This is a genomic window from Paenibacillus sp. BK033, assembly GCF_004345425.1.
Classification (GTDB): domain Bacteria; phylum Bacillota; class Bacilli; order Paenibacillales; family Paenibacillaceae; genus Pristimantibacillus.
Genome location: NZ_SLVP01000001.1, coordinates 57,672 through 115,342, shown reverse-complemented (window position 1 = coordinate 115,342; position 57,671 = coordinate 57,672). Strand labels below are relative to the sequence as shown.

The 57,671-nt window shown below is 52.8% G+C and carries 58 protein-coding genes (2 of these 58 cut by a window edge); 11 read left to right on the top strand and 47 right to left on the bottom strand.

Annotated elements, in window-relative coordinates; genetic code table 11:
- The 10 genes in view from EV294_RS00525 to EV294_RS00480 are tightly spaced (at most 34 nt apart) and all read right to left on the bottom strand, a layout consistent with a single transcriptional unit that may run on beyond the window.
- On the bottom strand, window positions 1-762 hold the 5' end (the start) of the coding sequence (locus EV294_RS00525) for a DUF6382 domain-containing protein (protein ID WP_132303091.1). 765 nt of this gene lie to the left of the window's left edge; 762 of the gene's 1,527 nt are visible here — the first part of the coding sequence; the start codon lies at window positions 760-762; the stop codon falls past the left edge of the window.
- A gap of 18 nt (window positions 763-780) precedes the next feature.
- Window positions 781-1,296: an A24 family peptidase gene (locus EV294_RS00520; protein ID WP_132303090.1), complete on the bottom strand. Its 516-nt coding sequence runs from the start codon at window positions 1,294-1,296 to the stop codon at window positions 781-783.
- Window positions 1,293-2,264 carry a TadE/TadG family type IV pilus assembly protein gene (locus tag EV294_RS00515; protein ID WP_132303089.1) on the bottom strand — a complete coding sequence of 324 codons (972 nt, stop codon included), beginning with the start codon at window positions 2,262-2,264 and terminating at the stop codon, window positions 1,293-1,295. The genes EV294_RS00520 and EV294_RS00515 overlap by 4 nt, the downstream gene beginning before the upstream one ends.
- On the bottom strand, window positions 2,230-4,443 hold the full coding sequence (locus tag EV294_RS00510) for a hypothetical protein (RefSeq protein ID WP_132303088.1): 2,214 nt from the start codon (window positions 4,441-4,443) through the stop codon (window positions 2,230-2,232). Before EV294_RS00510 ends, EV294_RS00515 begins: the two co-directional genes overlap by 35 nt.
- Window positions 4,440-5,165: a TadE/TadG family type IV pilus assembly protein gene (locus EV294_RS00505; protein ID WP_132303087.1), complete on the bottom strand. Its 726-nt coding sequence runs from the start codon at window positions 5,163-5,165 to the stop codon at window positions 4,440-4,442. The genes EV294_RS00510 and EV294_RS00505 overlap by 4 nt, the downstream gene beginning before the upstream one ends.
- Window positions 5,134-5,325 (bottom strand): Flp1 family type IVb pilin, encoded by a 192-nt coding sequence (locus tag EV294_RS00500; RefSeq protein WP_127490866.1) that lies wholly within the window; start codon window positions 5,323-5,325, stop codon window positions 5,134-5,136. The genes EV294_RS00505 and EV294_RS00500 overlap by 32 nt, the downstream gene beginning before the upstream one ends.
- A gap of 34 nt (window positions 5,326-5,359) precedes the next feature.
- A complete protein-coding gene (locus tag EV294_RS00495) occupies window positions 5,360-6,208 on the bottom strand; it encodes a type II secretion system F family protein (protein ID WP_132303086.1) in 849 nt (282 codons plus the stop codon).
- 10 nt (window positions 6,209-6,218) lie between these two features.
- Window positions 6,219-7,082, bottom strand: coding sequence for a type II secretion system F family protein (locus EV294_RS00490; RefSeq protein WP_132303085.1), 864 nt, complete (start codon window positions 7,080-7,082; stop codon window positions 6,219-6,221).
- Entirely contained in the window at window positions 7,073-8,326 is a 1,254-nt protein-coding gene (locus tag EV294_RS00485; protein WP_132303084.1) for a TadA family conjugal transfer-associated ATPase, read from the bottom strand. The genes EV294_RS00490 and EV294_RS00485 overlap by 10 nt, the downstream gene beginning before the upstream one ends.
- The gene (locus EV294_RS00480) at window positions 8,304-9,416 is read right to left on the bottom strand and encodes a P-loop NTPase family protein (RefSeq protein WP_132303083.1); all 1,113 of its coding nucleotides are present in this window, start codon (window positions 9,414-9,416) and stop codon (window positions 8,304-8,306) included. The genes EV294_RS00485 and EV294_RS00480 overlap by 23 nt, the downstream gene beginning before the upstream one ends.
- Before the next feature lie 285 nt (window positions 9,417-9,701).
- Between EV294_RS00480 and EV294_RS00475 the strand changes: the two genes are divergently transcribed.
- Window positions 9,702-9,815: a paeninodin family lasso peptide gene (locus tag EV294_RS00475; protein ID WP_015842861.1), complete on the top strand. Its 114-nt coding sequence runs from the start codon at window positions 9,702-9,704 to the stop codon at window positions 9,813-9,815.
- Window positions 9,816-9,908: 93 nt separating this feature from the next.
- Here the strand turns inward: EV294_RS00475 and EV294_RS00470 are convergent, their stop codons facing one another.
- From EV294_RS00470 to EV294_RS00345, 25 genes are all read right to left on the bottom strand, one after another.
- Window positions 9,909-11,711: an ABC transporter ATP-binding protein gene (locus tag EV294_RS00470; protein ID WP_132303082.1), complete on the bottom strand. Its 1,803-nt coding sequence runs from the start codon at window positions 11,709-11,711 to the stop codon at window positions 9,909-9,911.
- On the bottom strand, window positions 11,708-12,916 hold the full coding sequence (locus EV294_RS00465) for a nucleotidyltransferase domain-containing protein (protein WP_132303081.1): 1,209 nt from the start codon (window positions 12,914-12,916) through the stop codon (window positions 11,708-11,710). Before EV294_RS00465 ends, EV294_RS00470 begins: the two co-directional genes overlap by 4 nt.
- 24 nt (window positions 12,917-12,940) lie before the next feature.
- Window positions 12,941-13,384, bottom strand: a complete 444-nt coding sequence (locus EV294_RS00460) for a lasso peptide biosynthesis B2 protein (RefSeq protein ID WP_132303080.1) — start codon at window positions 13,382-13,384, stop codon at window positions 12,941-12,943.
- 7 nt (window positions 13,385-13,391) lie between these two features.
- The gene (locus EV294_RS00455) at window positions 13,392-13,685 is read right to left on the bottom strand and encodes a lasso peptide biosynthesis PqqD family chaperone (RefSeq protein ID WP_132303079.1); all 294 of its coding nucleotides are present in this window, start codon (window positions 13,683-13,685) and stop codon (window positions 13,392-13,394) included.
- A complete protein-coding gene (locus EV294_RS00450; RefSeq protein WP_132303078.1) occupies window positions 13,682-14,593 on the bottom strand; it encodes a phosphoenolpyruvate carboxykinase (ATP) in 912 nt (303 codons plus the stop codon). Before EV294_RS00450 ends, EV294_RS00455 begins: the two co-directional genes overlap by 4 nt.
- Before the next feature lie 103 nt (window positions 14,594-14,696).
- Window positions 14,697-15,845 carry a glycosyltransferase gene (locus EV294_RS00445; RefSeq protein ID WP_132303077.1) on the bottom strand — a complete coding sequence of 383 codons (1,149 nt, stop codon included), beginning with the start codon at window positions 15,843-15,845 and terminating at the stop codon, window positions 14,697-14,699.
- Complete coding sequence (locus tag EV294_RS00440) at window positions 15,842-17,035, bottom strand: glycosyltransferase family 4 protein (RefSeq protein WP_132303076.1); 1,194 nt, start codon at window positions 17,033-17,035, stop codon at window positions 15,842-15,844. Before EV294_RS00440 ends, EV294_RS00445 begins: the two co-directional genes overlap by 4 nt.
- On the bottom strand, window positions 17,032-18,222 hold the full coding sequence (locus EV294_RS00435) for a glycosyltransferase family 4 protein (RefSeq protein ID WP_132305159.1): 1,191 nt from the start codon (window positions 18,220-18,222) through the stop codon (window positions 17,032-17,034). The genes EV294_RS00440 and EV294_RS00435 overlap by 4 nt, the downstream gene beginning before the upstream one ends.
- 28 nt (window positions 18,223-18,250) lie before the next feature.
- Window positions 18,251-19,555, bottom strand: a complete 1,305-nt coding sequence (locus EV294_RS00430; RefSeq protein ID WP_165930541.1) for an oligosaccharide flippase family protein — start codon at window positions 19,553-19,555, stop codon at window positions 18,251-18,253.
- Between the two features lie 58 nt (window positions 19,556-19,613).
- Entirely contained in the window at window positions 19,614-20,765 is a 1,152-nt protein-coding gene (locus EV294_RS00425; protein ID WP_132303074.1) for a glycosyltransferase family 4 protein, read from the bottom strand.
- The gene (locus tag EV294_RS00420; RefSeq protein ID WP_165930540.1) at window positions 20,740-22,167 is read right to left on the bottom strand and encodes an O-antigen ligase family protein; all 1,428 of its coding nucleotides are present in this window, start codon (window positions 22,165-22,167) and stop codon (window positions 20,740-20,742) included. The genes EV294_RS00425 and EV294_RS00420 overlap by 26 nt, the downstream gene beginning before the upstream one ends.
- A complete protein-coding gene (locus EV294_RS00415) occupies window positions 22,143-23,069 on the bottom strand; it encodes a glycosyltransferase family 2 protein (protein WP_132303072.1) in 927 nt (308 codons plus the stop codon). Before EV294_RS00415 ends, EV294_RS00420 begins: the two co-directional genes overlap by 25 nt.
- Before the next feature lie 33 nt (window positions 23,070-23,102).
- Window positions 23,103-23,792, bottom strand: a complete 690-nt coding sequence (locus tag EV294_RS00410; RefSeq protein ID WP_132303071.1) for a CpsD/CapB family tyrosine-protein kinase — start codon at window positions 23,790-23,792, stop codon at window positions 23,103-23,105.
- A complete protein-coding gene (locus EV294_RS00405) occupies window positions 23,767-24,531 on the bottom strand; it encodes a YveK family protein (protein ID WP_132303070.1) in 765 nt (254 codons plus the stop codon). Before EV294_RS00405 ends, EV294_RS00410 begins: the two co-directional genes overlap by 26 nt.
- Window positions 24,532-24,680: 149 nt before the next feature.
- Entirely contained in the window at window positions 24,681-26,891 is a 2,211-nt protein-coding gene (locus EV294_RS00400; RefSeq protein ID WP_132303069.1) for a glycosyl hydrolase family 28-related protein, read from the bottom strand.
- A 158-nt stretch (window positions 26,892-27,049) separates the two neighbouring features.
- Complete coding sequence (locus EV294_RS00395; protein WP_132303068.1) at window positions 27,050-28,426, bottom strand: sugar phosphate nucleotidyltransferase; 1,377 nt, start codon at window positions 28,424-28,426, stop codon at window positions 27,050-27,052.
- A gap of 29 nt (window positions 28,427-28,455) precedes the next feature.
- Entirely contained in the window at window positions 28,456-29,145 is a 690-nt protein-coding gene (locus EV294_RS00390; RefSeq protein WP_132303067.1) for a sugar transferase, read from the bottom strand.
- A 12-nt stretch (window positions 29,146-29,157) separates the two neighbouring features.
- The gene (gene galU / locus EV294_RS00385) at window positions 29,158-30,045 is read right to left on the bottom strand and encodes a UTP--glucose-1-phosphate uridylyltransferase GalU (protein ID WP_132303066.1); all 888 of its coding nucleotides are present in this window, start codon (window positions 30,043-30,045) and stop codon (window positions 29,158-29,160) included.
- Window positions 30,046-30,147: 102 nt separating this feature from the next.
- Window positions 30,148-30,903 (bottom strand): YveK family protein, encoded by a 756-nt coding sequence (locus EV294_RS00380; RefSeq protein ID WP_132303065.1) that lies wholly within the window; start codon window positions 30,901-30,903, stop codon window positions 30,148-30,150.
- Window positions 30,904-31,115: 212 nt separating this feature from the next.
- The gene (fsa, locus tag EV294_RS00375; RefSeq protein ID WP_132303064.1) at window positions 31,116-31,766 is read right to left on the bottom strand and encodes a fructose-6-phosphate aldolase; all 651 of its coding nucleotides are present in this window, start codon (window positions 31,764-31,766) and stop codon (window positions 31,116-31,118) included.
- Window positions 31,763-32,170: a nucleoside-diphosphate kinase gene (ndk, locus tag EV294_RS00370; protein WP_132303063.1), complete on the bottom strand. Its 408-nt coding sequence runs from the start codon at window positions 32,168-32,170 to the stop codon at window positions 31,763-31,765. The genes fsa and ndk overlap by 4 nt, the downstream gene beginning before the upstream one ends.
- Window positions 32,171-32,190: 20 nt before the next feature.
- Window positions 32,191-33,159 carry a class II fructose-bisphosphatase gene (gene glpX / locus EV294_RS00365; RefSeq protein ID WP_132303062.1) on the bottom strand — a complete coding sequence of 323 codons (969 nt, stop codon included), beginning with the start codon at window positions 33,157-33,159 and terminating at the stop codon, window positions 32,191-32,193.
- A 91-nt stretch (window positions 33,160-33,250) separates the two neighbouring features.
- Window positions 33,251-34,048, bottom strand: a complete 798-nt coding sequence (locus tag EV294_RS00360; RefSeq protein WP_132303061.1) for a pyruvate, water dikinase regulatory protein — start codon at window positions 34,046-34,048, stop codon at window positions 33,251-33,253.
- A 6-nt stretch (window positions 34,049-34,054) separates the two neighbouring features.
- A complete protein-coding gene (locus tag EV294_RS00355) occupies window positions 34,055-34,672 on the bottom strand; it encodes a CBS domain-containing protein (RefSeq protein WP_132303060.1) in 618 nt (205 codons plus the stop codon).
- Window positions 34,673-35,918: 1,246 nt separating this feature from the next.
- Window positions 35,919-37,703, bottom strand: coding sequence for a M3 family oligoendopeptidase (locus EV294_RS00345; RefSeq protein WP_132303058.1), 1,785 nt, complete (start codon window positions 37,701-37,703; stop codon window positions 35,919-35,921).
- Window positions 37,704-37,856: 153 nt separating this feature from the next.
- On the opposite strand from EV294_RS00345, the gene EV294_RS00340 reads away from it, so the two are divergent.
- Window positions 37,857-38,048, top strand: coding sequence for a YycC family protein (locus tag EV294_RS00340; protein ID WP_015842834.1), 192 nt, complete (start codon window positions 37,857-37,859; stop codon window positions 38,046-38,048).
- On the top strand, window positions 38,045-38,287 hold the full coding sequence (locus EV294_RS00335; RefSeq protein WP_132303057.1) for a hypothetical protein: 243 nt from the start codon (window positions 38,045-38,047) through the stop codon (window positions 38,285-38,287). Before EV294_RS00340 ends, EV294_RS00335 begins: the two co-directional genes overlap by 4 nt.
- Before the next feature lie 15 nt (window positions 38,288-38,302).
- On the opposite strand, the gene EV294_RS00330 is transcribed toward EV294_RS00335, so the two are convergent.
- Window positions 38,303-39,028, bottom strand: a complete 726-nt coding sequence (locus EV294_RS00330; RefSeq protein WP_132303056.1) for a DUF2225 domain-containing protein — start codon at window positions 39,026-39,028, stop codon at window positions 38,303-38,305.
- 14 nt (window positions 39,029-39,042) lie between these two features.
- Complete coding sequence (locus EV294_RS00325) at window positions 39,043-39,426, bottom strand: globin domain-containing protein (protein WP_132305157.1); 384 nt, start codon at window positions 39,424-39,426, stop codon at window positions 39,043-39,045.
- A gap of 410 nt (window positions 39,427-39,836) precedes the next feature.
- On the opposite strand from EV294_RS00325, the gene ylbJ reads away from it, so the two are divergent.
- Window positions 39,837-40,895: a sporulation integral membrane protein YlbJ gene (gene ylbJ / locus EV294_RS00320; RefSeq protein WP_132303055.1), complete on the top strand. Its 1,059-nt coding sequence runs from the start codon at window positions 39,837-39,839 to the stop codon at window positions 40,893-40,895.
- Between the two features lie 84 nt (window positions 40,896-40,979).
- A complete protein-coding gene (locus tag EV294_RS00315) occupies window positions 40,980-41,768 on the top strand; it encodes an NAD kinase (protein ID WP_132303054.1) in 789 nt (262 codons plus the stop codon).
- A gap of 59 nt (window positions 41,769-41,827) precedes the next feature.
- Here EV294_RS00315 and EV294_RS00310 read toward each other — a convergent pair whose 3' ends face one another.
- Complete coding sequence (locus EV294_RS00310) at window positions 41,828-42,559, bottom strand: YutD family protein (protein ID WP_132303053.1); 732 nt, start codon at window positions 42,557-42,559, stop codon at window positions 41,828-41,830.
- Window positions 42,560-42,594: 35 nt separating this feature from the next.
- A complete protein-coding gene (lipA, locus tag EV294_RS00305) occupies window positions 42,595-43,497 on the bottom strand; it encodes a lipoyl synthase (RefSeq protein ID WP_132303052.1) in 903 nt (300 codons plus the stop codon).
- Between the two features lie 176 nt (window positions 43,498-43,673).
- Between lipA and EV294_RS00300 the strand changes: the two genes are divergently transcribed.
- Window positions 43,674-44,699 (top strand): M23 family metallopeptidase, encoded by a 1,026-nt coding sequence (locus tag EV294_RS00300; RefSeq protein WP_481856041.1) that lies wholly within the window; start codon window positions 43,674-43,676, stop codon window positions 44,697-44,699.
- Window positions 44,700-44,755: 56 nt separating this feature from the next.
- Here EV294_RS00300 and yunB read toward each other — a convergent pair whose 3' ends face one another.
- A complete protein-coding gene (yunB, locus tag EV294_RS00295; protein WP_243711533.1) occupies window positions 44,756-45,889 on the bottom strand; it encodes a sporulation protein YunB in 1,134 nt (377 codons plus the stop codon).
- Between the two features lie 163 nt (window positions 45,890-46,052).
- Window positions 46,053-46,532, bottom strand: a complete 480-nt coding sequence (locus EV294_RS00290; protein WP_132303050.1) for a nucleoside deaminase — start codon at window positions 46,530-46,532, stop codon at window positions 46,053-46,055.
- Window positions 46,533-46,730: 198 nt separating this feature from the next.
- On the opposite strand from EV294_RS00290, the gene EV294_RS00285 reads away from it, so the two are divergent.
- Both EV294_RS00285 and EV294_RS00280 read left to right on the top strand, forming a co-directional pair.
- Window positions 46,731-47,216 (top strand): hypothetical protein, encoded by a 486-nt coding sequence (locus tag EV294_RS00285; protein ID WP_132303049.1) that lies wholly within the window; start codon window positions 46,731-46,733, stop codon window positions 47,214-47,216.
- Between the two features lie 348 nt (window positions 47,217-47,564).
- Window positions 47,565-47,768 (top strand): DUF6199 family natural product biosynthesis protein, encoded by a 204-nt coding sequence (locus tag EV294_RS00280; RefSeq protein ID WP_132303048.1) that lies wholly within the window; start codon window positions 47,565-47,567, stop codon window positions 47,766-47,768.
- Between the two features lie 263 nt (window positions 47,769-48,031).
- On the opposite strand, the gene EV294_RS00275 is transcribed toward EV294_RS00280, so the two are convergent.
- The 3 genes from EV294_RS00275 to EV294_RS00265 form a co-directional block, all read right to left on the bottom strand.
- Window positions 48,032-49,876, bottom strand: a complete 1,845-nt coding sequence (locus EV294_RS00275) for an LTA synthase family protein (RefSeq protein ID WP_132305153.1) — start codon at window positions 49,874-49,876, stop codon at window positions 48,032-48,034.
- Window positions 49,877-50,079: 203 nt separating this feature from the next.
- Window positions 50,080-52,170 carry a YhgE/Pip domain-containing protein gene (locus EV294_RS00270; RefSeq protein WP_132303047.1) on the bottom strand — a complete coding sequence of 697 codons (2,091 nt, stop codon included), beginning with the start codon at window positions 52,168-52,170 and terminating at the stop codon, window positions 50,080-50,082.
- Between the two features lie 93 nt (window positions 52,171-52,263).
- Complete coding sequence (locus EV294_RS00265; protein WP_132303046.1) at window positions 52,264-52,860, bottom strand: TetR/AcrR family transcriptional regulator; 597 nt, start codon at window positions 52,858-52,860, stop codon at window positions 52,264-52,266.
- A gap of 190 nt (window positions 52,861-53,050) precedes the next feature.
- Here EV294_RS00265 and EV294_RS00260 point away from each other — a divergent pair, with 190 nt between their 5' ends.
- Entirely contained in the window at window positions 53,051-53,446 is a 396-nt protein-coding gene (locus EV294_RS00260) for a DUF2500 domain-containing protein (RefSeq protein WP_132303045.1), read from the top strand.
- An 11-nt stretch (window positions 53,447-53,457) separates the two neighbouring features.
- Here EV294_RS00260 and EV294_RS00255 read toward each other — a convergent pair whose 3' ends face one another.
- Window positions 53,458-54,495: a substrate-binding domain-containing protein gene (locus EV294_RS00255; RefSeq protein WP_132303044.1), complete on the bottom strand. Its 1,038-nt coding sequence runs from the start codon at window positions 54,493-54,495 to the stop codon at window positions 53,458-53,460.
- Between the two features lie 102 nt (window positions 54,496-54,597).
- Between EV294_RS00255 and manA the strand changes: the two genes are divergently transcribed.
- Both manA and EV294_RS00245 read left to right on the top strand, forming a co-directional pair.
- Complete coding sequence (gene manA / locus EV294_RS00250) at window positions 54,598-55,545, top strand: mannose-6-phosphate isomerase, class I (protein ID WP_132303043.1); 948 nt, start codon at window positions 54,598-54,600, stop codon at window positions 55,543-55,545.
- Window positions 55,546-55,632: 87 nt separating this feature from the next.
- On the top strand, window positions 55,633-56,514 hold the full coding sequence (locus tag EV294_RS00245; RefSeq protein WP_132303042.1) for an ROK family protein: 882 nt from the start codon (window positions 55,633-55,635) through the stop codon (window positions 56,512-56,514).
- A gap of 42 nt (window positions 56,515-56,556) precedes the next feature.
- Here the strand turns inward: EV294_RS00245 and EV294_RS00240 are convergent, their stop codons facing one another.
- Window positions 56,557-57,264 carry a hypothetical protein gene (locus EV294_RS00240; RefSeq protein WP_132303041.1) on the bottom strand — a complete coding sequence of 236 codons (708 nt, stop codon included), beginning with the start codon at window positions 57,262-57,264 and terminating at the stop codon, window positions 56,557-56,559.
- 45 nt (window positions 57,265-57,309) lie between these two features.
- A protein-coding gene (locus EV294_RS00235) for a hypothetical protein (protein ID WP_132303040.1) crosses the window boundary here: on the bottom strand, window positions 57,310-57,671 show its 3' portion. Its footprint extends 241 nt past the window's final position; 362 of the gene's 603 nt are visible here — the last part of the coding sequence; its start codon lies off the right edge, out of view; the stop codon is at window positions 57,310-57,312.

The following is a 57,671-nucleotide window of genomic DNA, read 5'->3' as shown; positions in this document are numbered from 1 at the left end:
ATCCTGCTCCTCCAGCTCTACAAGCGGAATATCTTGAGGTGTCGGTGCAGACTTTAAACCAGCCGATTGCGGCTTAGCTTCGTAGCTTGCCCTTGGCTGGGCAATATCCGCTTCCCTTGCCAACGCAGCAGCCGGAAAAGGGATGGGGATACGCTGCGGAGCCTGCTTTGGACCGGCTTGAATAAATGCTTCTCCGATTAATCCAAGAAGAACGGATCTTAGCTCGGATAACGGCCATTTGCTTCCGTTTAGCGTCTGCAAGATTCGCTGGAGACCCGCTCCGTCAATGTCCTGTATGTACGCGGTCCATCGGACTACAAGCGAGAGCAGGTCTCCTGCGCCTGACGCGTTGTCGCGCAATCCTTCTTTTATAGGCAAATAAGCAACGGCAACCTCATTCAATTGCTCGCCCACAAACAAATATTGATCATCCAGCAGACAGCCTTCGGGACGAAGCATATAATGCTTGCATTCTTCGAATGCTTCAACAATGCCAAGCAGCAACGTATAAAATTGCTCCATCGAGAGCGGCTGGACCTGCAGGCGGTGCAGCAGCATTTTCCTCCCCGCCAAGGCATAGCGGAAGGTGACGCTCCCGTCGATTTCCATCCATTCTACCGGCAAGAGGCGCGGAATTTTGCCCGACTGCAGCATCTGCAGCTCAAGCTCATCCAATTCCTCCCGCAGAATGCCATCCTTCCGGTCAATAATCATCTCATGTCCGCGGTTCATGGAAAAATCTATTCTGAACGGCTGCTTCATATAAATTCACCCTTTCGATTAACCCGATATCATCCATAAAGTCAGAGCTCCGGGCGCCACCGCCAGCATAAACGGAAAGGTCCGTCCGTTTTTCGCCCAGGCCAGCCACGACGAAGCACCCCCACGTCCACCGAAATGAAGGGAGGCGAACGCAAACATCCCTTCTGTCATTCTTCTGGCAAAGGGTCTATGAAAAACCAGAAGGACAAGCCCTACCAATCCTGCATACAAGATGGCGTACATCATAAGCTGGAGAACGGCCAATGTGCCAAGCCAAGCTCCCAGCGCGGCAAACAGCTTCACATCCCCCGCGCCAATTCCTTTGGCCAGATGAAGAATCAGCAGCGGAGTGAAGCCTGCCGCCGCACCGTAGATGGCGAGCAATAGCCCGCTCCCTCCTCCGTCGACTAAGGCGTATAAACATCCTCCCGCCAGAAAAGGAACCGTAAGCCGATTAGGAATCGTCATTGATTTCAAATCGGTATATAAAGCGGCAAGCAGCAGCAGGGCTGCAGCCGAGAGCTGTACCGTCATGATGGCAAGTCCTCCTTCTTCGTGACATTAAAGTGCATGGACACCGTTTCGCCTGACGCCGAAGTCGCGGTTAGCTCCCAGGTTCCCGGGGTCGTATTGCCGGATACCAGCCATGTCCACTGCACATAACCGTTTGCATCCGCGGTTGCGCTGCCAAGATGCTTTGCCGTGCTTGTTCCGCTTTTATAGTTAACCGTAAGCGAGGCTGACGCACCCGGCGAGGTGAGAGCTATAACGGTTGCTTTATTTCCGGGCCGCAGCGGAACCGGTTGAATGGAGACGATCTGAATAGGCGTTATGTCGGCCGAGGGGGCATCTTCCTTCGCAGGCGCCGCATCGCTGACCCATACCCGTTCGGATGCCTGCTCGCGCAAAACGATTTTTCTATCCAAGAACGGCAAGGATAAGGGAAACTCGTACTGCGCTTCAATCGTCAAATAAGGCTGCTGCTTTTCCTTCAGATCCGGCAGGGACAAGCGCGATAGTCTCAAACGCTCCTTTTCCAGCACCGCTTCATCCGCAAATTGCCGGAGCAGCGGCTCAACAGCGCTCCTCCCCAGCTCGGTCGCCGCCGCATCCGCTGCCGGCTGCCAGTTTCCTTCAAGGACTGCCGAAGCAAGCGCATCTGCCGGTGCAGGCAGCCAACCGGCGGCCTCCTTTGCTATAGCTCCTCCCCAATCCGGCAGCGGCAGGCCGATCGAGCCCAAATCGGGAATCGAAGAGGAAGCTTTTTGAAAGGTAAGATCGGCTGGACGAATATGCGTCGCCATCTGCCTGACCGTCTGGGATGCCGCCGATTGAAGGGCCATTTGCACGGCGCATAAGCGGATCATCACAATGAACAGCAGCAGGATCATCAGAAACAAGGGCATGACAAGCGCAGCCTCAAGCACCATGCTGCCGTCTTCGCCGCGCCGGGCTTTTTCCCGCCGCCTAATAAGACCAGCCAATCGTTTGAACGGTTTCATACTTGCCGCCAACAACCTTTCCTTGCAAGGATCCAAAATGCTGGACGATATCCATCACACCCGGTAAAAACCACAGCTTGGCAGAGGCCTTTACTTTTCCCGTCAGAGCGGTTGGAATCTTGGATAAGGCAACACCGCCATTATGCTCGATAACGGCAATCATCCGGGCTAACGCGGCAGGGCGGTTGGCACCTCCGTGGACCAGCATGAATAACCGCAGGTAATCCGTATAGGCAACCTCGACGTTTATATATTTGGATAACGGAGCCGATCCGCGTTCGGTAAAGGCTGCCAAATCCTCCATTGTTTTTTCCAGCCCGTACACAACGGAGCATGACAAGACAAGAAGGGGATGGGCAGCAGCCCTGCAGGCCGACAAGCCTTCCATCGTCCGGACCGCCATCCTTACGCCTATCAATTCGCCGTAAGCAGCGGCCAAATTCGCCGTTGGACTATGAAACCCGTAAATGACATACTCGGCTTCCTGATTGCTGAAGGCGACGGCATGGGCAAGCTCGTTAGCGTCCCCGCTCGCAAGCAATGCCCGAAGATTTTGCGGCGCAAAGGAAGCATAATGGGACACCGTATACTCCGATAAATAAACGGAGTCCCTGGCTTGCTCCAGCATATCGGCAATGCCGCCAAACACCCCGCTCATGACGGAAGTCGCAGCTTCCGCTTCCTCATGGGCATCTTCCGCGAAGGCAAGACCTTCCGCTTCCGCCCCGGCAGCCTCCTGGTTGAACAGAAGATTGTCTTTATACCGTTTCTCGATATCCTGAATGACCTGAAGATGCTCCTCGCTTTGAGGAACCGACGTCATCCCGTGCAGCAGGCGGCGGGCCTCGGACCATAGCTCCCCTGCCTTTGCCTCCTGCGCCCGGCGTTGTTTTTTCAGTTCTTTATCGGTCAGCTTCTCCTCGCGCACGTCGAGGCTTGAGCCTTTGCGAACGTAGGCAGCTTCATACTGCTCGTATGCAATCCGGAGATTCACGGCCCCCTCCTTGATCTGCTCGTTGGAAAGATTGGGAGAGGCAAGGCCGGCTGTCAAATTGTTCATAAAGCCTCCCGCTTCCATTTGCAGCGAAGCAAATACGGAAGCCTGATTCGCAATTTCCCCGCTATATTCGGTAAACCAGCCGTCCGGCAAAATAAGCTCATCCGCCATCTTCCGGATCTCCTGCATATCGTTTTCCGGCGCTGTGTCCATAACCGGACCGTCGGCGCCGACACCTGCCGCTTGGTTTCCCGTTACGCGGTCGTAACCGCTGTTGGAAGGTGCGTTTGCCGCCTCCTGTTTGATACGCTGCATGTCCGCGTTAACCTGCTTAGCCTCATTGATTGCTTTGACCGCTTCCTGCTGAAGCTTGTCATGCTGCTTTTTGGCCACAGCAAGCTCCCGGGACATCTCGTCAGTCCAGCCTCTTGCTTTTTCCTCGTAATCCTTGATTTGCTCCGAATAGTTCGTTTTTTTGCCTTGCTGAGCCAGCTGCTGGTCGGTCATGACCCAATTCGCGTACTGGGCGTAATCACCGGCAAGCCTTGCGGCATTCACGGCGCCCGTTGCAAGCTCCAGCGCTTTGGTCGGTATAAGACCCGCAATGCCGCCAACGGTTTCCGAGGCCTGACGCTGCAGCTGCAGGGCTGCAGCGAGCTTTGCCTCCCGCTTGTCATACAGCTTCCGCAGCTCCTCCAGCATATTTACCGTGACAGTCGCTTCCTTCATCGCTCCGGAAAGCGGGGCAAACTTGGAAGCGAGCTCAAGGGTGAAATCCACCGGAGCTTTATACTTCATTTCTTCCAGTACCTGCCGGGCAAACACTTCGTGCTTTCCCAGAACTTCCGCGTTATCGACATGCGCCGATTGGAGCTCCGCTTGAACTAGCTTGAAGGTCCCCTTCTGCCTTGCGGATTGTCCCAGATTCGCCTGTACGGTCTGTTCAAAAATGTCATTGCCGTCCGTCCCTCCCCGTCCAAACAGCCCATACCGTTCGTACAGCCGGTTATCGTAAGCGGAGAGAGCGGAACGGACGCCGGATCTTGCTGCATCCTCGGTGACCTTGTGCAATACCGCCATTCTTGCGTAATCGATCAGCACGGCGGAGAACAAGAGCAGCCCCGACAATACAACCGCCGAAAATATCGTAATCGAGCCGTAAGACGCTGCTGGCTTCTTCACGGCTTGCCTGCTTTCCCGCCGGAGCTGTATGCCGTCAGCGCTTTTCCGGCCTGCTGCTTCGACGTTCCGTTGCTAAATTTGGCGGTATAGTACCGGACCATATCGACATCCCGGATAAACTGAACCGGATCGACGATAGTTGCGGCCGCAACCGTTTTGGGCTCGGACAGCCCCAGCGTAAGCTCAAGCGGGGCAATCGACACCGGCTGCATCAGCTTTACCGCTACCTCCCGCTTTAGCAGGCTGTTCGCGTAAGCGATGTTTCCCTGAAACGGCAGCCCGGCATCGCCTGTCAGCCAAGCCGATGCTTGATGCAGCTTCGTGCCTGCAAGCTCCAGCTTGTCCGTGTTTCCCGACCCCGGGAGTTCCAAAGCCACATCCGTCTGGTCAGCGGTTATTCCAAATAAAGAGCCCAGCGTGTAATCTCCGCTGACCCGCCAGTACAAGCCGTCATATTGACCGGTTGTCAGCATCCCGTTGCGGGCGTTACGGTGACTGTTGTCCCAGCTGAACGAAGCCCGTTCCGCCGTCTCGGAGGCGGAATAATAGAGCACTGCTTTCTGATAGATATACATGCTGAATAATAGAAACATTAGGATAAGCAGAAAGATGACCGGGAACACCAGCGAGGATTCCAGCGTAAAGCTCCCTTCCGCCTGGCGAAGCCATTGGGGCAGCCATCGTTTACGGTCAGTTCGAGAAAATTTTGTCCGCTTCATCATCGGCTTTACCCATCAGTTTCTCGATCAACTGGATAATCCAATCTTTAAATAATAGAGCAATTATAATAACGACCGCGATAATCAGAATCACTTCCAGCGTGCCTAGACCGCTTTCCGACCGCCAGAATGAACGAACGGCTTTACCCAACTTTTTTAACATAGTAAACATCCCCTCTAATCATGGATTGGCAAAATCAAGACATGAGCAGCATCGCAGGTGCCGCAACGAAAACCATTAACACAAGCAATATTCCAACGAGCGGAAAAACAAGCTTGGAGGAGGCCTCTTCCCCGCGGGAACGGGCAACCGCCTTGCGTTTTTCCCATAAGGAATAAGATATTTCCCGTAAAGCAAGGACGAATTGGTCGCCGCCCCTGCGGTAATTAAGCAGCATTACCGTCGTAAAAACGGATACCTCCTGCACCGCGCAGCTCCGGTTAAAGCGCTCAAGCGCGGTACTGAAGGACTCGCCGTTCCTCAAGGCGATAACCACTCTTTCCCACTCCTTATATAAAGGCTGCACCGCCGGGTCTTTTCCCTCCAGGCAGCGGGAGAACGCCTGCAGCACCGGTTCCCCCGCGCCAACGAGCAGCATCAGCTTGCTAAGCGCTTCCGGAAGCTCGGACACAATGGACTGTTTTCTCCGTTCAACCAGCCGGCCCGCTTCCATAAAAGGCCTGACCGGAAGCAGCAACCCTAGCAGCACGCCCATTCCGATAAGCATCGGCTCCTTCGCCAGCACAGCCAGTAGGGCACAGCCTGACAATACGGCATAGCCGAAACCCGTCGTTTCCGCCACATGCCTCTTCGTCTGATTCAGCTGCCAGTCCGTGCCCTTCAGGATAATCTGCTTCGAATGGTAGCTGCTGAGCGGAAGCTGCAGATGCTCGTAAACCCTGCCGCGTTCCAGCAGCCGATCAAAGGGCCTGATAAGCAATAATCCCTTCCAATCCGGTTGTCCCTTCTTCAGAAGCTGAGCCAGTCCGTCCCTTCCGATAAGCAATGACCAGAACAGGACCAGGAGCAGGACAAGAAAAACCATCGCACGCCTCCTACACGCGTATTTGCATAATTCGGTGAATCAGCCAGAAACAAAAGGACAATACGGCAAGACCGACGGTCAGCAGGACATATCCGCCTCCCCCGTACAAGGGCTTCATGTAATCGGGAGCAAAAGCGCTCAGAAAACCGAGGAAGGCGAACGGAACTGCCATCATAATCCGGGCTTCGAAACGCTTTTGCGCAAGCAGAACGGAAATTTCCTGTTTGACCTCCAGCTTCTCTCCGATGGTCTGCGAGGTTCTTTTCATCACTTCGACCAGATCCCCGCCGGAGCGCTTGCATACGGCAAACACATCTGCGAACTGCGTAATATCGTCCAGATGGGCACGCTTTGCCAAGCTGCGCAGCGCCTGCTCAAGCGGTTCCGCATTATCCAGGCGATGCTTGATAATCTGGAATTCGAGCAGCAGCTCCGTATTCGGATCCGGGTACAGCAGCTTGAGGTCATCGATGGTTGCCAGAAAAGCATTTTCCACCGACCGGCCTGCCGCCAGCGAGGATGCCAGGGAATACAGGGCTTCTTTGAACTGAAGCTGCAATCTTTCCTTCCGCCGGAAAAGCAAGGACGACCTGTACAGTCTTGGCGCAGCAAGGCCCCCTACGGCAAACAAAATAGACACTAAAACGGAATGGTAGATGAGATAGACGGCAGCAAATAGAATGACGAAGCCGGCAACCGCCGATCCCATAAACTGCTTATAAGACAGCTGGTACTGGTCATAATCCTGAAGAGGCTTAACGACGGTGACTTGCTTGCTGCGCCGCGTGCCCGCCCGAAAGGAAGAGTCCCATCCGCACCATTCAAGGACCGTCCGGGCTTTTGCTGCGAGAGGTGCTGCTCGAATCACGGGCATATCGCATCCTCCTCCCCAAGCTTAATCCCGGCCATCCTCAGCTTTTCGCGATGCCGGAGCCGATAAGCCGTACGTTTAAGCGTGCCGATCACTTTCCCGTCTTCCTCGCCTTCCTCTTCAAATTGGTAAAGCGGCCGGACCTCAATCTCCCCATTCTCCATCCCGACAACCTCGCAAATTTCCGTGACCCGGCGGGATCGATCCCTAAAACGCGAAAGATGGATGACAATGTCCAATGCGGAAGCGATCTGCTTGCGAATGACTTGAATCGGCATCTCGGCCGCGCTCATTACCATCGTTTCCAGCCGGGACATCATGTCCTTCGGACCGTTGCTATGCCCCGTGGACATGCTCCCCGCATGGCCCGTGTTCATAGCCGCCAGCATATCCAAAGCCTCTCCGCCGCGAACCTCGCCAACAATAATGCGGTTCGGACGCATCCGAAGCGACGCCCGGATTAGATCCCGGATCGCAATTTCACCTTTTCCCTCGGTATTGGCATTCCGCGTCTCAAGGGAAACAAGGTTGGGGACGCCTCGGATTTGCAGTTCGGCGGAATCTTCGATCGTGACAATACGCTCATCCCTGGGAATGTATTGGGACAGGGCATTGAGAAAAGTGGTTTTCCCCGTGCCGGTTCCGCCGCTGATAAAGATGTTGTATTGCGCCTTTGTCAGCAGCTGTAAAAAAACGGCCGCTTCCCCGGTTAACGCCCCCTTCGCCACCAGCTCGTCCATCGTCAGCGGCTTTTCCGGAAATTTACGGATCGTCATCGCCGGTCCCCTTAACGCTACGGGCGGCAGTACGATATGAACGCGCGAGCCATCCTTGAGGCGGGCGTCAACGATTGGAGAAGATTCGTTTACAACCCGGTTCACGCTTGCGACAATGGACTGAATCAGATCCTCAAGCCTCTCTTTGCTTTCGAATGCCACGGGCAGCAGACTAAGCCTTCCGCTTCGTTCGATAAAGATCTCTGAATGGTGGTTTATCATGACTTCCGTCACCGTCGGGTCATCCATTAGCGGTTGCAAAATATCAAGTCCCCGGAACGAATGAAACAGACGCCGAACAAGCAACGCCAACTCCGAAGCGGTTAGAGGATGGCTGCTGCTCCAGGAAAATACCGTCTGCTCCACAATCGCCGTTAACTGCTCGTCCGTCACCGAACCGGAATAATCAAGCCGGTCCTTAATCCGGTTTTTCAATTCTAGGACCGCCTCATCCGTCAGCAATTGGCGCACCTCCTTCCTCCTTGACCAGCTGTCGATACAGCCTCTCCACGGCTGCCATATACGAAGGCGATGCAAGAACAGCGGATGTTCCCTTGCCCTTTTCGGCCGTATCCGGAAGGAAAGCGCCAGCCGGCTTGAAGATGCTCCGATTGGCATAAAGCCGGCCGTCGCTGCGGTTTACGACCAGCTGCAGCCGGGGCTCCAGCAAACGGAACCGCTCCCCGAAACGCTGCATGCCGTACTGGTATGCCAGCTGGCTCTTGCGCTGAACAGCCTGATCCTCCGTTACCAGCCAAATAACGTGACGACTCAGCTCCATTACGGCCAAATGCAGCTCATTCAGTCCTTCGTCCAGATCAATAACAAGGAGATCATATTGACCGGTTGCCGCAATCGCCCTTACAATGGCATCCGCATCCGAGGATTGAAGCGTCATCCGGTCTTCCTGATTCGAGCACGGCAGTATATAATCCGCCCGTAACAACGCATGTCGCTTGCTGTGCCGCCCAAGCCACTCTCCGGCCTTGCCCGGATGCGATTGGAGAATGTACAGCAGCTGGGACAGCCCCTCGTCTCCTTGAGCCGCGCCTGCCTCCAGCCACGTATCCACCGCATTCCAGCGCTCCAGGTTAAGATAAAATACGCGCTGGCCGCTGCCGGCTGCCGTATGAACAAGCTGCCGCGCCAACGTTGTTTTCCCCACGCCGCCGGATGCCGAATATATCGCTATGACTTGAACGGCCTGTTCTCCGGAAATTCCCTGGGAAGCTGGGGCCATTAAGGATGCCATCCTCTGCAGCAAACCCGGCAGCGCCTGATATTGAAGCAGCTCGTCGTAATGCGGGAACTGGCCCGGCGCCGCAACCAGCGCGGCAACCGGAACTCCTTCGGGCAATATCCCGGCAGCAGCCTCCAGCATGCAAGGCTGTGCGGCGATTCCATGAACGGGATAGCCCGATTTCAAAAACTGCACAAACGCCTCCTCATGAGTGAAAGCGGTCAGCTGCCACAGCCCGCTAAACGGACTGTCGCGTACGTAATCGGCCAGTCTTCTTACATAATCCTGCTCCTTGACTGCAATCACGAATTGATTTCTCACTTGCCTGCTACCCGCCTCTCTTCTCTTCCGGCCAACGCAAAAAAGCACCGTAAAAGGCGCAGTTTACCTGCGTCCTTCTACGGTGCTTCCGTACTTGAACCGATTCCATTTATTGCATAAATATTACCACCCCGCCCAAATGCCCGTCAACTAAAATTATTTAAAAAAGAAGACAAACAATTTCGTCTATGTAGATACAAATCGTATCATTTATGCTATAATCGGAAACGTAATGTATCTCGTATACATAAGGAGATACTTCAACATGCGAGAGGAGGTGACAGTATGAAAAAAGTGTGGGAAGCGCCAACTTTGGAAGTGCTTGACGTTAAAATGACTTTCGATGGTGATGTAGAGGTTAACTCTGTTACAACATTCCACGGCAGCCACAGACAATAATTCTCTTCACCTCCTATAACGAGAAGCCCGTTTCCGGCGAGATGGAAACGGGTTTTTTGCGTTCGACGCTCCCCTGCAAAAAAAAGCCAACGCCTATGCGTTGGCTCCGGTCTGATAGCTTAACAGCTTTCTGAAGGTTCCTCTCGTCTCCTGTGACAGCTGCATATAACCGCCTTGCTGCACGATTTCACCGTTATCCAGCACGATGACCTTATCGGCATGCCGGATGGTAGACATCCGGTGCGCAATAACAATAATGGTCATCTTCCCCCTCAGCCTATCCAGCGCTTCCTTGATCCGAACCTCGTTTTCGCTGTCGAGCGCGCTGGTCGCCTCGTCCAGAACCAAGACGGAAGGCTTCCTTAAGACCGCCCTTGCCAGCACGATCCGCTGCCTTTCTCCGCCGGATAACCGAACTCCGCGATCCCCGATAATCGTATCAAGCCCGTCCGGAAGCCTCCTGACGAACTCATCGGAAGACGAGAATCGGAGCGACTCCCACATCTGCTCTTCGGTGGCATCCGGAACAACAAGCTGCAGATTTTCGCGCAATGTGCCATGGAACAGGAAAGGCTCCTGCGCGACGTATCCGATCGATTGCCGGTATGCCAATAGCCTTTCTTCGGTTAGCGGCTTGCCGTCCACGAGCACTTCTCCCTCTTCCGGCTCGATTAATCCCATGAGCATATCCACGAAAGTGCTTTTGCCCGCTCCGGATTTCCCGACGATCGCAGTCATTTGATTGACTGGTATCGAAACGTTAATATTGCGCAAGGCAAGACGCGGAGACGACTTATCGTAGCGATAGCTTACATTGTCGCAAGTAATGCCGTCTTTTATCCGTAGGGACTCGGTCAGCCCGTCTTCCTTCAGCAGGATCGACTCCCGTGCTTCCCGGCTCTCCTTCTGCAGATCGGTTAGCACCTGCATGGCGGGAAGCTGCGACATCATCCGCTCCAGCGAAGACTGGATCGTAATAAACCTCGGCCACAAACGGGTAAAAATCAGGACAACCAGCAGAAGCTGCTCCGGCGCGACCTTCATAAGCTTGATCGAAGCATAAGCAAATACGGCTATCAGAACAACGGAGGAAGCCCGGTATAGAAACTGGGAATTGGCATACACCCGGTAGGCTCTTACGTAGTTCGCTTCAATCTTTCCGCACAGCTCCGTAAACTTTCGGATATGCGAAAACTCAAGCAGGTTGCTCTTCAAATCCTTGATCCCGTTGAAATGATCGCTCAGACCGGCAAAATAGCTGCGAAACAGCGCGGTGGATTCCTTCCCAAGCTTGGCGGATTTCCGCACAAACTTCCGGGAAATAAGTGACAGCAGCAACCCGCTTGCAATAATAATCGAAGTAAGCGTAGGGGACAGCCACATGGCAAAGCCAACCTGGATCAGGGTGAAGGCAGCAGCCGAGACTAACGACAGCAGCATGTTAATGCCGCTGCTTACCCGGTTAAGCTCGGTGGACAGAACCTGATTGAAGTCGGAATTCCGGCGTTTCATGAAAAATTCCCACTTGGCTTTCAATAAAGATTCGTGCGTCTCGATTCTTAACTTTTTAATATAACGCTGTTCGATTTGTATGCCTAAAATGGTTTGATTCCGCTGAAGCAGCGCCTGCCCTCCGACAAGCGCTACGTACAGCAGAAGAATGATTGGCAAATTAAGCGGAATGCGGGACTGCTGCAGCTTATCCATCGCGGCCGAAATAAAGGGAATCGCGCCAACATCCATATCAAACGCGCCAATTAGGCTGAGCAGCGGAATGATTAGGAAGATGCCGATTCCCTCAAGGCAGCTGACAAGCAGCATGAGCACCAGATGGAGATACAGCTTGCTGCCGGAGGAGGAGCGAAGCTTTTGAACCAAAAGGAGTATCTCTTTCACGAGGAGGCCTCCTCTTTAGGCGCCTGCCGCTTCACTTGCCGCCAGAACCATAGGAACGGACGAAGGGGAAAGTACAAAAAGTGCAGCGACCGGGGCAAAGGCAGGACGCTTCTATCCTTCGAGCTTGGATACAGCTTGTTGGTCAGATAAAGCAGCCTTTGCCGCGGATTCATCGTTGCCAGCAAATAACGGTTGAACAGCACCGCAATGTCCTTGCGCTCGGGTTTGGGATACAAGATCAACTCCTCCCGGATGAAAGGTAGCACCATTCGGGCAAGCCTCATTGCCTTTGGCTCGAAAGTCAGTGCATGAGCCTCCTCCGGAAGCAGGGTTCCAAGAAGCTGCGTAGCCAGCAAGAACGCCTCTCCGCCGAGCACTCGGTTTCCGCTCTCGTCGAACAACATGTTCGTTCTGTTCCAATTCAGGAATTGGACCATCATCCGGTCGATATCAAGCAGCCATTTCAGGGATGACCACCCATGCCGCGTTCCATGCAAAATCAGATACACCAGCAAGTCTTCATTGCCCAGCGTAAATACCGATCTGTGCAGGGAGCTCGCCTGCCGGCGTGACCACAGCTCTTCGAAGGATGGCTCAGTCACGGTATCGGGATTGAGGCTCCAATGCAGCTCCACTTCGATATTTTTCTCCCGGTGGATGTAGGAAACATGATGCGTTTTTCGCTCTGTATTGTTTAATACCTCTTCCTCGTCATACTGCTCCGCAAGCACGTAACCGGCTGAGAGCAGCTGCTGCACGCTGGCGTCCCAATCCTGCTTGGCTACCAGAATGTCAAGGTCGCCGGAGGTACGACCGGAGACATCGCCGTACAGCATGGCCGCAAGAACGGGACCTTTCAGAAATAAAGACCTTACCCCCCGTTCTTCCAGCAGTCCGTTAACGCGTTCCATCTCCCCGCGCAGCTGCAGCATCATCATCGTATTGCGCGTATAAAGGGACCGCAGTCTGCTCATGACTAAATCCGGCGTCCACTGCCGATTGGCATTCAGTTGAACAAGCAAAGGATAAAGGACCGGATAGGTCTCGTGATAAACGGCAAACCGGAGGAACAACGGCCAATCCAGTTCATGGGCGAGCTGTGCAGCCTCTTCCGCTTCCAATTTATTGTCACTGCGCAGCAATCGCAGCAAGAAACGCAGTTCGTTAGAAAAAGAGCTAATATCTAGAACCCAGGGTTGGCTCATCTCGATTCTCCCTTTGCCTATTTATCACCCCAGCATTTTGCCAAAAATGCCAACGACGGTGTAACGATCCATAATTTCCGCACCGGTCACGACATGCGGCCCCGTCCGAAGCCAGGCATGAGCGCTCATGGTTCCTTCATTGTTTTTCATTGTTCCTAGATACAACGTGCTCTCGATCCGGCGCTTCTCCAGCATGTTCATGCAGGCAATCGCCATGACGAGACATTTGCTCTCCCACAAGGTATAGCGGCTCATAATCCGTACGGCCCGGGCAATGTTCTGGATGAGCTCCGTCTCTTCCCCCGAATCCGAATAGGAGGTTTCTTTCATCGCAACGCCAAGCCTCGGAGCCGTTCTTGCAAAAGGAATCGCCTTCATAATGCGGGCCCTTCCGAGATTCACATAGGCCTCCAGCAGCAGCAGCTTAAACGCTCTGTCGGCAGCCATAAATTTTCGCAGCCGTCCCATAAGGTTGTTACGCCCCCGCGTTGACAATAAGGCCTTGCTCCGCCAGCTGCTTCAGGAAAGAAGCAACTTGATTCATGCAGGCCTCTCTCTCAATCTCGTATTCCCGGCAAAGCCGGTTTACGATTTCATCCAGCGTTGTAGGTGCGGCAAGCAGCTCCCATATCTCTCCGCCCGAACGTCCGAGATTGAAATATTTGCCGCTTTGGATACTCATCATCACTTTTTCGCCGCCCATATCGCTTACAAGAAAACCTTCCGCCTGAACGATGCGTTCATGAATGAGCACACTGGATGAACTCATAATGAAATCATCTCCCTTTCTCTCACGGTATGCAGAATTTGATTGACCAGCTCCGGTGCCGTATAGCCGGCAGACGGTCTTTTTAGTTGATAGAACGGAATGGCCAGCGCCACCTTGGTTCCGAAGGTAAACAGCCATTGCTCCAGCTTCATTTCCTTTAACACGCGGTCAAGAAAGGAATGATAGCGGAACAGCTGCACCCGCTGCAACGGCGTTAACGGTTGAATTCGAACCTGCGGGACATCCGCTTTCTCCAGTTCGAATATGCCGGCCAGCGGTACCGGCTCCTTGTGGAACAAGTCCGTAACGGGGACTGCAAATTTATCGTAATCTTGCAGGATGGATCGGTAGTCCGAGGCATCCCGCCGGAAATATTCCAGGCTTTGACGCCAAAGCTTCTGTTGCGGATATCCGGGATAAGCCGTCAGTTCGTTTGTCTTCCCGTTCATCGCTATCGCAACAATGTCGTCGCTTAGCAGCTTGTAGCCCGCTTCCATAAAAGCGGCTCCCAGCGTAGACTTTCCCGCCCCGCAGTCGCCAAGAATGGCGTAAGCCTTGCCGTCGATCACGACGCCTCCGGCATGCATCGGCACAATTCCCCTGCGGACGAGCAGCACGCTGCAGCATGCCCCAACGATATAAAGTCGGAATTGTCTCGGATCCGCGTCTTGCAGAGGCATCACCTGAATGAGGTTATCCAACACGCGGTAATAGGCTACGCCGGGCACGTAGATCAGAACCTGCTCGCCATCGGCCCAATTGCGTCTATCGGGTTCCCAATTCGCAACATATTCGCTTAGGTCGGCATAGGCAATCCAAGCATCGGGCTCGGATCCGTCATGTGCTCCCGCAAGCAGTTCAGGCAGTTCGATTTCGCTTGCGAGCCGTAAACCGTAGGCTGTATACATTCGTATGTTATGCTCCATATTGGATCTCACCTGCTCTCTCTTTGATACTAATTGTATCAATATAGACCTGACAAATCAACAAAATGTAGCAAAATAGGGGAGGCTAAGAACTTGCGTGCGCGCCGGCTTCCACGCCGTAATGCTTAAGACTGCTGCCCAAAGGGTCAATGGCGCTTTGCAGGCTGGATAACAGCCGTTCAATAAAGTAACGCTCGTTAAAGGACTCCGCATGCTTCCGGATTATACCGGGATCCCACTCTCTAGTCTCAAACTCACGCAAGGCTCCCATCAATGATTCCGTCGTTTGTTCCTTGAAAAACATGCCGTTTACGCCGGCCTTGATCGTATCAAGCGCGCCGCCGGCCTGGAAAGCGATCACCGGCCTTCCGCATGCATTCGCTTCCAGAGGGGTAATCCCGAAATCTTCCAGCCCCGGAAACAACAAAGCCCGGCAATGCCGCATATAGCTGGTTACTTCTTCGTCGCTCCGTCTTCCAAGAAACTGCACGTTTGGTCCCGCTAGTCCCTCGAGCCGCTTCCGGTCATCCCCGTCTCCGACAATAAGAAGTTTGAGTCCAAGACGCGTACAGGCTTCAACGGCGATATCGATCTTTTTGTACGAGACAAGCCTGGATACAATAAGGAAATAATCGTCAGGCCCGTCCTCGCTAACGGAGAATCGGTCGATCTCTACCGGAGGATAGATGACGGTGGAATCAAGACCGTAGAACTTCGAAATTCGTCCTTTTACCACGCTTGAATTGGCGATCAGCCGATCCACCTCCTTCGAATTCGCTTTATCCCACAGCCGGAGCGGATAAGTAAGCCACTTGGCAATCGTTCGGCGCGTCTTCGATATATTAACGTTCTCGATATACCCGTCAAAGTTCCAGGCAAACCGCATAGGGGAGTGGCAGTAGCATAAATGTACGGCGTTGCCCGGCTTCCGTATGCCTTTCGCATAAGCGCTGCTGGAGCTCACTATGATATCGTATCCCTTGAGATCGATAGACCTGACCGCAAACGGAAACAGCCAGAAGTACAGCTTGTAGTCCCGTAAAATATTCGGGATGCGCTGCATCCAGGTTGCGCGGATGTCCGCCGCGCGCAGCTCGGGAAGCAGCTTCTCGCGATCTACGATTGTCGTATAAATCGGAGCGTCCGGAAACAGCTTGTGCATGACGCCAACAACCCGCTCCGCCCCGCCCATTTGATTCAAATAGTCGTGTACAATGGCAATCCGGTAATTCATTTTGCCACCCCCTTGGTTTGCTCAAGCCTATTATTTCTCTCCGCACTCTCCCTTACCAGCTGCGCGTATACGTGCTCTGTCTTGGCAGCCGCCTGCTCAATGGAAAAATATCCGCCGACCCGTTCAACGCAGTTTACGCTAATCTGCTTGCGCAGCCTGTCATTGCTTTGCAACGACCGGATATGATCCACTAGCTGAGGGATATTGCCGGTCTCGTACAATAAGCCGCTCTTTCCATGCTCGATGATTTCCCCGACTCCGCCGCCGCTCGTCGCAATGACCGGCGTTCCTTGCGCCATGGCTTCAATAATGACCCTCCCAAACGGTTCATTCTCGGAGCATAGGAGCAGAAGGTCCGCGGCGCAGCAGAGCTGATCCACGTCATTTCGGAAGCCGGTAAAACGGATATGACGGGTAACGTTCAATTCGTCGGCCAGACGCTGCAGCTCCTTAAGATAATGAAGGTTTTCCTCGCGGAACTTCGGCTCGCCGACTATCCATAAATAATTCTCCTCTCCCTGCTGGATTAAGGAATGCAATGCCCGAATCGCGTCCTCCTGCCGCTTCCACGGCGCAATTTGTCCGATTATAACCATAACCCTGCCGCCTGCGGGCGTATCCAGTTGCCGCCGGAGGTCAATCCGGTAACGCTTTTTCTCCAGCTCGGAGAAAGGGCTGAGTACGGCTCCGTTATGAATCAGATGAACGGTCCCGGAAGAGCTTCCGAATCCCTTCATGACAGGCTCGGAAATCGCGATAAACGCTTGAGCTGCTTTCGCGGCGTACATCCGGATTAACTTGCCGACAAGTCCTTTCGGAGGATTATCGTGGAGATGCCAGACAACCGGAATACGGTGACGCCAGTAGAAAAGGGAAGCCATCATGCCTGCACGAAGCGAATTGGCATGGATAACCTCCGCCCCGCCCGCCATGACCGCGTCCGATAATTGCTTCCCGGCCCTAATCATGCCGAGAATCCCGGCTGCGAGCCTTAACGGGTTGCGGGATAATCTGGCGTTATAGCTCGGCAAAGCAACAACGAGAAGCCCCGCCTCGCGCGCACGCTCGAGCAAATCCCCTTCCGGAGCCATAATCGTTACCTCTGCCCGCTTGTAATGCGCGGCAGTCACAAGCAGATTAATCTCCGCCCCGCTAACGGAGCTGGTATGGTTATAATAGGCGATTCTCATCTATGTACGGCCTCCCTTCTCCGTTTCTCCTGCGCCTCCTTGAACACATCCGTCACCGCTGAGGTTACGCTGCCCCAGGTATAACGCCCAAGCACATGCTCCCGGCACGCTTCCCGCGTCGGCAATGCGATCTTTCCTCCCAACGCGTCGATCAGCTTGCGGCCGATGGCTTCCGATGTTCCTTCCTCGAAGAGAAGTTCCGGGGTGAACCGGCTTAGTATCTCTTTGGTTCCGCCGTAAGGCGTTCCGAATACCGGCGTTCCGCATGCCAATGATTCGATCGTGACAAGCCCAAAGCCTTCAAGCGTAATCGTTGGGACAATGCTGTAATCCGCGGCCTGGTACCACTCGACAAGCTCTTCGTTGGATACTCTGCCAAGCATCTTCACTTGGCCGGACAAACCAAGAATATCGATCCGTCTCTCGTATTCGCTTCGCATCGGACCGTCTCCCGCGATAAACAGCAGCGCTTCCGGATAATGGTCTGCGACCATTCTCATTGCCTCGATCAGACGGTCTATTCCCATACGCTTTACGATTCTGCGCGCACAGAATAAAAGTCTCTGATCCGTCCGGATTCCAAGCCTAGTCCTCAGCCCGTCCCGGTCCGAATGCGGCTTGAACCGATCGTGCTCCACGGCGCCGGGGATAATATGTATTTTCCGGCGGTCTACGCCGTAATGGTCCGTTAAGATATCGCGGAAATATTCGCTGAGCACGATAAAGCTGTCCGAACGCCGGTAAGTGACCTGCTCGACCTGCTTCTTCAACAAATAGCGGGCTTCCCGGAACAAGGGGGAGCGTCCGCCTTCCTCGATCTTGGATTCCATCGCCCACGGTCCGTGAAAATGAGTTACGATCGGAATATGCTCCGGCAGCGCCTGCCGGGATATCATCGATGCGTAAAGGGCGAAATGAGGATTAAACACATCGGGACGGAAGGACTCCAGCGCCTCTAGCGTAAACTTGCGCACGGATCGGATCCGGGCCAGAAGACTTCCTTGCCCGTAATCAACCGTGTTGGCCACGTTCAGGCTCGTCTCCAGCTTCATGCCCGGATCCGCGACTACCAGTCCAAGCTCCGCATGACCGTGCTCCCGGAGAGCCCGGTTATAATCAACGAAATAACGGTTTAGCCCTCCGGGCTGCAGTTCGTTCCATCCTAATCCGGTCGTCAGCACTTTCATTGTTATCACTCTTTCCTGTCATCCTTATTTATCCGCTAATCGCCTCGCTGCTTTCCTTCGGTCTCCTGCCCCTGTTCCTCAGCATCTCCTTCATCCATATCCAGTCTTCCTTGTCATAGAAGAAAGAGGACCACTTCAGCTTCATCTCGTAGGAATACAGGAACAAGATAAGCAGGAAGTTGACGAATGCGGATAGCAGCAAGGAGTACGCTGCTCCGATAATGCCTAAATGAGGAGTAAAGATATTAATAAACAAAGCGTTCATAAATAGGGACAATACCTTCAAAAGCGTCGCCCTTCCAGGCTTATCCGTTGCCATATAGCCCTGTGCAAGCGTCCACGTCGCGCTTGCGACGGCCGTGCTCAGGACAAGCACCCGAAACACCGGAATTGCCCCCTCGTAGGAGCGGCCATACAGGATGAGCAAGGCATAAGGGGCAAGAAGAATAACCGAGGCAACGAAAACCAGCGTAATCACCGTACTGATTCGGTACACTTTAAGCGTCAGCCGGATCGCTTCCTCCCGCTCGAGTCCCGACGCCTGCGGGAACAAGACGGATACGACCGAGGATTGGATAACGTCCAGCATTTTCGCGAGACTGAGCGCTACCAGGTAAATCCCCAGACTAGCCGGGGACAGCAGGCCTACGACAAGCACCTGGTCGATATAAAACGATAACGTGCCTGCCAGGTCCGTACCGTAAGAGCGGATACCGTATTGAACAAGCTGTTTGGAAGAGCCGATAATATCCTTCTGCTTAATCGAATAAATGCGGAGCAGCCTGATCATGGTCCACAGCGTTATCGGCAGCGTAGGAGCTAGATAAGCAGCCGAAGAATAAAAGGAATTGACGTGTCCGGAGACAACCATTACACCGAGCAGGACAAGCGTAATGATATTAGGCAGATAACGGATCCTATTGTACAGACGGTATTCCTCTCTCGCCTGCAGAGCGGCATTGTTAATCACGCCAAGAAGGCTGAACGGAATCAGAATTAACGCCCAGCAGGCAAACTCAACTTTTCCCGGGGAATAACCCTTCATCCATTCGGGAAGAAAAAATAGTCCGCCTATCATCGAGAAGATGCCGAGCGTGAAGCACATCCACAAGGAAGCGACGTACAAGGAGCCCTGCTTGCTGCGTTTTTGCTTCATGTAGTACACGATCGAGGAAGGGAGTCCAAGCGTCACAATGTAAGACAACAGCTGCGGCCACATGATCATGGCAGCCTGCTCTCCGCGTCCTTCCGGTCCCAGGTATCTGGCAACTATAATACCCGTCAGCATATTCAGCACGAGAATAAACACATTGGAAGCAAAAATTTGCGCCATATAGCCGAAGCTATCTTTCCGTTTAAGTACATTTAATAGGGCCATGTGCGGATTCCTTTCACGATTCTACGAGAGGCACGGACTTGCGGACGGCTGCTTGCTCCATCAAGCTTACGTATTGCGCGGCCATCCCCGACCAGGAATGCTGAAGAGCCGCATTCCTCGCATCGATGCCCATCCGCCTCAATCGCTCCCGGTCTGCCGCCAGGTTCCGAATCGCTTCCGTCAAGGCTTCCGTATCATCCGGGTCATCGATTCCAACGGCGAATTCATCGGCAAACAAATCGGCTGCCCCGCATATCCGGCTTGCTATAACCGGAGTGCCCGCCGCCAACGCTTCCAGCAGGACAAGCGCAAAGGGCTCGTAACGGGAAGGATAAACAAACATATCCGAAACCGACATCCAATCGGCCATATTGGTCCTGTAGCCCAAGAACCGCACCCTGCTCCCTATTCCGAGTTCGGCAGCCATTTTCGGATACGGGCTTCCCTCAGTACCGCCAACAACCAACAGGTGAACATCCTGAATATTGCTAAGAGCTTTCAAGACGGTATCCAGGTTTTTGCGCGATGACTTGATGTCTCCGGCAAACAGGGCATAAAGCTTATCGTCTTCAAGCTGAAGCTCTGCGCGCGTTGCCCGCTCCGGATAAAATTCCTGCAGGTCAACGCCGTTCCATATAACCGCAATCCGCTCCCCGCCAATACCCGCATCCCGGATCAGCTCCTGCCTGATCCGCTCCGACACGGCAACAACAACGGAGGTCCGCTTCATCGCATGCTGCTCCAGATAGCGGTTCAAGCCTGTATAAACCCATTGATACAAGGAGGATAGGCTTTTGCGTTCCCGGAAAGGATGATAACGCGACGCCAGCCAGGCGCTGTGAACGAAATGAATGCAATTGATATCCGATCTCGCGTAAGTTACAAAGCCATTTACGACGATGAGATCGAGCTGCCTCTTTCTTGCTAACAGCTCGAAGGTCGTACGGATGGCGAACAGCTGGTTGCGAAGCAGCTCGGTTGGCACCCGGCCTGCGGACACCCTTCTCCATTCCACCTGAGGATGCCGCGCGAGGTCCTCCGACAGCTCGGAAGAGATGATCATTACCTCGTGTCCCTGTCTCAGAGCTTCGAGTATAACCTCGTAATTGACCCGGCCTTGTCCATCGCCTTTTCTCACCTTATGGGTGACGAAGCAGATTTTCATGATTCTCCTTCTCCCCCCTCAAGAAAATCATAGATACGAGAAACCATAAGCACGCCCCGCCGCTGCCCGGCAGGAAATTGTTGCTCATAAGCAATACTGCGGCGCCTGCCATCGAAGCAAAGGCGAGATGGTAATATTGGCTGGACTGCTTCTCTCTTTTTAGAGCCAGAACGGTAAGATAGATCAGGAAACCGAGAAATGCCAGCCCTCCCGGCAAACCGAAGGTATAAAAGATGTTGAGAAAGCCGTTATCAAACACCTGCATCGCATTTTCGTTCAGCTTCGCGCTAAGGCCCGTGCTGCCCAGGCCGTTGCCCATCGGGTTAACCGATATCGAATCCAGAATGAATGTCGAGAATGCAAGACGGTCGTTATAGGAGACATCCTCATTCAGATTGCCAAAGGTATCGAACCGATTCGTAATCGTCTCCGCCCCTGGCAATCCCGGAAGTATAAATTGATAGCATAGGAACAGCACGACGAGAATTGTGATCAGCTTGAATTTATGGGCGGACTTGGCTTGCAGGAAATAGACCAGAATCATCGCCGCAAGCGCGATCCAGCTGCTTCGGACAAGCGTGAGCAGAAACCCGAAAGCGACGATAACCATACCGATTAGGCCTAATGCCCGCCATTTTTTGTTCATGGTCATAACCGCTAGGGCAAATCCGAAAAACACGCCCGCAGGGCCCGGAGAGTTAAGCGTCGAAAACACCCTTACCTTTAGCGGCTCCGGCTTTCCGATCGACAGCATCTCCGAATGTATCATCCAGAACTTATCCCAGGGCGGAATAAGAAAATATTGATAGATGCCGTACACGGCCACGAGAACGGCTATATAAGCAAAGCCTTTAAGCAGCCAGTCCCTGGTGTGGCTTTGGAACGGGCTGACATTAACGTAAGCAATAATGAGGAGCGGAGTGGCATAGTTGATTAGGTCGAAGCTGGCTGCGATTCCGCCGTATTGAATGATGCCGATCAAAAATCCGTAAAGAAGAACGGAGAGGGCGATCATTTCGATCCGGAGTACCGTTTTCGACAGCTTCCTGAAGTTATTGACAATCGGGATCAGCATAACGAGGCTTACAAACAAGGGGGCAGTAGATAAAATCGGTGTCTCACTGTAAGCTCCAAAGCTCCAATCGAGCAGACGCCTCAGTTCGGGATAGATCGCCCATACCGCAAGCAGATAGGGCAGGTATAGGACGGGTTTTACCTGTTGGAGGAACCATCCGATCAACGTGAGGGCCATAACGATCGAAAGCTGCCACAGTCCCGCGAAATAATCGTGCATGGCGGCTAAGTAACCAATGATCAGCACCATAAGCAATACGGCGATTATGCTGATGCCCTTGAGCAGGATGACCCGGGTGATATCTAAGAGTTTGACCACATTTTCCACGTTTTCCAACCATCCCATCTGCCCGTGTATGTCGTGCGCAACTTCCGAAAGGCGGAAATGCCTTCGCGCGGAACCATTCGAATCATTTGTAACAACCCGGGAGAAGGGCTGCTGCCGACGAGCATGCTGTATAGAAGATAGACGGCTCTTCGGAATGCGCCGGAATGCTTCAGGATGATGTAGGTTTCATTATGTGCCATATTGATGCATGCGGTTTCGTTAAAGGTGTTCCGCTTGTCCTCATCGAATCGTTCCGCCGGATAATGGTTGACGCATACGCTTGGATCGTAAAGGACGCGCCAGCCTCCCTGTTTCACGCGCAGGCATATGCCGATCTCCAAATGAACCTGGGCGCCGCTGCCTTTGAGCCGGTCGTCAAATGCGATCGAACGAATCGCCTCCTTGCGGAAGCTCATATTGGCCCCTTTCAAAATATCGACCTCTCTGGCCTTTCCGATTCCAATATGATGGTTGCCGGACATTCTCCCAAACCAATACAGCTTTCCGACATCCTCGGACCGGCCGTATTCCAGCTTGCCGGAATGATAGACCCAGTCCTTTCCCCCAAGAGCCCCAAGCCGGGGATCCATGCTGTAATGCTTTTCGATTCGTTCCAGCCAGTCCGGATAAGCAACCGTATCGTCGTCCGTCATGACTATGATGTCGCCGGTCGCTTGCCCGAAGCCCTCGTTCAAAGCCGCTACCGCTCCCGGCTTACTCACAATGGCCTGCCTCAGCAGCTCCGAAGGATGTCCGGACAGGAAATCGATCGTTTCCTGATCCGAATCTCTCGCGACAACAATGATTTCATCCGGCAGCCTCTGCTGATTGAACAGTCCTTCCAGGCCATTCTTCAAGCTGCTTACGCGCTTATAGGACGGGATGACGACACTGATCCTCATGGGCCATTCACTTATCCTTCCTGCGAAAATTTGTTACTTCGAGGTTCCGTAATATTTCACGAAAGCGATGTCTTGCCGTTTCATCTGGTTAAATACCGCTCCAATAATGCGGGACTGTACAAAATCCAGCTTTTCCTTTGCCTTGCGGACATAAGCCTTCTTCACTTTTCCGGCATGAATAACCAGCAGTACGCCGTCGCAATAAGAGCTCATAATGAGACTGTCCGTTACGGGCAGGACGGGCGGGGTATCAAACAGAATCAGATCGTATCGCTCCTTGAGCTCTTCAAGAATGAGCTTCATCCGGTGGGATCCCAGCAGCTCCGCCGGATTGGGAGGCGTAGGTCCGGACGTGATGATATCGAGATTATCGATTCCGCCATCCTTGATAACTTCTTGCAGGGAGCTTTCCGCGGTCAGCAGATTGGTAAGGCCCTGCCTGTTCGTCTGCGCAAAGATTCGGTGGATCGTTGGCTTGCGAAGGTCGGTGTCAATAAGCAGCACCCGCTTTCCTTCCAAAGCGTAAGCAACCGCCAGATTCGAAATCACGGTGGACTTGCCTTCACCCGATTGGGCCGAGGCGGCCATCAACAGTTGGATCGGCGCATCTACCGAGGAGTATTGAATATTGGTTCTAAGCGTCCGGTAAGCTTCCGCTACCGGCGAGCTTGGATTTAGCAGGACAACTAACCGGCTGTCACTGGTTGATCGACGCATAGACATTGTCACCACCCGCTTCCTTGCGAATTAAAACTTGCTCTCCGCGCCGTCCGCGCATATCTTCCTTCTTCATCTTGCCCATTGCCGCAAGAAGCGGAATGCCGAGCACCTCTTTCAATTCCTCTTCGTTCTTCAAGGTGTCGTCCAAGAAATGAAGAATAAGGACCAGCGCCACGGAAGCAAGCAGCGACAGCACAAAAGCTACGAGAATACTGGTTACAAGGTTGATATTAACCGGATTATGAGGCCGGATATCATTTACTTTCGCTTCGTTTAGAATCGTGATGTTGTCGACATTCATAATTTTCGGGATTTCTTCCTTGAACACCAGCGAGATCGCGTTTACGGTCTCCGCCGCGCTTTCATAAGAAGTGGCCTGATAAGTCAGGTTAAGCACCTGGGAGTTCTCGTAAGAGTAAACTTGAAGAATTTTGGACATCTCGTATGAGGAGTCTGTGAGGTTAGGGTTTTTCTCCACTACTTTATCGAGTATGGCAGCGGAGCTGATAATCTCTTTGTAGGAGTCCATCAGCATCAGGTTGCTCTGAAGCAGCCCAACGTCGGGATATCCTTGCTGATACGTGCCCGAGGATTGATTGACGATCAATTTAGCCGTGGCTTCATAGATCGGCGTCGTATAAAAGGAGCTTTTTACCCCCGAAATCACACTGGCAAGCAGAACGAGTATAAGGATAAGCCACCACTTTTTCAGCACAATTCTCATGTATTGTTTAATCTCCACTTTGCACCTCCGCCAAGGCTTCTTGATACATTATGTATATAACTTTATGATACAATTAGTAGCATGTCAAGCTTATTCTACATGAAAAGCCAGTTATCCCGGCTTATGCGGAATAGCTGGCTTCGTCATTTCCAAGATCATTCAGACGCTTATCCAGGCAGCATCGTCACTTGCAGTTTTCCGTTTACAAGCTCGATACGGCCTCTTGCCCCCGTCGTTTTGTCAGTCAGAATAAAGGCGTCTCCGCTCTCAATGGCGGCCTTCGAATAAGCATGACCGTAAGGAGAATAGGCTGCGTTGTAATCGTAAGAAACCATTACGGCAGCGATATAAGTCGGCGCGCTAGGAGAAAGGTCGAAGAACGATGCCGAGTAGGCATTGGCGTTAGGCGCATATTGCTCATTGCAGGTGATCTTCGTCCATTGGTTCACCGTCACGTCGAAGGTGAAATCATACAGCGTCATCGAGCTGCCGAATTCCAACCGGCTTCGGCAGCGCGCTTGCGGGGAGAGGATAAAGTATTCGAAGGCAATGTAACGATTCGTATCAACGGAGAGCGGGACCGGGTTAAACGGAATCGCGACATACGGACTGTTGCCGTTTGGACTTATTTTCAGGACCGCCGTCATGCTTTTATCCACGTAGGTTTTCATTTCGGCGGAAAAAGGGACGGGAAGCGTGGCCAGGTTAGTCACCATGGATAACGCGGCACCCGTTGCCGTCCAGCTCTTCAGCAGCTCCGGATTCTGAATGAGGTTGCCATGGCCAAGCGGATTGTTGGCCTTGGCGCGGATCGATTGCCCGACAAGCAGCGGAGTCGAATATTGAAGCGACGTATCGATATACCTTTCCGCAATAACGCAATAGTCCGGCTGCAGGCCCGACAGAATGACATCGTCGCCCAAATATTCGATATATGCCGTACCCAGTTGCCCGGGCGCACCCGACAGCATTACCGTTCCTTCGATATCCTTGAAATCGCAGTTGGCGACGGTACCGAAATAAACGGCAAAGCTTTGCTTCGTATTGCGCGCTTTCAAAGCATCCGGCAGAGCAAACTCCGTAGCCGACGAATTGAGGGTTGACCAGGACATTCCGAAGCCTGAGATCGATAGTCCCGCCGACAAAGAGGCTGGCAGCAGCTTTATCGCCGCTTCGCCGACATATTCGAACCGGACCGATTCTAAAGTGCCGTAAATTCCGTTAACGACATCAGGTACGGAAGCGGCATCGATCACCTGATAAATGCCATACGGCGAATAACCCATGTGAACGCGCTGCAGCGTAACCGCCATGCCGCCATAATGCCCCGCATGCTCCTTGACGCCAATCATCAAACCGCAAAACGCGCCGGACACCATGCCGCCTTGAATGAAATAATCCTCGCTGTTGCGCATGCAATACATGCCGATAAGTCCATTCCAGGAGCAGTCATAGGATGTCACATGGCCGTCCGTGCTGTTGAGCAGCAGACCTACCTTTACCTGACGGGTTGCCACGCAGCGGAGAATCGGTCTTGCTCCGCCCGCAACCTCGATCGCTGCCGTTCCTGCTGCAAACATCGTATATTGGCTTTGGTCGTACAGGCTTTTGTTTACCCAAGTCGCGAGATTTGCGGTATTGTACGCCACCTGGCCATAGATGCCGAAGTCTTCGAAATTCGCGTCGATTCCCGCGTTCTCGATACGGATACACGGAAGCAGGTCGGTCTTCGTATCAATCGGATCCCAGAGCAGAAGCGAGCCGGATTGGCCGTCGTCCAAAAAGGTCGCCGCTCCGTACATCCCGCGGGAGTTATTCGTAATCGTCTGCCGAATCCGGTATTTGCCCACCGGGATAAAGATCCGGAACTTCTTGTTGCAGAGTGCCATTGCGGCTTGAAAGGCCGCGGTGTCGTCCGTAACCCCGTCGCCCGCCGCACCAAACCATGTCGGATAAATATCGCCTACCTTTGGCGTACCCGCGATGACTCCTCCGGCGGAAATATCGAAGATCCAATCGTAAAGACTTGCCGCAATGGTTCCGTTTACAGTTATCGTAATTCCTTTTGCCGGCTTCAGCCGGGCGCCGCGGGCGAACTCCAGCCGTTTGTTCGCAGGTATCGCAATGCTCTTTTCTATCAGATATACGCCGGGCGGGACAAAGATCCCTGTTGCTGCCGTGTCGTTGACTGCCGCGAGGAGAGCGTTGTAGCTGCCGGCAGCGCCGCTGGCATCAGCCCCCTTCCAACGAATGTCTAATCCTCTCGCACCAAGCTCGTTGTCGAGTGCAGCAAAGTTTGCGTTTAATTCGGATGGTTTGACCGTTTCGGAAGTTCCCCAGCTGTTCATGCCCATGTTGCTAGTTTTGCCTGTCGCCATACATCCTCCTCCTTTCTTCTCCTCCTTCCATATATGCAGCCAATCTAGCAGCTGCAACCGCAATCAGCCCTTCCAGATAGATTAGATTTATCTAATAGAAAAGCGCATTCTCCTCCTAAAGGAGTAGAATGCGCTTAGCCCGCTGGCCCGCGTGCTTCTTACATATTCGTACAATGCTCTTCGACTTCTTCCCAGGTATTGTACAGCTCGACAATCCGGCTGTCCTCATCTCCGTTGCCGGATTGCACAATGATAATCTCGAGCTCGGATACGGCGCGGATGCTATGCAGCGTCTTCATCGGAATATGAAGCACGTTACCCGCCTTCACCCGCATGTAATTGCCGTTCTGAATGAATTCGCCTTCGCCCTTCACGATGGTCCATACTTCTTCCCGGTTTATATGCAGCTGGTAGCTGATGTTGCGCCCCTGCAGGATCCCTACCCGTTTCGTGACCACCAGGCGGCCGTCGTCATAGCGCTGGTCATCCAAAATTCTTGCCCAGCCCCAGCTTCGCTCCTCGAACATCGGCCCCTGATTATAATTAATGAAGTCCTTCACTCTTGGGCTGGCGCTTTTGTCCGCCACGAGAATGCCGTCCGGGCTGACCGCCACCACCACGTTGGACAAGCCAAGAATGGAGACCGGTATATCGATTTCATTAATCAGATGAGTGTTTACGCTATCCTCGCTAATCATCCCTTTGCCGATCAGCTTGTTCCCCATCTCTTCCGTTAACGTATTCCAGGTGCCAAGATCCTTCCAGTACCCTTCATACGGAGTAACGACGATCCGTTCTGTCCGCTCAACCACCTCATAGTCAAAGCTGACCTTTGGCAGGGTATGATACTGCCGCACCAGCTCCTTATAATGAAGAGGCAGCCCCCTTTGCTCCAGCAGTCCGATCAGGAAGCCAAGCTTAAAAGCAAATACGCCGCAATTCCAGAGCGCATCGTACTCCTCGATTAGCCGCGCCGCGCGTTCTTCATCCGGCTTTTCTTCGAACCGGTTCACCTGGCGGTAACCGGCCTCCCTCTGCCTGTCAGAGGCAGAGGGCACGATATAACCGTATTTCGAGGAAGGATAGGTTGGTTTGACGCCGATCAAGGCGAGGTTAGCCCCGGATTCATTCAGAACAGCCTCCAGCTGCTTGACCTCGTCAAAGAAACGACCCTCTACATAGGGATCAACCGGCAGAATTGCAATCACTTCGTCTAGTCCGACTTCTTGCTCGGAGTAGAGGTATGCTGCCGTTAAAGCAATCGCTGCAAAGGTATCCCTTCGTTCCGGCTCGATAATAAGCGGCACATGGCGTCCGATCTGATTGTGCATCATTTCCATCTGGGATTTGCCGGTAGCTATATAGCTGCTTTCCCCTAGACCCCGCTCCGTAATTTGACCCCATACCCGCTGCACCATCGACACGAGCTGATGCCGTTCATCCTCGAGCACCTTCAGGAACTGCTTGGAGCGCGCATCATTGGAAAGCGGCCAGAGCCTTTTTCCGGATCCGCCCGATAACAGGACAAGCTTCATTCCGAACCCCCTCCGTTTCGCCGATGTCTCTAGTAAGCGTTCTTGGAGCCGAACATGACCCTTACCGTAAGCAGCATCAGCTTCAGATCAAGCAGGAATCCACGCTCCTCAATATATTTCAGGTCAAGCTCGACCATTTCCTTAAAGCTGAGCTCGTTGCGCCCGCTCACCTGCCATAAGCCCGTACAGCCGGGCAATACCTTGAGGCGGAGCTTATCGTAGCTTGTATACTCGTTTACTTCGCGCGGCAGGGCTGGACGCGGACCTACCAGCGACATGTCCCCGCGGATGACGTTCCACAGCTGAGGAAGCTCGTCAATGCTTGTTTTCCGGATGAATTTGCCTACCTTTGTAATGCGGGGATCTTCCTTCATCTTGAACATGGCGCCTTCAATCTCATTCTGGCTTAGCAGCGTCTCCAGCATCTCCTCGGCATTAGCTACCATGGAACGGAATTTGAACATTCTGAATGTCTGCTCATTGCGGCCAACCCGTGTTTGATAGAAAAAAACCGAGCCTTTTGGACTTTCGAGCTTAATTAATAGGGCAACAAGAAGGAATAACGGGGAAAGCAGAATTAAACCCAAGCTGGCGGCAATGAGGTCAAAGCCGCGCTTGACCATGATATAGATACGAAGAGGCCGACGCTCGTAGGCGGTATATATGGTCGCTGCATCAAAAACTGCTTCGAGATCATTTTGCTGAGGAGTCGGAGCCATCAACATTCACCTCTAATTAATCTTATTGGACTGCTCCCGCAGCATCATTTCTTCCATGGCAGCGAGCAGGGGAATACGGAGTTCTTCATTTCTGAGCGCGAAATCGATCGTGGTTGTAATAAAGCCTAGCTTCTCGCCCACGTCATAGCGGGTTCCCTCGAAATCATACGCGTAAACGCCTTGCGATTCATTCAACTTCTGGATCGCGTCGGTCAGCTGGATCTCTCCCCCGGCGCCCTCCTCCTGGTCTTTCAGGCAGTCGAATATTTCAGGGGTCAGAATATACCGCCCCATAATCGCAAGATTGGAAGGCGCCTGTCCCTTGGCCGGCTTCTCGACAAAACGCTTTACCTGATACAGCCGGTCAAAGCTTTCGATCGGGTCCACAATGCCATACCGGTGCGTCTGGTCCTCCTGGACGGTCTGAACCCCTATGACGGAGCGCTCCGTCCGTTCGTACTGCTCGATCAGCTGCTTCACGCAAGGCACTTGGGACTGCACAATATCATCCCCAAGCAGCACGGCAAAAGGTTCATCCCCGATAAAATTGCGTGCGCACCATACCGCGTGGCCAAGCCCGCGCGCCTCTTTTTGGCGGATATAATGAATATCCACGTTAGAGGAACGCCGAACCTCGTCCAGCAGATCGAACTTGCCTTTGCTGAACAAATTATGCTCCAGCTCGAAGGCATGGTCGAAATGGTCCTCGATCGCTCTTTTTCCTTTGCCCGTTACGATAATGATGTCTTCAATGCCAGATGCAATCGCTTCTTCCACAATGTACTGGATCGTAGGTTTATCGACGATGGGCAGCATTTCTTTCGGCATCGCTTTCGTTGCCGGAAGGAACCGGGTTCCGAGTCCGGCAGCAGGAATAATAGCCTTTTTCACCTTATTCATTACACTCTCACCCTCACCTATCCGATATCGTTTCTCTATAAAATACAAGCCCTGACTTATGGTCTAGGGCTGCCAAACCGAATCCGTTATTTCGATTATTCCTTATTGGTTCAGCGTCGCGTATGTAGGTTCGTTAAGCTCTTTCTTCATCTTGACGTTCGGTTTGTTCTTAAGCCCCATGTCCTGCTTGTTGATCTTGTTGATCAGGGCAAGAACCGGCAGATCCAGAGTTTGCAGCATCTCCGCTTCGTTCTTGATCGTATCGTCAAGATAATCGAGCAGAAAGATGATACCGACCGCCAGCATGCAAGAGACGATAAAGCTGATCAGCATATTGAGAATCGGACTGTTATTGATCGGGCTAGGAATATCCTTGTCATCAGCTTTATCGAGAATGGTCACATTGTCGACCTGCATGATATGAGGGATTTGATCCTTGAATATTTCCGATACCGTGTTTACGATTTGCGCAGCCTGTTTGTACGAGGCACCGGTATAGATGATGTCCATCACCTGCGATTCATCGGCCGATTCCACCTTTACCTTCTTCGACAATTGATCAGCGGTAATGGCAAGATTCGGATTTTTCTCGACGACCTTTTCCATGATGTAGGCCGATTCTACAATTTTTTTATAGGAATTAATAAGCATGACATTGGATTGCAGCAGACCAAGATTCAATGTTTCCACGCCGGCTTGCTGGGGAGATTGATTGACGATAAGAGTAGCCTTGGCTTGATAGATCGGGGTTGTGAAAAAGTAGCTTTTAACGCCTGTTGCCACGACGGCAACCATAACGATGGCGGCAATCAGCCACCATTTCTTCAATAGGATCTGCGCATACTGCTTAAGTTCCACTCGCTTCCCTCCTGCAGCCTTGTAGGACTTTAGATACAATTCGTATCAACATTTGTATACCTTACTTTAAGATACAAATCGTATCATGTCAATAGTTTTTTCATCGATTTTCATAATTTTGCGACATATCGTTGCAGTGAAACCTTTCGGCACAAAGAAAACCCCCATGCAAACGGTTACCGTTTGAATAGGGGTTTTGGTGCGTTTCTAGTCTATGCGTTCGGCTTCCTGCCGTCCCAATCGCTTAGGAATTTCGCGATGCCGGCATCCGTAAGCGGATGCTTCCATAGAGACGGCAGGAGAGTGCCGGGGATCGTCGCAATATGGGCTCCGGCCAGCGCAGCCTGCTCGACATGCCCGATATGGCGGATGCTTGCCGCGATGATCTCCGCATGCATCCCGTAGTTGTGAAGGATCGTCCGAAGATCCCTAATAAGTCCCATGCCATCCGTACCAATATCATCCAGGCGCCCGACAAAAGGACTGACGTAGGTTGCTCCTGCTTTGGCAGCCATCAGGCCTTGCGCGGCCGTAAAGATCAGCGTCACATTGGTCTTAATGCCTTTTTCCGACAAGGCTCGCGTTGCGTACAGACCGTCCTCGGTCATGGGGAGCTTAATGACGATATTTGGCGCCCAATCCGCGATATCGAAAGCCTCCATCAGCATCTCTTCGGACGTCGTTCCGATTACTTCCGCACTGATCGGACCATGGACGAAGCCTGCAATTTCCTGGATGACCTCCTTGAAATCACGGCCTGCCTTCGCAATGAGGGACGGGTTCGTCGTTACCCCGTCAACGAGGCCAAGCCTTGCAATTCTTTTAATTTCCTCTACGTTAGCCGTATCCAGGAAAAACTTCATAGCTGTCCGCCAAAAAACATTTCGATTTCGCGTTCCGCGCTCTCGACGGAATCGGAGCCGTGAACAATATTGCTCTCCACGCTTAATGCATAATCGCCGCGAATCGTACCGGCATCCGCATCCGTGGGATTCGTGCGGCCGATTAAAGTACGCGCGTTTTTAACGGCACCGGGGCCTTCCCAGACCATGGCGAAAGAAGGACCTGAAGTAATGAACTCGACGAGTTCGCCAAAGAAAGGCTTCTCCGCGTGCTCGCTGTAATGGCGCTCCGCCAGAGGCGTATCGATCTCGATCAATTTCGCCTGTATGAGCTTAAAGCCTTTGTGCTCGAATCTTGCTATTATGCTGCCGATTAATCCACGCTTCACGCCATCGGGCTTCACCATGACAAAGGTTCGTTCCATTTCCATTCCTTCTTTCAAGTTTATTTGCGCAATAGAGGTTTGTTCGGTAAATAATGAAGCGACTTTACATACCGCACGGTGCGCGTCTGCGCCCGCATCACCATGGAATGCGTCTCCGCGCGCTGATCCGGCATATAGCGTACTCCACCGAGAAACTCGCCGGGCGTTACGCCCGTTGCCGCGAAAATAACGTCCCCCGTTCCAACCATATCGTTGATCGTTAATATTTTGCGAGGGTCCGTCAATCCCATGGAGACGCAGCGATCGTACTGCTCTTCGCTTTCGGGAATCAGCCTGCCTTGAATTTCCCCGCCCAGGCTTTTGAGAGCGGCCGCCGCAAGCACGCCTTCCGGCGCACCGCCCGAGCCGACGTAAAGATCGATGCCCGCTTCCGGAAAAGACGGCGCAAGCGCTCCCGCGACGTCCCCGTCCGATAAAAACTTGATCCGGACGCCCGCTTCCCTCAAGTCGCGGGTCATTTCCGCATGGCGCTCACGGTCCAGAATCATCACGGTCAGATCCGTGATTGGCTTATCCAGCGCAAGCGCGGCCTTCTCCAGCGTAATGCGGATCGGGTCCTTCAGCGACAGCTTTCCGGCAAGCGCCGGTCCAACCGCAAGCTTCTCCATATACATGTCTGGCGCGTGAAGGAGCTGGCCTTTGCCGGCTACGGCCAATACGGCCATTGCGTTATTGAGTCCCCGCGCTACGATCTCCGTCCCTTCAAGCGGATCAACCGCAACATCCACCTCGGGTCCCAGCATGCTGCCGACCTGCTCGCCGATGTAGAGCATCGGCGCTTCATCCATTTCGCCTTCTCCTATAACAACCGTACCACGGATCGATACCGTATCAAACATGCTTCGCATCGCTTCGGTTGCTGCACCGTCGGCGCCGTTCTTGTCTCCCCGGCCCATCCAAGGGGAAGCAGCAAGCGCCGCAAGCTCCGTGACTCGAACCAGCTCTAAAGACAATTCGCGTTCTAACATTTTTGGGCATCCTCTCATACGTATTGCCATTTTTATGCGATAAATACGTTGGCGGCGTTTTTTTGCGAAAAGATTTTGTGCTATCCGAAATTCAAGATAAATGTTCAATAATAAGTCCCGCAGTCTCTTCAATCGCTCGATTCGTAACGTCGATAACCGGGCATCGGAATGCCTCCATCACGCTGGAAGCGTAAGCGAGCTCCTCCATAATGCGCTCCATGGAAGCGTATTGCGCGGACTCCGGAAGCCCTAGCGTCTTGAGGCGCTCAGTGCGGATATGCAGCAACTGCTCGGGCTTCATCGTAAGTCCTACAATCAGCCGGCCCGGTGCCGGCGTAAGCTCTGCCGGCGGTCTGACCTCCGGCATTAGCGGCAGATTCGCCGTTTTGATTCCTTTATGGGATAGGAAGATGCTCAGCGGCGTCTTGGACGTCCGCGACACGCCGATGAGCACCACTTGAGCTTGCATTAGGCCGCGCGCATCCTTGCCGTCGTCGTATTTAACGGCGAATTCGATCGCTTCCATCCTGCGGTAATAATCGTCGTCGATGGAATGGAGAAGTCCCGGCTTGCGCTTTGGCGAGCTGCCGAAGGTGTCGACGAAAGCCTGCATCATCGGCCCCATCACGTCTACCGCCCGTACTCCCCACCGGAACGACTCTTCCTTCATTAACTCACGCAGTTCCGGCTGAACCAGCGTATAGCTGATAAATCCGCCTGTCCGGGCAGCCTCCGCGACGATCTGGATAACTTCCTCTTCGGTTTTGATATGGCCGAACCGTTTAATTTTGACGTGATCGGACGCGAACTGCCGCAAGGTCGCTTTGGCGACGGCCTCCGCGGTCTCCCCTACCGCATCCGAACAAACATAGATAATTTGCTCTGACATATGCTCCTAATCCCCCAGTTCCGCAGCTGTCGCAATATCCGACATTAGCCGGATAATGTTCGATTTCGATACCCATCCGCTAATTTCCGGTCCGCCCTCGCCGGGAATGATAACCGGCAGGCAGTCTACTTGATGGAGCATCATCTTTCGAATCGCATCCGAAACGGATTCATCAGGAACAAGCGTGACGATATTCGGATAACGCGTCATGACCATACTGACCGGTATAGCGCCGGCACCCGGGTTTCCGAGCGTGATCTTGAGCAAATCCTTGGGCGTAACAATCCCCGCGAGATTCTTGTTCTCGTTCACGATGAGCAGCGTGTTGGCGTTCTCCGTAAACAAGGTAATAACCGCATCCTGGACGGATAACGTCTCCGGAATATTGACCGGAACGCCTTGAATCTCGTGAACCTTGATATTGTCAAAGCGCTGGCGCGCTGCCGTGTCATCGGTAGACCGGTAGGTTTCGCCGAGAAAATAGCCAACCTTCGGTTTCGCGTCAAGCAGGTTCAGCATCACGAGAAGCGACAGGTCCGAGCGCAGCGTGGGGCGGCTGACGCCCGTATACTCCGCAAGCTGCTCCCCCGTGATCGGCGCATGCTTTTTAACTAGCTCTAGCAATTCTAGCTGGCGATTCGATAGCTGGATAACGGTTCACCCTCTCCTCTTTTTAATACGCACATTTACCTATATAACCATCATTAATCGGATATAATATAGCACATATATATTTAATACACAATATATGTTTGATTACCCTCAAATTGTGCTCTATTTATGCTGTGTGAATGGTAAGTGGGGCGGGGGGCCGCGCTTTGTTACTAGTACTTACTCGTCTGCTCCCGATGTCTAATCAACTACTCTCTCCCATCCATCGTCTGGCCGATCGTGTGCAGCTGGCTTTATGCCTGGTAATCGACTACATACATCCTTCCACATCTCGCCCGACCGCCTGCAGCAAGCCTTTTGCCTGCTAATCGACTACTAATTCCTCACGAAATAACTCTCCCTTGATGCACTACCAACAAAATGGTATTTTCTACACAAATCAGATTTCGGCCGTGAAGAACACGCCGCGGTTCCAAACGTTAACGTTTGGAACCGCGGCGTGTTTTTTTATTTTTAGAAAGGAGCCAAGGTAACGTGTCATTTCAATCCGTCCATCAAAAATGGTTCAACATGCACCTCAAAAACGTAAAGGAAAAAAAGAAAGACTTGTTCAAGGGCATGCTCATGCGGAGACTCTGTTTCTGCCAAATGTATGGTACCCAGAGCATCTGTATCCCGAATATGAGGTAGCAGACTTCCGTGACGGAAAAAGATACCTGGATTTTGCATATCTCAAATATCCGTTGAAACTTAATTTCGAGATTGACGGTTATGGCCCTCATCATTCCCAGTCCAGCCGCAGTCAATTCTCGGACGATAGGATACGCCAAAATCACCTAATGATTGACGGCTGGCGGGTTCTACGTTTCTCCTGCGAAGATGTTATTGAGAGACCCCGCATGTGTGAACAGATTGTACAGCAGTTTAAGTGTTGGTTGAATCAGTATCACAGTGAGCGTTCTTCGAAAAGTATCATACAACGGGAAATCCTGCAGCTTGCTCTTCGTTCAGAAAAACCAATCCGATCTAGCGATGTAAGCTGCCTCTTGTCCATTCATATCGATACTGCCCGGCGTTTTCTGCGGAAAATGGTAAAGGAGAACATATTACTACCCGGAGGGGCTGGAACTCTACGTTTTCATACCTTTGTGGCCAACCGCGAAAACTTGGATGAGCGAATCATCCGCTAACAGAAATAACTGCTGTGAGATACAAAAAAAGCGCATCATCCCATGGATGATACGCTTTCCCCGATAACCTATTCCGTCAACTCCAGGAACAGGTCAATGTCTTTCGTCGTTAGCTCAACCGCATCTCGCCAGAAATCCGCTTCCTCGAGGTTGACGCCCAAATGCTTCTTCGCCAGCTCCTCTACCGTCATGCGGCCTGTGTCGCGCAGAAGCTGCACGTAACGTTCCGCGAACGCCGGTCCTTCCTGCAGGGCGCGCGCATAGATCCCAGCACTGAACAGGTAGCCAAACGTGTACGGGAAGTTGTAAAACGGTACGCTTGTAATATAGAAGTGGAGCTTGGAGGCCCAGAAATGCGGATGCAGCTCGCCTAGCGCCCCGCTGAACGCTTCGCGCTGCGCTTCCTCCATCAGGCTGTTCAGCTTCTCAACCGGTACAATACCTTGCTTGCGTTCCTCATAGAACCGCGTCTCGAACAATACCCGCGCATGAATGTTCATAAAGAACGCTACGGCGTTCTGGATTTTGTCCTCCAGGAGGCCTAGCTTTTCTTCGCGGTCAACGGCCGTCTTCATCGCCGAATCCGATACGATCAGCTCGGCAAAAGTCGAAGCCGTCTCCGCTACGTTCATCGCGTACTCCTGCGACAGCGCCGGCAGATCATCCATGACATATTGATGGTACGCGTGTCCAAGCTCATGGGCCAGCGTCGAAACGTTATCCGCAGTTCCCGAGTAGGTCATGAAAATCCGTGTCTGACGGCTCTTAGGGAAGGAAGTGCAGAAGCCTCCAGGGCGTTTGCCCGCCCGGTCTTCCGCTTCAATCCAGGCGTCACGGAAAGCCATTTCCGAGAAATCCGCCATATCCGGGCTGAACTTGCGGAACTGCTCCACGATAAACCTCGCGCCTTCGTCGAAACCGATTGTGCGTGCCGAGGAGCCAAGCGGCGCGCTGACATCATGCCAGTCCAGCTTCTCAAGCCCCAGCAGCTTCGCTTTCCGTTCCAGGTAACGGACAAGCTTCGGCTTGCCTTCATTGATTGCCGACCACATCGCGTTAAAGGTAGCTTCGGACATCCGGTTAATTTGCAGCGGCTCCTTCAGCACCGAGTCCCAGCCGCGTTTGCCGTACAGCTTCAGCCTGAAGCCAGCGAGGCGGTTCAGCGCGTCCGCGCACAGCTCCGCGGCATCCCCCCACTCGCGCTCCCACTCGGCAAAAGCACGGATACGAACCGAACGGTCGCCGTCCGACAATCGGTTGAACATTTGTCCTGCGGAGAGCACCTTCTCCTCCCCGTTCTCGCCGATATCCGTAAATTTCGCGCGGGATACGATCAAATCGTACAAGGCACCCCAGCCGTGATAGCCGTCAACCGCGAGGTCGCCGGCCAGCGCTTCAAGCTCCGGCGCAAGCTTTTCCTTAGCCAGCTCCCGGCGTTCGGTCAAGCTGAACGCGACCTCGCCAAGCGAGCCGTCGCTGACGATACCGGTCCATTCCTCATCGCCAATCTGGCGAAGCTCGTTATCGTAACGCGTTAACGCGCCAAGCAGCTTGGCGCTGATCGTTTTTACGCGGTCGCTCAGGCCGCTCGCCGCGGTGTCTTTCATATTTTGCGCCTGCAGGCATTCAACGAACGATTCCGATTGACGCAGACGGATCAGCACGGACTGCAGAATAGCCGTCGCGTCCTCAATCTTTTTCATGATCTCCAAGGAGTTGTTAGACAGCAGCCGGTCCAGCTCGGCTACATCCTTCTCGATGCCGGCCAATTCACTGGCGAAAGCGGCCGAACCCGAGCCTCCTTCATAAAACGTCTCCAAGTCCCATTTCATTGGATAATTGCTTGTCGTCATTCAACCGTTCCTCTCCTTCGCGTTTGTATTGGCCTCTGGTATGTAAAGCCTTCAACAGAAAAACACCGCCACAAAAAGATCGACAAATAAATTTGCGCAATCTTGCTTCAGCGGTGTATAACTTAATTATATCCAGATTGGAGGAATAACACCATGTCACAACCCTTGCAAATTTCACCCGAAACCGCAATCAAGTTGTCCAAGCAGCTTGGCGTGCCGCTCGAGCATTTAATGCATATGCCTAAACATATATTACTGCAGAAGCTCACCGAACTGGCAAAAGCGGAAGCAGAGGCCGGCAAGCCGTCTGAATCCGCTCCAGGCACGGAGGAGTCGTCCTCATGATTCCGTTCGAGAGGACTTGGCCCTACGACATTGTGATGAAGGACGTTTACGTTCCCAGCTGCCCCTTCTGCCGCAGCGAGAACGTTCTCATCCCGCTTCGCGTTCGGGAGATTGAGGACATTCAGCATGGCAAGAAAAAACTGCTTGTTTTCCCGTGCTGCCACAACAAAGTTACGGTCCTCGATATGGACCAAGACTATATTTTGACGGATCAAAGTCTCCGCAAGCTGAGCCATTAATGCAGGACAAGCCCTTTATGCCGTCGTCTGCACGGGAGCCTCAGTCTCTCCCGTCGCAGCGGTCGGCGATACCGGATGTCCCTGCTCCAGCTGTTCCCGGATAAGCTGCCATTGCTCGCGGCTCCGCCGGATCATGGCCTCATCCATAATGCGCTTGTCGCTGACAATGCGCGAGAACCATTTGACCGCTTCCGACAGCTCGCCCGTTCGCCGGTTGAGTTCCCCGATAATGTACATCAGCTTCGCATTGTTTAATTGCGAGCCTTCTTCCTCGTAGACCTTGATATATGCCTGAAGAGCGAAGCGCATAAAGCGCAGCTCCTCCTGCCGATTTCCCTCGTAACGGTACAGCCATGCGATATGATGCAAAATACCCGCTATTACTCTAGGCTTTTCGTCAACCGCCTGCGCCGACAATAAAGCGAGCTTGTACACCTTCATCGCCTGCGCCGCATCGCGTTCGCCGCCATAATCATACGGAGTCCAGCGCGAGCCGATCTGCTCCAAATAATCTTTGCGCTGCCGCTCGGTAAGTCTTTGCGTACCATTCTCCGTTGTTGCAAATCCGCAAGTCGGACAGACCCGGACGACATAAAAATCCGGATTTGCTTCCGCCCGGTAATAACCGCAAAAATCAGAATCGATAGCCAACGCTTTTTTAAAGCTTGGGCGAACTCTTGATGTCATAAAGATGGTCTCACAGCAAATGCAATTCATCTTTGACTGATAGAGCGGCTCCATACCAAATCCATCTCCTATTCGGGTGTGTTCACAAAATGGTAGGCCGGACCTGACAATCTCTCGATAATATACGCTTGCAGCTCTTCATCAAGGCCGGAAGCCTCCTGCAGGGCCCGCTTCATGCAATCAAGCCAGGCTTCCGCATGCTTCGGCGTGATCGGAAAAGGCATATGCCGCGCCCGCATCATCGGATGGCCGTATTCGTCCGAAAACAGCGCAGGTCCTCCAAAAAACTGCGTCAAAAACATAATCTGCTTTTCCATAACGGGGATGATGTTCTCCGGAAATAATGGACCAATCAACTCATGTGCCTGCACTTTAGGGTAAAAAGACTCAACGATTCGTCTTAAAGTCTCAGCTCCACCAATTGCTTCATAAAGGCTTATATTCCTATTCATCGTCAATTTCATCTCCATCATGTAGGTATTTAGTATTATAACACAAAAAAAACCCCGCATCGTCGCCAATGCGGGATTATTATTGATTAGCTGCAACGATTAACCTTCGTAGTCCTCTTCTCCCGGTGCCGTCAGTGATTCTCGGATGACATACACGAACGCACAGACCAGAATGCCAGCGATTATACTCATTATCATCACTCCAAGCCTTCAAAGGTACCTTCATTGTAACATAAAAAAACGGACCGTCCAGCCCCTTTTGCAAGCGTTTTCTTAGAATTATGAAAAATATTTTCCCTCACAAAACAGACACCTTTAGTGATGGATGTCCACCTTTCTTCATAAACATCATGTAGGGGTTGTACATTATGTTTTTTCGCATGTCCAAATGTCCAAAGGAGGACGCATCCATGCTCCGAACGCTCACCCGGCCGGCCTCGATAACCGGCCTCATCGCCCTGCTCATCGTCCTGCTGATGGCGGTGTTCCCCTCCCAAACGCTGGAGTCGGCGCTGCGGGGATTGTCGATATGGTGGCAGGTTTTGTTCCCGGCTCTCTTCCCTTTCTTCGTCATTTCCGAGCTATTGCTCGGCTTCGGGATTGTCCACTTCTTCGGAAAGCTGCTGGATCCGCTGATGAGGCCCTTATTCCGCCTTCCGGGCATCGGAAGCTTTGTCGTTACGATGGGATATGTATCGGGCTATCCGGTTGGAGCAAGGCTTACCGCCCAGCTGTGGGAGCAGGGCCTTGTCAAACGCGCGGAAGGCGAGCGGCTTGTCGCTTTCACAACTACCTCGGATCCGATCTTCCTGATCGGCGCCGTATCGGTCGGCTTTTTCCATAACGCCGCTCTAGCACCGCTGCTCGCAGCCGCCCACTACGGCGGCGCCTTTATTATCGGGCTCCTCATGCGGTTTCATGACCGCCATGAGCCGGTTACCGAATCCGTAAGGCGAATGCCGTTGCGCCGCGCCTCGCGCCTGGTGGAAGCAACGAAAGCGATGCATGAAGCGCGGCTTATGGATGGGCGAAGCCTTGGCAAGCTGCTGCAGGACAGCATTCAATCCGCGCTTCGCCTGATGATGGTTGTAGGCGGACTTGTCGTTTTTTTCTCCGTTGTGATGGAGCTTCTCACTCATGCCGGCGTCGTTGAGGCATTGGCCGAGGGGCTGCGCTTATTGTTTGGCGCCGTTGGTCTTCCGGCGAAGCTTGCCGACGCCATCGTATTTGGCTTATTCGAGGTTACGCTTGGCGCGCGGGCTGCGGGGGAAGCAGGAACAGGATTGCTGCACCAGACCGCTATTGCTGCTTGGATTCTGTCTTGGGGAGGGCTGTCCGTGCATGCGCAGGTGGTTAGCCTGCTAAGCCGCACCGATCTGCGGTATATGCCCCTTATGCTTGCCCGTCTGGCTCATGCTTTTATCTCCGCTGCCCTCGTCTATCTGCTGTGGGGATGGCTCGCACCTTAAACTTTTGTATCGGCGTTGAATTTGAAGCCATATTCCTATATCATCATTAGTATCTTTGAATTGGCCGGAAGGGGTTTAAATTTCTTGAAATATGCAGTCATCGATCGTGGCGATCAATTATCGAAATCATTAGCGGAGCGATTCCATCAGCTGGCGGCAGAACGCGGGCTTACGCGTCATGACGAAACGCCGGACATCATTGTGTCCATTGGCGGAGACGGAACGCTGCTCCAGGCTTTCCACAAATATACCGACCGGGTAACCGATGTATCCTTTGTTGGCATTCATACGGGCCATCTGGGCTTTTACGCCGACTGGAAAGCCGATGAATTAGAGACGCTTGTCACCTTGATGGCGGAAGAAACGCCCCATCTCGTCCGTTATCCGCTTGCGGAAATCGCGGTGGAAACCGATGAGCAAAATTATTACTACCTGGCGCTAAACGAATTTACGTTAAAGGGCGTTGACGCTACCCTCGTCGTGCAGCTTAGCGTTAACGACGAGTCGTTCGAAATGTTCCGGGGCGACGGGATCGTCATCTCTACTCCGTCAGGAAGCACGGCTTACAACAAAAGCGTCGGCGGCGCTATCGTCCACCCGTCCATTGAATCGCTGCAGATTGCAGAGATCGCGTCGATCAACAACCGGGTGTACCGTACGCTTGGGTCGTCGTTCCTGCTTCCGCAGCATCATCACTGCGATATTATATCGAAAAAGGAACAACGCCTGCTGCTTACGATCGACCATCTAAGCCTTCAACGGACCGATATCCGATCTATCCGCTGCAGCGTTTCTACCCGCAAAGTCAGCTTTGCGCGGTACCGTCCGTTCCCGTTCTGGAACCGCGTCCGCGATGCGTTTGTCGATATGTGAGTATACAAAAAGGGCTGTCCGCTGGTCTCGATGACCTGCGGACAGCCCTTTCGTTATGTTTAAGGGCGGTTTCCTTGCTCTTTGTTGTTCTCCTTATTCCTGTCCCGCTCTCCGCGTTCTCCCCGCTCCCGCTTAGGGCCGGAATGGGAGTGAACGGTTGCTTGCTCGGATGCTGCGGCAACATCCTTGTTCGCTGCCGGTCTGATCGGCTTCTTGCCGTTAGGGCGATAGCTTCTCCGATGCTGATCTTTCCCGCCGCGCTGCTGATGATGCGGCTGGCCATGCTGCCGGGACGGCTGCTGTTGCTGCTGAGAATCCTCGGCGTTGCGTCCGCCGCCTCTGCCCCCGGCCGCGCTTTCTCTCGCGGCTGCAGCGGCACCCGCCAGTACGGCATCGGCAAGCGAGGAAGCGCCAACCTCGTGCTCATCCTCCGCATCCGTTTTCTCCTGCCCATTGGCATCCTGTTTCGAAGGAGCCTCCTGCTCGTCTCCCGCTTCTTCATCCGGAGATTTTGCAGCCGTACCGGTTTTCTCCAAAACAAAATAAGCGCAGCCGAAATTGCAATATTCGTTAATATAGTCGGACATTCCGGAATACGCGCTGTCCTTCGTTGCTTTCATATGATTATCGCGGAAAAAGCCCTTCAGGCGCAGCTGGCTATAGCCCCAGTCGCCGATAATAAAATCGTAGCGTTCCAAAACCTCGCTGTAGCGATCCTTGAACGCATCCGCGTTCCAGCCGTTGCGATTTTCATGAATAAGTTCATATATTTTGCCGCCAATTTGGATCAATTCCGTTTCCCCTCTTTCGAATTCCCCAATAGAAGCTATGCGTTGCTGAGCTCGCGTTCCTCTGCTTCGGCAGCCGAATCGGTCTGCTCATGCGCATGATAGGAGCTCCGTACGAGCGGTCCCGACTCGACATGACGGAATCCGCGTTTGTAGCCTTCTTCCTTCAAGCTTTTGAATTCATCGGGGTGCACGTAGCGTTCAATCGGCATGTGATTAGGAGTAGGCTGCAAGTATTGACCCAGCGTCAAAATGTTGCAGTCTACGGCACGAAGATCATCCATCGCCTGCAATACCTCTTCGTAGGTCTCGCCAACGCCAAGCATAATGCTTGATTTCGTTGGAATCTTCGGATTCATTTCCTTGGCGCGTCTCAAAAGTTCCAGCGATCTTCTGTATTTCGCTTTCGCGCGTACGCGGTTCGACATCCGCTCAACCGTCTCGATGTTATGGTTCAGAATGTCCGGCTTCGCATCCATAACGATTTTCAGCGACTCTTCATTGCCCATAAAATCCGGAATCAGCACTTCTACGCGGGTGAACGGCATCCGCTCGCGAATAGCCTTGATGGTACCGGCAAAAATCGAGGCGCCGCCATCGGCCAAATCGTCGCGGGCAACGGATGTCACTACGCAGTGGCGGAGACCCATTTGCTCGGCAGCTTCGGCCACGCGCTGCGGCTCCTGCAGGTCAAGCTCCGTAGGAAGGCCTGTCTTAACCGCGCAGAAGCGGCAGGCGCGGGTGCAAATATCGCCCAAAATCATAAAGGTTGCCGTACGGTTGGCCCAGCACTCGTAAATATTCGGGCAACGCGCTTCCTCGCAGACCGTATGCAGCGTTTTGGTGCGCATCATGTCTTTGATTTCGGTGTAGTTGCCCTCGGTTGTAAGCTTTATTTTAAGCCAGTCCGGCTTTTTCAATTTTTCTTTGCTTGATTTCATATGGAATTCCCTGCTTTCACTTTCAATTGGACAGTCGAATCTCATCGTTTATTATAGCATAGTTCGGATAAAATCCAATGATTTGCAAAACATAACGAATATTGCTTTGAGCTTTCGAAAGGGTGGAACGATTGAAACAGACTTTTTCTATTGCTTTGGCTGCCGTTGTCGCTTCCATGCTCATATCCGGGCAATCAGCCTACGCGAATCCGAATCAAAATCCGAACTCTATTGCCAGTGAAGAAAAGCCTGCCCAGGCACAATCTTCGCAAGGAGAGGCTGACTCCTTAACCACCAGACAACAGCTTTACGACAGGTTAAGCACGGTTACCGGCATTCCTTGGTACCGGATCGCCGCCGTTGACCAATACGAGCGAACCTTGTCCAAAGCCCGTCCGAAAGCCCGTCCCCAATTGGGTAAAATCGTTGGCATCTATATCGACGAGGAGCAATGGGCCGGCCCGCTGAACCCGGACCCGGCCGATAACGTACCGGTTTCCATACAATGGTTCAACGGCGTTGGCCGCGACGGGGACGGGGACGGCTTTGCCGACCGCACGAGCGATCTCGACCTGCTGTATTCCGTTGCGAACCGGCTGCTTCAGTATGGCGGTTCTACGGAGGACGACTTCTCCATTGGCTTGTGGGAGTACTACCATAATAGCAGGGCGGTGCAGCGTATTCAGCAGTTTTCCAATATTTACGCTACCTTCGGACGTCTGGACTTGTATGAGCATGCGTTCCCCGTCCCGGTCGGAACCAATTATTCGTACCGAAGCACCTGGGGCAATGCCCGCGGCTGGGGAGGACGGCGGACGCACGAAGGAACCGATATTTTCGCCAATCACGGCATTCCTGTCCGCAGCACCTGCTACGGCGTCGTGGAGATAAAGGGCTGGAATCCTTACGGAGGCTGGCGGATCGGTATCCGGGACTTGAACAACTACTATCACTACTACGCCCATTTGTCCGGCTTCGATAAGACCGTTGGCATCGGCACGATCGTAAAACCGGGCCAAACGATCGGCTGGGTCGGCAGCTCCGGTTACGGCAAGCCCGGAACGCAAGGCAAATTTCCGCCGCATCTGCATTACGGGGTCTATCGAGACCGCGGTCTTATTGAATGGGCATTTGATCCTTATCCGCTCTTGAGACGGTGGGAACAGGATGAACGGAACCGGTTAAAAGCTGCAAACCGATAAAAGGGGCAATCCCAAAGGCCGATTCGCTTGGACCTTTTGGGATGCCCCTTTGTTTTTTATCCGCCGTCTCCCGCATTGGCTGCATTGGCATTGCCTGCGTTGTTGGCCGTATTGCTGTCTCCGTTTGAAGGAAGCGGGGATTCGATCGAATCCAGCTGCTCCTTCAGCATGCTTCCGTCGGACGGCTGGGTAACACCTTGGCCTTTCGACATCGGCAGCGATATATTCGGAGCGTCAGGCGCGGATTCGCCAACCGGCTTGCCTTCATTGTCGTAGTAATACATAGGCACGTCGCCAACCACGAGCAGATACGAGATCGGTATTTCCGTCTCCACGATTTGCGGGTCGGTCTCGAACGGCACGATAATGGCGACCTCGGATACGATATGAATGTACACTTCGATCAGAATCATATTGATGCCGGCATTCGTCTGGCGCGTGTTCAGATCCACCTTCACGGCACCCACCGGCTCGAACTTGACCGGAATTCTTGGACCATACGTCGAGATCAGCGCGCTGCCAAGCGCGTTGCCGACCGGAATATGCTCGGGAATTTCCTTCAGCTCGTCAAGCGTTGCCTGCACCGTCTTAATCGTCTCCGACCGGATCTTCGTATGCTCGGCATAGTTCAGCATAAAGCCGGATACTTTGCCGTCGCTGTTCATTTTCCAATCGATCAGCTTCTCGAAATCGGCATTGCTGACAACCTCATTCGTCGTAGCCTTGTTAATCGCTTGCGTAGCAACCTGCTTGATTCGCAGCTGAGCAACCTTCATCAGAGGGGGGCGCAGATGCTTTTCAATGTAAACAAGGGATTGAAGAGTTCCAATAAGAAGAATGAGTACGGTGACGATAATCCATAGCTTGGTGCACCGCTTACCGGATTTCAGACGCGTTCCTCCGCCCCCGCTTCCCACCGAGCTGATGCTCATCGTTTTGATGCCTCTTCCGGGCGGTCTGACCGGGCGTTTGCGGGGCTGCCACATCCCGCCCCAATTACCTGCCGGCTTTGGCTTTCGCGCCGACCGCCATTTGCTTGTTCCCCATGGCTTTGGCGCGCTGCCCGAAGCAGAAACTTTGCTTCCCCAGCTGACCCGCTTAACCCTCGCGAAAGGGCGGTTAGACCATAATTGCTGCCGGCTCAGGCCAAGTGACCGAAGCATCCAGCCCCTTCGTCCCCATTTCGTCACTTCCATCGCCTCCTAAAAAGAATTTCCACCCCACCGGCCTCACTCAGGGCCAGTGGTGGAAATTCTTACTACGTAAGCCCGTACCTCTACATGCTTATGCAGGGCAAGGACAAAAAAGACGACCTCCCGTTAGGAGCACCATGCCGGCAGCTTATGCTCAACCTTATTCCCAATAGCCTTTGTGTACGGCCACAACCTCTTCTTCAAGCTCGGGGAAAGGTCCAACTACCTCGATCGGCTTCTGGCCTTTGGCGAAAATATCCCGGCAAGGCAAATTAAACGTCGGGTTCTGCTCATGGTCGCCCGTCAGCTTCAGCAGCGCTTCCTCCGTTGCGGCGTAGACCACTTTTCCCACATTGCCCCAATAGATAGCTCCCGAGCACATCGCGCATGGCTCAAAGGTCGTGTAAAGGGTGTAGCTCCACAGATCATGATGCTCGTATTGACGGGAGGCTTTCTCCATCAACGCGGTTTCGGCATGGCCGGTGCACCGTCTTTCCGTAATCTCGACGTTCTCCTGCTCCAGGACAATTTCGCCCTCCTCGTTCACAAGAATCGCGCCAAACGGCGTATTGCCGTTCTCCCTCGACCTGCGGGACACCTCTATGCAATATTTTAAATAATACGTATGATCCTGCTTCATGCTCTCTCGCTCCCTTCGTTTCCCCTTATCATAGTCAGAGCGCCGCGAGGAGTAAACGAGCCCGGGGCAACTTTGTGGCGGTGACTAATCCGGGCCTGCCTCTTTAGTTGCTGCGCACAGTCGAAAGCCGCTTCGTATGCGGCAGACGCTTGTGCTATAATAGCCGGAGCACATTTTGGATAGATGATGGAGGATGTTATGTTAACTTTTGACGAAAAGCTGGCTATTATTGAATCGTTCCCGGAGCTGACGCGGACGAATGTATCGCTGGGACGCGTGAATTTCCAGTTCGAGAACAGCTTATATGACCGTAAAAATGTGGTGTACCACCTGCACCCGAACGGCAACGGCTTCGTGTACGCCGGGCTGCTGCGCAATTTCAGCCAGGACGATAAAGGGATGATCAACATCCGCGACTACAACGAGCTTCAGCTTCGTACGCTGCTCCGCCAATCGATCGATTCGCTCTCCGTACGCGAGGAAGAACCGGCTCCGAAGCCGTCGCGCAACCGCAAGAAGAAGGACCAGCTATGGACAAACGGAGAAAATCAAAGCCTGACCGTAAAATGGGAAGATGATATGTGGTACGTTTATTCCGGACTAAATCTAGAGATGGCCTTTGAAGCGTACGGCGAGGTCGAGGAATACATGAAAGAAGAAGGGTTCCGCCGCGAGCAGAATTAAGCGAGGTATGACGGAAAGGTCGGATTACGCCCGTCATTCCGGAAATGGATCTCCTTCCAGTCGCTGGAAGATGCATTTCCTTTACTCCTCCTACTCCGACGGTTGGAGTAAACGGAAAAGAGCAGCCCCATGACATCTGGGCTGCTCTTTTTATTGTGTCAGCTCAATTATCCACTCCCAGTGGCTATTGATCAAATAAGACGGTTTTCCGTGCCGCAGACCGCCGTACGGATTCCTGCGGTAGCTAAAGAAATAGTTCTGGCTATTTATTCCAATCACATCCGTACTGCATTATGATTAAATCAACTACTTATAGTTACCGTTCCGTTACGAAATGGAGGAGCTTCTATGTTCCAGCTTGTTGGCGTGATCTTTATTGTTTTGGGGATTCTCAATCTGTTGTATCCGAGGGCGGGCTGGTACATGCAATACGGCTGGCGGTTCAAGAATGCCGAGCCAAGCGATGCCGCGCTCGTTATGGGTAGAGTCTCGGGCATCATTGGTATCGCAATCGGCATTTTTCTGTTCTCTGGATTTTTCCCTTTTCTCTAACTAAAAACCAAAGGGCAGCCAAATAAATGGCTGCCCTTTGCGGTTTATATAAAAATAAAATTGCAGGACGGAATAGAGGAAATGGATCTCCTGGAGGAAAGCTTAAGCTTACGAAGCAGCTTTCTTTCAGAAAGCTTTGAAGTGCTCGCCTTTGCTTTCACTTTGCATCATCCAGAACATAGTTCAAAGCAAAGTGAAAGCAACAGCGGCCGTAAGGAGACCCATTTGCGTCATGACGGAGCTACAACAATTCTCCCTGCAATTTATGGCGTCCTCTTAGGCAGCTGGCGGACATACTGGTCCGACAGACCCATCAGCTTCATGATGTAGTCGTAATCGCTCTTGTACTTCGAGAAGTCCCGGACGGGCTCCATCGTTTTGAGCGAGTAGGCCGTGCCGTCGTCAAAGCCTTTGCCCGGAACGAACAGGATATCGTTGTTGAAGAAGGATCCTGTCGGCAGATAATACCGCATGCCAAATACGTTATGGTTAATGTTCAGCAGGTCATGCCCGAACGGCACCACCCCTTCGTCCGCAGGCTTTACGCCCAGCAGGTTCGCGAGGGTCGGCATAATATCAAGCTGCCCGCCCGGCTGCTCCACGACATGGCCGCCGCTCTGGCCCGGAACATGGATTATGAGCGGAATATTGAACCGGCTGAGCCGGTCATCGTAATGAATGCCCAGCTGCTGGCTGATCTCCGCCGCGCTGGCTTTCTCCGGCTGCAGGCCGAAGTGGTCCCCATACGCAACAAGCACCGTATCGTCCCACATGCCGTTCGCCTTCAGGCGGTCAATGAGCGTGCCAAGCGCATAGTCCGTGTAATGAACGGCCTGCAAATAGTTGCCGAGCTGCGTTCCTTCCATGGAGGCCGGAAGGGTCAAATCCGTCCGGTCCTTCGGCACCTCGAACGGGAAGTGGCTGGAGACGGTCACCATCTGCGCGTAAAACGGCTTCTTCTGCTCGTGCAGCGCCTGCAGCTTGTCTACCGCAACCTTGTACAGCTCCTCATCCGATGCGCCAAACGCGTTAAAGTGATCATTGGTGTAGAACGGCTTATCATAGTAATGGTTGAAGCCCAGCGCCGGATACAGCTTGTTCCGGTCCCAGAACGTCACATCGTTGACGTGAAACGTGCTGGCCTCATACCCTTTGCTCTCCAGCATGCGCGGCATGCTTGGCAGCTCGCGGTTGCCGTAACCCGTCGACATGGCGATCTCCCCCGTCGGGTAAATCGAGGTGTTCGACATAAACTCCGCATCCGAGGTGTTGCCCTGTCCGATCTGCTGATAAATATGAGGGAAATAATAGCTCTCGTCAGCCAGCTTGTTCAGCACGGGCGTCAGCTCTACTCTGCCAACGGACAGATGAAGCGGAAAGTTCTGAAAAGCCTCCATCTGGACCACAATCACATTTTTCCCCTGAGCGGTTCCGAACTGAACAGCCGGCTGGCCCGGTTGATCCTGATAAGAGTAGGAAGACATCAGTTCGTTAATGTCCGCTTTGGTCTGTTCAATATCGCCGCTGCTCGCTATCGCCTTCTCGCTCTGGTTATTCCAGGCTGCAGCCGCCTGATACCCGATAAAGCCCAGCCCTTCGGCTTGCTCCAGTTCATTCGGAATATCGCTCCCGGCATAAACCAGGCTTCCGGATACAACGATACAGACCAGAAGGCCTCCAATGACGAGACGGAGCTGGCCGATTCTTTTTCTCCCCGAAACCCGGGTTCCTCTGATTAAACGAACGATATACAAGATTGCTAGAATCGCAAGGTCCAGAAAATAAATATAATAGATACTCTTAATTAGCGATTCGACGCTGTCTTGAATTTGATTGACTTGATCAAGCGCCTTGAGGGCGGTATACGTCGGCACGGAGCCGTAATAACTGAAGTAGACGGTTGACGCAAAGAGCAGGACGGACACAACCAAATTCACCGCCCAATAAGCGATCCCTCTCCATCTTGCTGCGGTAACGAGCTCCACGATAAGGAGCAGCCCAAGCCAAGCCGCCGCATCGGCCAGAAGGCCGTTCCATTTCAGCTCTCCGAACAGGAATAACCGGAACAGGACGGATTTCACAAGCAGCAGAAGCCATATTGCGATCATCGGCGAACGCCGGTAATCGTCTTTGTGGAACGAAAACAATGTACTCACTCTCCCATACGAAAAAAAAGAAAAGAAGCCGTCAAATGACGGCCGCTTTGTTCATCTGCTTATTCTATTTATAGTAACCGATTTGCTAGTAAGAGAAAAGGGCACGTGGTTGCATGTTCCATGTCAATTAATAGATCGCTATCCAGCCGCTAAGCTCACACAGCAATCGTGATGTGGTCCGCAGTACTCTTCGACTGACGTTTGAAGTACAGGAAGGTAAGGGCCAGGAACGCGACGGCAAAAGCGCCTAGGATAAGCATCTGCTCGCGCATCAGGGCATAATCGCCGCTTGCGATAATCGTCTTGAAGCCTGTAATCGCATGGGTCATCGGCAGCCATGGGTTCAGCTTCTGCATCCAGTCCGGCAGCAGCTCGAGCGGGAAGGTGCCGGCGCTTGATGTAAGCTGGAAGATCATCAGCAGAACGACCAGGAAACGGCCCGGATTATCCAGCCATGTAACAAGCGCTTGAATAATGAACGTATACGCTAAACTTGTCAGAATAGTAAAGAGCACAAAGAGCGGTACGCTCGTTACGTCTATCTTTAATCCGTATAAAAGTACGGCATCGGCAATCAGGGACTGCAGAAGGCTAATCGTCACATAGGTCAATGTGCGGCTCATGAACCGGCCCATCGGTGTTGCGCCCAAAGTGTACGAATCGCGCACCGAGAATACCGTCGTATAAACAAGCGCGCCCATAAACAACGCCAGCGATAAGAAGTAAGGGGCAATGCCAAGTCCATAACGGTCGAGCTTATGGTCCGTATTTTCTTTTACGACAACCGGCTCCGCAAACATGTTTACGATATTGTCGCCATCCTTGATGCTGCCGGTCTCCGCAGCGGCGTCATTCAGCTTCGTTGCCAGCTCGCCCGAGCCGTTCACGAGCTGCGCCGAGCCGTCCTTCAGTTGTCCTGCGCCTTGGTCCAGCTGCTTCGAGCCGTCGGCAATGCCTTCTACGCCGCCTGATAGCTTGCCGAGTCCATCCTTCAGTTGAGCGGCGCCGCTGTTTGCGGCTTTTGCTCCCGCAGCCAGCTGCTCAGCGCCGGTTCCCGCTTCCTTCAGCTTCCCGCCAAAGGTCTCGAGACCGGAAGCCAGTTTCTCCTGGCCTTGGCTAAGCGAATTGGCGCCTGCATATAACTGCTCTTGGCCTTGCGCCAGCTTGCTGCTTCCAGCCAGAAGCTGCTCCTGGCCTTCCTTCAGCTTCGCGCTTCCGGCAGCAACCTGCTTGCTTGCCGCAAGCAGCTGCTTCAGCGCCTCGTTATCTTGCAGCTCAGGCGTCCCCGCCATCAGCTGCTCGAGTCCTTTTGCAACCTGGTCCGCACCGTCGGCTACCTGACCGCTTGCCGCGGAAGAAGCGGTTAGTCCTTGCTTCAGTTCAGCCGCGCCGTCTTTGGAAGCCTTTAATCCTTCTGCCAATTGGGCTGCGCCAGCCTTGGACTGCGAAGCTCCGTCTACGAGCTGCTGCCCGGCCGCGGACAATTGCCCCAGACCGCCAGCCAAGCTTGATGCCCCGGAGGCCAATTGGCTGGTGCCTTGACTTAAGGTTGTTGCGCCATCGTACAGCTTGGATACGCCGCCGCTCAGCTCGGAGGTGCCGCTGGCCAGCTTATTGAGGTTATCCTTCAGCGTTGTGATGCCGTCCTCCAGCCTGCCGGCCCCGTCCTTCAATTCGGTTGCGCCTTCTCCCGCTTTGCCCAGTCCGTCGGAGATGGTTCCGACCTGCTCGAACATGCTGCGGGTATACGCTTCGGTAATTTGCGTGTTAAGCTTCGAACGCAATTCCTTCATGGCACTGTTGCCAATCTGACCAGCTACAAAGTTATATTGACTGTTCGGTTCGAAAATCAGCTCCGCCTGAACCGGATTTTCCTGCGTTAAGGTCGCAGCATTTTCCGAGAAGTTGCTAGGCACGGTAATGGTCATGTAATAATCGTTATGCTCCATGCCATCCTTCGCCTGCTCTTCGCTTACGAAATCCCATTTGAAATTATCGCTTTTCTTCAATTCGTCAACGAAGTCTTCCCCGACATTCATCGTCTTCCCTTCGTAAGTCGCTCCTTTATCAAGGTTAACCACGGCGACGGGAAGCTTGCTCGTCTGGCCGTAAGGGTCCATCGAGCCGTCAATCAGTATGCTGCTGTACAGCATGGGAAGCAGGGCGACGCCTATAAAAGAAAGCAGCAGCATTCTTTTGGTCGCCAGCGTTTTCATGTCCTTGAGGAAAACTTGAATCGGCTTCATGTTCACACATCCTTCTTTCGGTTGAATAAATGACTAAATCCGTATTTTGGTCATTTTGGACCAAAAAAACAGCCCTTTACAGGCTGGAATTTTCTAAGATCGGGATTCCTTCATAATGCCTTTGGTAATAAGCATCGCGATGTTCTCCTTAATCTGCTCCTTGGTGAGCGGCTCGCTATGCGACTTGTTCCATTCCGTTGCAAGCCCCAGATACAGGCGGAAGATCATATAGGATGTGATTGTCGTATCGCATTCCCTCACTTCGCCTTTCTCAATCGCAAGGTCCAGCTTCTGCTTCAGAAACTCAAGACCAAACAGTTCCATCCGCCGGATCCCCTCCAGCGCCTGCACGGTGCCGATATCCCGAACCTCTTGCGCCAGCTTGACGAACAGCTCATGATCCGAACGGAATTCAAGGATAGAATCAAGCAGGCTGAACACACTATGAATGAATGAACGCTCACTGCCTTCCATATCAAATCCGCAGTTCATAGCTTCCTTCAACTCGATCTCTGCCTTGTTCAGGATCGCCTCGAACAACTCTTCCTTCGTCTTGAAAAAGGTATAGATCGTGCCTTTGCCCACGCTTGCGATCTTGGACACCAAATCCATTGTGGTCGCTTTATAGCCGAATTGCGCAAACGACTGCGTCGCTGCCTTCAATATTAACGCTTTGCGGTCAATGGACATGAGTCAATTTCTCCTCTCCTTCTACGATCATGAACTTTCCGAAATGACCATAATTCAATTTCGGTCATTTAGTCATAAATCATTTATAACATATTCGATATCCCAAGTTCAAGTGCAACTTTTCTTCTCTTCCACGCGTACAATCAACGTACTTCATATCCATATCGTGGAAGCATCGGAGGAACAAGAAATGAACAACGGCTTTGGATCACCGGCGGGATTTGATCTCATGATCACTATTATTCCCATCGTTATCGTAATCGGATTCCTTATCGTTATCGGAACCGTCGTTTACCGCGGCGCTAAGTATGTGCAAAATGCTACTTCACCCAAAGAGTCGATTTACGCGAAAGTTGTATCCAAACGAATGGACGTGAGACAGAGCTCCCATAACCATGACGGCCACGTCAGCCATTCGTCCCATACTTATTATTACATCACGTTGGAATTCGTTAACGGCGAGCGCCAGGAGTTCCTGGATGTAAAAAACCTGTACGGTCTTGTTGTGGAAGGCGATATCGGTTACGCGGCAACGCAAGGCGAGTGGATTGTCGCTTTCGAACGCAACAGCAGAGCAAACATGTAAAAAAAAGAGGCTCAAGCCAGACTTCTGACGGAGCCTCCCATACGCAGAACGGGCGCGGCGCTGCAGCGGACAACGGGACTTTCGGGCTGCCGGAGCATTTGACCCAGCACCTCTACAGCTGCGGTGCATAGCGCTTTTTTGTTGACCGCCATCGTCGTTAATGGAGGATCGGCCTCCGCGGACATGGCAAGACCGTCAAACCCGATAACCGATACGCGACCGGGTACGGGCACGCCCCGTTTGTCAAGCTCCTTCATGAGCAAGAGAGCAATCCGATCATTCCCGCAAAAAACTGCCGTCGGGTAGTCTCCCTCCCCGAACCGGTCGCAATAAGCCGACAATTCCTCTTGTGTCCGGTCGAAGCCTTCCGACTCGAGCAGGCACAAGGAGAAGTCGGGCTGCAGGTTATTTTGCAGCATGGCCTTCGTATAACCAAACCAACGCTCCTCGTGACTGGTCGTCAGGTTCACCGGCGCAATGCAGCCGATCCGCTTGTGACCCGCTTCAATTAAAGAATGGACCGCATAGCATGCCCCCTCAATATTAGCCGACGTAACGGCGGACGCCTCAATATCCCTGTAATACGAATCAAACAGCAGCATCGGCTTTGTAAGGGTCTGCTGTACTTTTAAGATGTAATCCTTCTCCAATATGCCAAACGCGATAATCCCCTGATAGTCGATATGCTGAACCAGCTCGGGGAGGATACGCTCCTCTTCCTGGGCTATGCTGATTCGCACGAGAACCGCGCTGTAGCCTTCCTCCTGCAGCCGGCTGTCCAGTCCCCAGATCAAGTCGTGATAAAACAAAAAATGCTCGTTATCCTCATGGCTCAAAATTCTCTCCGGCACGAGCACGAGAACAGGAGCGCTTACGGAGGATTGACCGTCGTTCAACGGATATCCAACCTCTTGCGCGGTTTGGACGACCAGCTGTCTCAGCTCTTCACCGATTCCTTTCTTATTGGAAAGCGCCAATGAAACCGCATTGCGGGATATGCCCAGCTTATCGGCGATCGTTTGCATGGATATTTTTTTTGGTCGCGGCATTCTTCAACTTCCTCTGTTCCTATGTTATAATCAATTTACTTTACAGATATTTATTTTGTCAAGTTTAGTAAAGCTGTAATCGATGACTTGGAGGGATCAAGATTGGCGAATCAACCGATTTTCCTGGAACCTGTATTTCAAGAACGAATTTGGGGCGGCAAGCAATTAAGAGAGCAATTCCATTACGATATTCCGTCTGACCGTACCGGGGAATGCTGGGCAGTCTCCGCTCACCCTAACGGTCAAAGCGTTGTTCATAACGGTCCTTACAAAGGGCTTAAGCTTGGCGAACTGTGGGAGCAAGAGCCGCAGCTGTTCGGCTCCAAGGCGGTTAAATTCCCGCTCCTCACCAAAATCCTCGATGCCTCGGATGATTTGTCCGTGCAGGTGCATCCGGATGATGCCTATGCGCAGGTGAACGAGAACGGCGAGCTTGGCAAGACCGAGTGCTGGTACATTCTTGGCTGCGAGCCCGGGGCTGAAATTATTTACGGCCATTCCGCGGCTACGAAAGAGCAATTTAAGCAAATGGTCGACGCAGGCGAGTGGAATCAGCTTCTGACGAAGGTAACCGTGAAACCGGGCGATTTCTTCTATGTTCCTAGCGGCACTCTCCACGCGCTTGGCAAAGGCATTCAAGTACTGGAAACGCAGCAAAGCTCGGACACCACTTACCGGATCTACGATTATGATCGGAAAGACGATAAAGGCGCGACACGCGAGCTTCATCTGGACAAAGGCATTGAAGTCACTACAGTGCCTCATGTGGATGCGGAGACATCCTTCTCCACGGAAACCGTTGGCGGTACCGAGGTAACTACCTTTGTATCCAACAGCTTCTTTACGGTTCAAAAATGGAACGTGAGCGGCGAAACGGCATTCCCGGAGCAGGTTAAATTTACGATCTGCAGCGTCCTCGACGGAACTGGCGAGCTGGAGAATTCTACAGGCAGCTACCCGCTGAAAAAAGGCGATCATTTCATTATTCCGCTGGGCTTCGGAAGCTTTACGCTTCGCGGCCGGCTTGAGCTTATTATTTCGCACGAATAACAGACTGCAGCTTACGAAGCAAGATTTACCACGTACGGCCAAAAACGAGGCCTTTCGTGTGGCAATTCTTTTAAGGAGGCAACGAACTTGCGTATTGGAGCAATTGAAGCAGGCGGAACAAAGTTTGTATGCGGTATCGGCAACGAACGCGGTGAAATCGAAGAACGGATCAGCTTGCCGACCGAGCACCCGGATTCCACGCTGCGCGGGGTCCTGAACTACTTCCGCGACAAGCAGGTTGAAGCTATCGGTATCGGCACCTTTGGACCGATCGATATTGATCCTGCCAGCCCTACCTATGGGTTTGTTACGACAACCCCTAAACCAGGCTGGTCCGGATACGATTTCCTTGGCACGATGAAGCGCGAGCTTCCCGTTCCATACGGCTGGGACACGGACGTAAACGCGGCGGCATTTGGCGAAGCCAAATGGGGCGCGGCAAAAGGGCTTAATAGCGCGCTTTATTACACGGTAGGTACAGGTATTGGCGTTGGCGTTTACACGGAAGGCAAGCTTGTACATGGCCTGCTGCATCCGGAAGGCGGTCACGTTCTTACCCGCAGACACCCGGAAGATACGTTCGCCGGCTTCTGCCCTTATCATGGCGACTGCCTGGAGGGCATGGCGGCAGGTCCCGCTATTGGACAACGCTGGGGCGTGAAGGCTGACGAGCTGACGAAGGACCATCCGGCATGGCAGATGGAAGCTTTCTATCTGGGCCAAGCCATTTCCAGCGCGATTCTGCTGCTGTCCCCGAAGAAGGTTATCCTTGGCGGCGGCGTTATGCATCAGGAGCAGCTGTTCCCGCTGATCCGCGCGGAAGTACAGAAGAACCTGAACGGTTACGCTTCGCACGAAGCGCTTCGTGAAGGCATCGATTCTTACATCGTGCCGCCTGGGCTTGGCGATAACGCCGGTCTTTGCGGATCGATCGCGCTTGGAATCGACGCGCTCGAGCGCCGGCAATAATAGAAGAAGGCCTTACCGGAATTCGTCCGGTAAGGCCTTCTTTCATTTCATGGATGCAATAACATCGCCTAAGCCCTCTGCCTTAACATGACTCAGCCATCTCTTATGCCCAAGAGTCACCATGTACTGCATCCCGTCTTTTTGGAACCGGGATTCAAGACTTCCCTTTGCTTTCAATGGCTTGGGCCCGTCCATGATCGGCATTCCGGGCTGAACCGGTTCAGCCTGGATAAGAAGAAAACGGTCATTCGCATCATCTACGTATTGCAATGCAATCCTCTGACCCTTAATCTCGCCCCGCACCTTGTGTACTTCAAAAGGAAACTGCCCGGGAACCATCACATGACGGTCGAACCGATTCCTGTAATCTCTTACGACTTTGTTTTCATTGACAAGCGGATTGGCCCCGTCGTATAGGGCATCAAGCCGGATAATTCGATCTTGTTTTATCGTTAGGTCCCAAATGAATGCCATGCGGCTGCTGTTAAACGCTTCGTCCCGGAAATAACCAATCAGGATGCGATGGCCTATCTTCGTCGATGGAAGTCCTTCCACTTGAAGGATCGGGCTGTCTTCTCTTATTTCCGGCATTCTGGCGCCATTGGCAAGATAGCTCTGAGCCAGATCGTATTTATGTCTCAATAGCGCGTTAATCATCTGATCAACGGCTTCTTGCTTTGGCATAGCTACCGCCCCATGGGCAGGGACCAGGAGCAGCATAGCCATAACCAAGGATATGATCCATTTCATATTCCTAACCTCCCTGGTTAACTTCCCCAGTAAGGCCATTGTCTATTATTCCATGCGGAAAACAATCTCCATGCCCGTCGGCTTCCTTTTTAACGGTCTTTCGTATTCGCTGAATACAAAGCTAACGCCGGCTAGATCGTCCGGAAGAGCGGGAGCAACAACAAAGCAGTAGGCAGAATTCCCCCCGGAGCTTGTTCCTTGGTCCACGTAACAGCGGTAACCTTCGCCCAGCTCCAGCTCGATATACGTATGCGCCCGCATGGCCTCGTTTTCGCGTTCCCGGTAGTCCCCGTGTATGCTCAGATTTACGACGCTTGCGTTCTCGTATTGTCTTATACCGGACAAGGTATAGACCTTGCCTCCGCTCTCCGCGCAACGGAGAACGGGCAGATGCTTGCGGAAGCCCG

Excerpts from the sequence above, each read along its gene's own strand:
- EV294_RS00520 (WP_132303090.1), bottom strand. The coding sequence starts at position 1,296 with ATGACGGTACAGCTCTCGGCTGCAGCCCTGCTGCTGCTTGCCGCTTTA.
- EV294_RS00515 (WP_132303089.1), bottom strand. The coding sequence starts at position 2,264 with ATGAAACCGTTCAAACGATTGGCTGGTCTTATTAGGCGGCGGGAAAAA.
- EV294_RS00505 (WP_132303087.1), bottom strand. The coding sequence starts at position 5,165 with ATGATGAAGCGGACAAAATTTTCTCGAACTGACCGTAAACGATGGCTG.
- EV294_RS00500 (WP_127490866.1), bottom strand. The coding sequence starts at position 5,325 with ATGTTAAAAAAGTTGGGTAAAGCCGTTCGTTCATTCTGGCGGTCGGAA.
- EV294_RS00495 (WP_132303086.1), bottom strand. The coding sequence starts at position 6,208 with ATGGTTTTTCTTGTCCTGCTCCTGGTCCTGTTCTGGTCATTGCTTATC.
- EV294_RS00490 (WP_132303085.1), bottom strand. The coding sequence starts at position 7,082 with ATGCCCGTGATTCGAGCAGCACCTCTCGCAGCAAAAGCCCGGACGGTC.
- EV294_RS00475 (WP_015842861.1), top strand. The coding sequence starts at position 9,702 with ATGAAAAAAGTGTGGGAAGCGCCAACTTTGGAAGTGCTTGACGTTAAA.
- EV294_RS00465 (WP_132303081.1), bottom strand. The coding sequence starts at position 12,916 with ATGAGCCAACCCTGGGTTCTAGATATTAGCTCTTTTTCTAACGAACTG.
- EV294_RS00460 (WP_132303080.1), bottom strand. The coding sequence starts at position 13,384 with ATGGGACGGCTGCGAAAATTTATGGCTGCCGACAGAGCGTTTAAGCTG.
- EV294_RS00455 (WP_132303079.1), bottom strand. The coding sequence starts at position 13,685 with ATGAGTTCATCCAGTGTGCTCATTCATGAACGCATCGTTCAGGCGGAA.
- EV294_RS00450 (WP_132303078.1), bottom strand. The coding sequence starts at position 14,593 with ATGTATACAGCCTACGGTTTACGGCTCGCAAGCGAAATCGAACTGCCT.
- EV294_RS00445 (WP_132303077.1), bottom strand. The coding sequence starts at position 15,845 with ATGAATTACCGGATTGCCATTGTACACGACTATTTGAATCAAATGGGC.
- EV294_RS00440 (WP_132303076.1), bottom strand. The coding sequence starts at position 17,035 with ATGAGAATCGCCTATTATAACCATACCAGCTCCGTTAGCGGGGCGGAG.
- EV294_RS00435 (WP_132305159.1), bottom strand. The coding sequence starts at position 18,222 with ATGAAAGTGCTGACGACCGGATTAGGATGGAACGAACTGCAGCCCGGA.
- EV294_RS00430 (WP_165930541.1), bottom strand. The coding sequence starts at position 19,555 with ATGGCGCAAATTTTTGCTTCCAATGTGTTTATTCTCGTGCTGAATATG.
- EV294_RS00425 (WP_132303074.1), bottom strand. The coding sequence starts at position 20,765 with ATGAAAATCTGCTTCGTCACCCATAAGGTGAGAAAAGGCGATGGACAA.
- EV294_RS00415 (WP_132303072.1), bottom strand. The coding sequence starts at position 23,069 with ATGAGGATCAGTGTCGTCATCCCGTCCTATAAGCGCGTAAGCAGCTTG.
- EV294_RS00410 (WP_132303071.1), bottom strand. The coding sequence starts at position 23,792 with ATGTCTATGCGTCGATCAACCAGTGACAGCCGGTTAGTTGTCCTGCTA.
- EV294_RS00400 (WP_132303069.1), bottom strand. The coding sequence starts at position 26,891 with ATGGCGACAGGCAAAACTAGCAACATGGGCATGAACAGCTGGGGAACT.
- EV294_RS00395 (WP_132303068.1), bottom strand. The coding sequence starts at position 28,426 with ATGAAGCTTGTCCTGTTATCGGGCGGATCCGGAAAAAGGCTCTGGCCG.
- EV294_RS00390 (WP_132303067.1), bottom strand. The coding sequence starts at position 29,145 with ATGGCTCCGACTCCTCAGCAAAATGATCTCGAAGCAGTTTTTGATGCA.
- galU (WP_132303066.1), bottom strand. The coding sequence starts at position 30,045 with ATGAATAAGGTGAAAAAGGCTATTATTCCTGCTGCCGGACTCGGAACC.
- fsa (WP_132303064.1), bottom strand. The coding sequence starts at position 31,766 with ATGAAGTTTTTCCTGGATACGGCTAACGTAGAGGAAATTAAAAGAATT.
- ndk (WP_132303063.1), bottom strand. The coding sequence starts at position 32,170 with ATGGAACGAACCTTTGTCATGGTGAAGCCCGATGGCGTGAAGCGTGGA.
- glpX (WP_132303062.1), bottom strand. The coding sequence starts at position 33,159 with ATGTTAGAACGCGAATTGTCTTTAGAGCTGGTTCGAGTCACGGAGCTT.
- EV294_RS00360 (WP_132303061.1), bottom strand. The coding sequence starts at position 34,048 with ATGTCAGAGCAAATTATCTATGTTTGTTCGGATGCGGTAGGGGAGACC.
- EV294_RS00345 (WP_132303058.1), bottom strand. The coding sequence starts at position 37,703 with ATGACGACAAGCAATTATCCAATGAAATGGGACTTGGAGACGTTTTAT.
- EV294_RS00340 (WP_015842834.1), top strand. The coding sequence starts at position 37,857 with ATGTCACAACCCTTGCAAATTTCACCCGAAACCGCAATCAAGTTGTCC.
- EV294_RS00335 (WP_132303057.1), top strand. The coding sequence starts at position 38,045 with ATGATTCCGTTCGAGAGGACTTGGCCCTACGACATTGTGATGAAGGAC.
- EV294_RS00330 (WP_132303056.1), bottom strand. The coding sequence starts at position 39,028 with ATGGAGCCGCTCTATCAGTCAAAGATGAATTGCATTTGCTGTGAGACC.
- EV294_RS00325 (WP_132305157.1), bottom strand. The coding sequence starts at position 39,426 with ATGAATAGGAATATAAGCCTTTATGAAGCAATTGGTGGAGCTGAGACT.
- ylbJ (WP_132303055.1), top strand. The coding sequence starts at position 39,837 with ATGCTCCGAACGCTCACCCGGCCGGCCTCGATAACCGGCCTCATCGCC.
- lipA (WP_132303052.1), bottom strand. The coding sequence starts at position 43,497 with ATGAAATCAAGCAAAGAAAAATTGAAAAAGCCGGACTGGCTTAAAATA.
- EV294_RS00300 (WP_481856041.1), top strand. The coding sequence starts at position 43,674 with ATGCTCATATCCGGGCAATCAGCCTACGCGAATCCGAATCAAAATCCG.
- EV294_RS00290 (WP_132303050.1), bottom strand. The coding sequence starts at position 46,532 with ATGAAGCAGGATCATACGTATTATTTAAAATATTGCATAGAGGTGTCC.
- EV294_RS00285 (WP_132303049.1), top strand. The coding sequence starts at position 46,731 with ATGTTAACTTTTGACGAAAAGCTGGCTATTATTGAATCGTTCCCGGAG.
- EV294_RS00280 (WP_132303048.1), top strand. The coding sequence starts at position 47,565 with ATGTTCCAGCTTGTTGGCGTGATCTTTATTGTTTTGGGGATTCTCAAT.
- EV294_RS00275 (WP_132305153.1), bottom strand. The coding sequence starts at position 49,876 with ATGATCGCAATATGGCTTCTGCTGCTTGTGAAATCCGTCCTGTTCCGG.
- EV294_RS00270 (WP_132303047.1), bottom strand. The coding sequence starts at position 52,170 with ATGAAGCCGATTCAAGTTTTCCTCAAGGACATGAAAACGCTGGCGACC.
- EV294_RS00265 (WP_132303046.1), bottom strand. The coding sequence starts at position 52,860 with ATGTCCATTGACCGCAAAGCGTTAATATTGAAGGCAGCGACGCAGTCG.
- EV294_RS00260 (WP_132303045.1), top strand. The coding sequence starts at position 53,051 with ATGAACAACGGCTTTGGATCACCGGCGGGATTTGATCTCATGATCACT.
- EV294_RS00255 (WP_132303044.1), bottom strand. The coding sequence starts at position 54,495 with ATGCCGCGACCAAAAAAAATATCCATGCAAACGATCGCCGATAAGCTG.
- EV294_RS00240 (WP_132303041.1), bottom strand. The coding sequence starts at position 57,264 with ATGAAATGGATCATATCCTTGGTTATGGCTATGCTGCTCCTGGTCCCT.